The 46617-nt window shown below is 75.3% G+C and carries 38 protein-coding genes, 1 tRNA gene and 1 pseudogene; 24 read left to right on the forward strand and 16 right to left on the reverse strand.

From position 1 onward, the window contains the following. Positions 1-164: 164 nt before the first annotated feature. Positions 165-1409: an esterase-like activity of phytase family protein gene (locus G1H19_RS13990; RefSeq protein WP_202925892.1), complete on the reverse strand. Its 1245-nt coding sequence runs from the start codon at positions 1407-1409 to the stop codon at positions 165-167. Between the two features lie 166 nt (positions 1410-1575). On the opposite strand from G1H19_RS13990, the gene G1H19_RS13995 reads away from it, so the two are divergent. Next, positions 1576-2376: an endonuclease/exonuclease/phosphatase family protein gene (locus G1H19_RS13995; RefSeq protein WP_235928098.1), complete on the forward strand. Its 801-nt coding sequence runs from the start codon at positions 1576-1578 to the stop codon at positions 2374-2376. Between the two features lie 6 nt (positions 2377-2382). On the opposite strand, the gene G1H19_RS14000 is transcribed toward G1H19_RS13995, so the two are convergent. Further along, positions 2383-2850, reverse strand: coding sequence for an NUDIX domain-containing protein (locus tag G1H19_RS14000; protein WP_152729330.1), 468 nt, complete (start codon positions 2848-2850; stop codon positions 2383-2385). A 185-nt stretch (positions 2851-3035) separates the two neighbouring features. Between G1H19_RS14000 and G1H19_RS14005 the strand changes: the two genes are divergently transcribed. The 8 genes and pseudogenes from G1H19_RS14005 to G1H19_RS14035 all read left to right on the forward strand — a co-directional run bounded on the left by G1H19_RS14005 (position 3036) and on the right by G1H19_RS14035 (position 8866). Beyond that, on the forward strand, positions 3036-3236 hold the full coding sequence (locus tag G1H19_RS14005; protein ID WP_152729328.1) for a hypothetical protein: 201 nt from the start codon (positions 3036-3038) through the stop codon (positions 3234-3236). Between the two features lie 142 nt (positions 3237-3378). Continuing rightward, the gene (locus G1H19_RS14010) at positions 3379-5244 is read left to right on the forward strand and encodes a SpoIIE family protein phosphatase (protein ID WP_152729326.1); all 1866 of its coding nucleotides are present in this window, start codon (positions 3379-3381) and stop codon (positions 5242-5244) included. 169 nt (positions 5245-5413) lie between these two features. Then, positions 5414-6283, forward strand: a complete 870-nt coding sequence (locus G1H19_RS14015) for an amidohydrolase family protein (RefSeq protein WP_162392889.1) — start codon at positions 5414-5416, stop codon at positions 6281-6283. Further along, a pseudogene (locus tag G1H19_RS24580) lies at positions 6276-6593 on the forward strand (AMP-binding protein); the annotation flags it as partial. The gene G1H19_RS14015 and the pseudogene G1H19_RS24580, both read left to right, overlap by 8 nt. Before the next feature lie 97 nt (positions 6594-6690). Beyond that, on the forward strand, positions 6691-6903 hold the full coding sequence (locus G1H19_RS24585) for an AMP-binding enzyme (protein WP_235928097.1): 213 nt from the start codon (positions 6691-6693) through the stop codon (positions 6901-6903). After that, a complete protein-coding gene (locus G1H19_RS14025; protein WP_152729324.1) occupies positions 6900-7352 on the forward strand; it encodes a MaoC family dehydratase in 453 nt (150 codons plus the stop codon). The genes G1H19_RS24585 and G1H19_RS14025 overlap by 4 nt, the downstream gene beginning before the upstream one ends. Before the next feature lie 85 nt (positions 7353-7437). Then, positions 7438-7614, forward strand: coding sequence for a hypothetical protein (locus tag G1H19_RS23305; RefSeq protein ID WP_162392887.1), 177 nt, complete (start codon positions 7438-7440; stop codon positions 7612-7614). An 85-nt stretch (positions 7615-7699) separates the two neighbouring features. Continuing rightward, positions 7700-8866, forward strand: a complete 1167-nt coding sequence (locus tag G1H19_RS14035; RefSeq protein WP_162392886.1) for an NAD(P)/FAD-dependent oxidoreductase — start codon at positions 7700-7702, stop codon at positions 8864-8866. 7 nt (positions 8867-8873) lie between these two features. Here G1H19_RS14035 and G1H19_RS14040 read toward each other — a convergent pair whose 3' ends face one another. After that, the gene (locus G1H19_RS14040) at positions 8874-9914 is read right to left on the reverse strand and encodes a GGDEF domain-containing protein (RefSeq protein ID WP_235928096.1); all 1041 of its coding nucleotides are present in this window, start codon (positions 9912-9914) and stop codon (positions 8874-8876) included. Between the two features lie 362 nt (positions 9915-10276). On the opposite strand from G1H19_RS14040, the gene G1H19_RS14045 reads away from it, so the two are divergent. Then, on the forward strand, positions 10277-12154 hold the full coding sequence (locus G1H19_RS14045; protein WP_162392885.1) for a helicase-related protein: 1878 nt from the start codon (positions 10277-10279) through the stop codon (positions 12152-12154). A 131-nt stretch (positions 12155-12285) separates the two neighbouring features. Here G1H19_RS14045 and G1H19_RS14050 read toward each other — a convergent pair. The 4 genes from G1H19_RS14050 to G1H19_RS14065 form a co-directional block, all read right to left on the reverse strand. Then, positions 12286-12372, reverse strand: a tRNA-Ser gene (locus G1H19_RS14050). Between the two features lie 61 nt (positions 12373-12433). Further along, complete coding sequence (locus G1H19_RS14055) at positions 12434-13288, reverse strand: MaoC family dehydratase (RefSeq protein ID WP_152729322.1); 855 nt, start codon at positions 13286-13288, stop codon at positions 12434-12436. After that, complete coding sequence (locus G1H19_RS14060; protein WP_152729320.1) at positions 13288-14634, reverse strand: 3-oxoacyl-ACP reductase; 1347 nt, start codon at positions 14632-14634, stop codon at positions 13288-13290. Before G1H19_RS14060 ends, G1H19_RS14055 begins: the two co-directional genes overlap by 1 nt. A gap of 29 nt (positions 14635-14663) precedes the next feature. After that, positions 14664-15950, reverse strand: a complete 1287-nt coding sequence (locus G1H19_RS14065) for an acetyl-CoA C-acetyltransferase (RefSeq protein WP_152729318.1) — start codon at positions 15948-15950, stop codon at positions 14664-14666. 91 nt (positions 15951-16041) lie between these two features. Here G1H19_RS14065 and G1H19_RS14070 point away from each other — a divergent pair, with 91 nt between their 5' ends. From G1H19_RS14070 to G1H19_RS24590, 4 genes are all read left to right on the forward strand, one after another. Beyond that, positions 16042-16764, forward strand: coding sequence for a TetR/AcrR family transcriptional regulator (locus tag G1H19_RS14070; protein WP_328593526.1), 723 nt, complete (start codon positions 16042-16044; stop codon positions 16762-16764). Then, entirely contained in the window at positions 16761-18830 is a 2070-nt protein-coding gene (locus tag G1H19_RS14075) for an acyl-CoA dehydrogenase family protein (RefSeq protein ID WP_162392884.1), read from the forward strand. The genes G1H19_RS14070 and G1H19_RS14075 overlap by 4 nt, the downstream gene beginning before the upstream one ends. A 71-nt stretch (positions 18831-18901) precedes the next feature. Beyond that, positions 18902-19666, forward strand: coding sequence for a trimeric intracellular cation channel family protein (locus G1H19_RS14080; protein ID WP_162392883.1), 765 nt, complete (start codon positions 18902-18904; stop codon positions 19664-19666). 66 nt (positions 19667-19732) lie between these two features. Beyond that, on the forward strand, positions 19733-22120 hold the full coding sequence (locus tag G1H19_RS24590; protein WP_152729317.1) for a putative bifunctional diguanylate cyclase/phosphodiesterase: 2388 nt from the start codon (positions 19733-19735) through the stop codon (positions 22118-22120). Here G1H19_RS24590 and G1H19_RS14090 read toward each other — a convergent pair. Then, entirely contained in the window at positions 22110-24926 is a 2817-nt protein-coding gene (locus G1H19_RS14090) for a SpoIIE family protein phosphatase (RefSeq protein ID WP_235928095.1), read from the reverse strand. The two genes, G1H19_RS24590 and G1H19_RS14090, sit on opposite strands and share 11 nt — an antisense overlap. 445 nt (positions 24927-25371) lie before the next feature. On the opposite strand from G1H19_RS14090, the gene G1H19_RS14095 reads away from it, so the two are divergent. From G1H19_RS14095 to G1H19_RS14110, 4 genes are all read left to right on the forward strand, one after another. Further along, positions 25372-25656: an HU family DNA-binding protein gene (locus G1H19_RS14095; RefSeq protein ID WP_152729316.1), complete on the forward strand. Its 285-nt coding sequence runs from the start codon at positions 25372-25374 to the stop codon at positions 25654-25656. A 129-nt stretch (positions 25657-25785) separates the two neighbouring features. Then, positions 25786-27042 (forward strand): serine hydrolase domain-containing protein, encoded by a 1257-nt coding sequence (locus G1H19_RS14100; RefSeq protein ID WP_162392882.1) that lies wholly within the window; start codon positions 25786-25788, stop codon positions 27040-27042. A 68-nt stretch (positions 27043-27110) separates the two neighbouring features. Further along, the gene (locus G1H19_RS14105) at positions 27111-28034 is read left to right on the forward strand and encodes an acetamidase/formamidase family protein (RefSeq protein ID WP_152729314.1); all 924 of its coding nucleotides are present in this window, start codon (positions 27111-27113) and stop codon (positions 28032-28034) included. A gap of 71 nt (positions 28035-28105) precedes the next feature. Further along, positions 28106-29053 (forward strand): hypothetical protein, encoded by a 948-nt coding sequence (locus G1H19_RS14110; RefSeq protein ID WP_152729312.1) that lies wholly within the window; start codon positions 28106-28108, stop codon positions 29051-29053. Between the two features lie 24 nt (positions 29054-29077). Here G1H19_RS14110 and G1H19_RS14115 read toward each other — a convergent pair whose 3' ends face one another. Together G1H19_RS14115 and G1H19_RS14120 are read right to left on the reverse strand one after the other, a co-directional pair. Next, positions 29078-29590 carry a DinB family protein gene (locus tag G1H19_RS14115; RefSeq protein ID WP_162392881.1) on the reverse strand — a complete coding sequence of 171 codons (513 nt, stop codon included), beginning with the start codon at positions 29588-29590 and terminating at the stop codon, positions 29078-29080. Further along, positions 29587-30006 carry a hotdog family protein gene (locus tag G1H19_RS14120; RefSeq protein WP_152729310.1) on the reverse strand — a complete coding sequence of 140 codons (420 nt, stop codon included), beginning with the start codon at positions 30004-30006 and terminating at the stop codon, positions 29587-29589. The genes G1H19_RS14115 and G1H19_RS14120 overlap by 4 nt, the downstream gene beginning before the upstream one ends. Before the next feature lie 72 nt (positions 30007-30078). Here G1H19_RS14120 and folP point away from each other — a divergent pair, with 72 nt between their 5' ends. Together folP and G1H19_RS14130 are read left to right on the forward strand one after the other, a co-directional pair. Beyond that, entirely contained in the window at positions 30079-30939 is an 861-nt protein-coding gene (folP, locus tag G1H19_RS14125; protein ID WP_162392880.1) for a dihydropteroate synthase, read from the forward strand. A gap of 101 nt (positions 30940-31040) precedes the next feature. Continuing rightward, positions 31041-31463, forward strand: coding sequence for a PaaI family thioesterase (locus tag G1H19_RS14130; protein WP_152729308.1), 423 nt, complete (start codon positions 31041-31043; stop codon positions 31461-31463). Positions 31464-31478: 15 nt separating this feature from the next. Here G1H19_RS14130 and G1H19_RS14135 read toward each other — a convergent pair whose 3' ends face one another. Then, entirely contained in the window at positions 31479-34040 is a 2562-nt protein-coding gene (locus G1H19_RS14135) for a hybrid sensor histidine kinase/response regulator (protein WP_152729306.1), read from the reverse strand. Between the two features lie 152 nt (positions 34041-34192). Between G1H19_RS14135 and G1H19_RS14140 the strand changes: the two genes are divergently transcribed. Genes G1H19_RS14140 through G1H19_RS14150 form a run of 3 tightly spaced genes read left to right on the forward strand, consistent with a single transcriptional unit; the run spans position 34193 to position 37554 of the window. Then, the gene (locus tag G1H19_RS14140) at positions 34193-35797 is read left to right on the forward strand and encodes an AMP-binding protein (protein WP_162392879.1); all 1605 of its coding nucleotides are present in this window, start codon (positions 34193-34195) and stop codon (positions 35795-35797) included. Between the two features lie 28 nt (positions 35798-35825). Further along, on the forward strand, positions 35826-36518 hold the full coding sequence (locus G1H19_RS14145) for an alpha/beta hydrolase (RefSeq protein WP_152729304.1): 693 nt from the start codon (positions 35826-35828) through the stop codon (positions 36516-36518). A 46-nt stretch (positions 36519-36564) separates the two neighbouring features. Next, complete coding sequence (locus G1H19_RS14150) at positions 36565-37554, forward strand: NAD(P)H-quinone oxidoreductase (protein ID WP_152729302.1); 990 nt, start codon at positions 36565-36567, stop codon at positions 37552-37554. 47 nt (positions 37555-37601) lie between these two features. Here the strand turns inward: G1H19_RS14150 and G1H19_RS14155 are convergent, their stop codons facing one another. Together G1H19_RS14155 and G1H19_RS14160 are read right to left on the reverse strand one after the other, a co-directional pair. Then, positions 37602-38528 carry a hypothetical protein gene (locus G1H19_RS14155; RefSeq protein ID WP_152729300.1) on the reverse strand — a complete coding sequence of 309 codons (927 nt, stop codon included), beginning with the start codon at positions 38526-38528 and terminating at the stop codon, positions 37602-37604. A 145-nt stretch (positions 38529-38673) separates the two neighbouring features. After that, entirely contained in the window at positions 38674-39891 is a 1218-nt protein-coding gene (locus G1H19_RS14160) for a cysteine desulfurase-like protein (RefSeq protein ID WP_152729298.1), read from the reverse strand. Positions 39892-39988: 97 nt separating this feature from the next. Between G1H19_RS14160 and G1H19_RS14165 the strand changes: the two genes are divergently transcribed. Continuing rightward, positions 39989-40516, forward strand: a complete 528-nt coding sequence (locus G1H19_RS14165) for a bacterial proteasome activator family protein (RefSeq protein WP_322099361.1) — start codon at positions 39989-39991, stop codon at positions 40514-40516. Positions 40517-40617: 101 nt separating this feature from the next. Here the strand turns inward: G1H19_RS14165 and G1H19_RS14170 are convergent, their stop codons facing one another. The 3 genes from G1H19_RS14170 to G1H19_RS14180 all read right to left on the reverse strand — a co-directional run bounded on the left by G1H19_RS14170 (position 40618) and on the right by G1H19_RS14180 (position 46464). Next, positions 40618-42150: a chemotaxis protein CheW gene (locus G1H19_RS14170; protein WP_152729296.1), complete on the reverse strand. Its 1533-nt coding sequence runs from the start codon at positions 42148-42150 to the stop codon at positions 40618-40620. Between the two features lie 16 nt (positions 42151-42166). Next, on the reverse strand, positions 42167-44629 hold the full coding sequence (locus G1H19_RS14175) for a methyl-accepting chemotaxis protein (protein ID WP_152729294.1): 2463 nt from the start codon (positions 44627-44629) through the stop codon (positions 42167-42169). A 185-nt stretch (positions 44630-44814) separates the two neighbouring features. Beyond that, positions 44815-46464, reverse strand: coding sequence for a methyl-accepting chemotaxis protein (locus G1H19_RS14180; protein ID WP_152729292.1), 1650 nt, complete (start codon positions 46462-46464; stop codon positions 44815-44817). Positions 46465-46617 lie beyond the last annotated feature (153 nt).

Here is a 46617-nt window from a genome sequence, read left to right on the forward strand (position 1 = left end):
CGGGACACACTGCTGGTCTCGGGCTCGTCCGTGGTGGTCATGCGTCCTCCGGGTCGGACGGATGGTGCTGGGCGCCCCACTCCCGGAGTGCAGGGTGGCGGCCCGGCCGACGCAGGACGAGCAGGTCCGTCCCGGCCGGCGATGCCGCCGGCCGGAACGCCGGCTCAGCGCCCGCGCAGGCCAGGCACGTCCAGCACGATCAGCTCGGTGTCGTCCGGGCGCCCGGCGATGCGACCGTCGTTGCCGGGGAAGTTGTTGTCGTTGGCGACCAGCACGCGGTTGCCCCCCAGCGGCAGCAGCGACTCCACCGACGTCAGCGGGAAGCTGAACTCCGGTCCGACGCCGAACTCGCCGGGCCGGGCGGGGCTGGACACACCGCCGGGGTCGGCGATGTCGAGCAGGTCGACCGCCACCCGGCGCGAGGCGTACCCGGCGGCGTCGGTGCAGTCCAGGTCGGCCACGACCAGCCGCTTCACCCGGGCCTCGGGCCCCTCGAAGTCGTCCCGCTCGATGAACAGCAGCCGCCGGCCACCGCCGAGCACCTGGGCGTCGCCCACGACGAGCTGCGGCTCGGCCAGTCGGATCGACCAGGTGCGGTCGGTGTAGGCGCTGGTGCGGGTGTCGAACTCGTAGACCACCCGGCGGCGCTGGTCGGGGTCGTCGGTGAGCGCCCCCTCCAGGATCGGGTACAGGTACCGGCCACCGGGTGCGGCGGCCATGGCCTCGAACCCGCGACTCGACCGCACGGTCGGCACCTCACCGGGGGCGAGGTCCGGCGAGGCCGGGGACTTCCGCCCGTCCGGCAGCGGCACCGGGGCCTGGAGCACCTTGCCGGTCGCGTCCAGATGCAGCAGGTACGGGCCGAACTCCTCGCCCACCCACAGGTCGCCGCGGCCGTCGCGCTGCAGGGACTCGATGTCGAAGTCGGCGCCGGTGAGCAGCCGGTCGGGCGTGTCCTCGTTGACGATCGGGAACGGCACGTGCCCGTCGGGGTCGCGCAGGGACAGGAACCCGTTGACCGTCACCTGACCGGTGCCCCTCCCGCCGGCCGTGCGCGGGTCGAGGCTGATGTCGTAGATGCGCAACAGGAAGTCCGCGGAGTTGCCCTTCGCGCCGTAGCCGTTGTCCGGCATGGCCAGCAGGTGCCGGCCGTCGGAGCGGCCGGCCTCGGCGGGCAGCACCGCGGAGAACCCGGGCACCGGCTGCCCCGGGTACGGCGGGGTGACCCCGTTGGCCGGGGTCGTCGCGGCGCCGGACGGCGGGCCCGGCTGGTAGGCGGTGGCGGAGAGCAGCGCGCGGGAGAGCAGCGTCGGCTCGGCGGCGCGGTGGGCCGAGGCCGGGGACACCGACGCGGTCAGGGTCAGGCCGACGGCAGCGGCGACGAGGACGCCGCGGGGACGGGTGCGCACAGGGAGCTCCTCGGACGGGGTGGGGTGACCCCCTGACACCAGTGCCCGCCGGTGACCGCCGGGTGAACGGCGCCGAGCACTGCGGCCAACGCACAGCGGCCGCTCAGCGGGCACCGGGGCGCGACCGGGCGGACCGGGGTGGCCCGCGGGGGTTAGCGTCGGGGGCGTGTCGACGACGGAGCTGCGCATCGGCACGGTCAACATCGCCTCCGGTCGCGGGCTGTCCGGCCCGTCGACCGGCGCCGACGGCCTGGCCGCCGCCGTGGCCGGCCTGGACGTCGAGGTGCTGGCGGTGCAGGAGGTCGACGTCCACCAGCCCCGCTCGCACGGGGTGGACCAGCCGGCCGTGCTGGGCGCGGCCCTGGGGACGGTCGACGGCCGGTTCGTGCCGACCGTCGCCGGGACGCCGGACCCGTTCCGCAGCTGGCTGGCCGCCGACTCACCCGGGCACCCGCTGGACGAAGCCCCGGCCGGCCCGCACTACGGCATCGCGCTGCTGAGCCGCCGTCCGGTGCGGGCGTGGCACGTGCTGCCGCTGGGGGCCGGGCGGGCGAAACTGCCGATCAAGGCGCCCGACCCGCGCACCGGGGTGCCCCGCTGGTGGTGGTTCCCCGACGAGCCGCGGGTCGCCGTGGCCGCCGAGCTGGACGGGCTCACCGTGGTCGCCACCCACCTCTCCTTCGCCCCGCACACCGCGCTGCGCCAGCTGCTGCGGCTGGGCCGCTGGGCGCGGTCGCTGCCGGGCCCGGTCGTCGTCGCCGGTGACCTGAACCTGGTCGGTCCGGTGCCGGGCGCCATGCTGGGCGCGCAGCGGCTGGTCACCGGGGGCAGCTACCCCGCGGACCGGCCGCGGGTGCAGTTCGACCACCTGCTCGGGCTCGGTGCGCTGACCGCGGAGCGGCCCGAGGCCCGGCAGCTGACCGTCGGGGACCACCGGCTGCTCGCCGCGACCGTGCGCCGCGGCTGACCGCCCTCAGGCCACCAGCGGCCAGAGGGCCGGCAGCGCGGCCGCGAGCCCGGGGTGCAGCGGCAGCGCGTCCAGCTCGGCGGCACCGAACCACCCCGCGCCGGAGCTCTCCGCGTCCAGGGTCAGGTCGGCGACCTCCAGCCGGGCCACCGGGACGGCGAGCACCGTGGTGTAGCGCCACCCGCCGTGGTCGTCGACGTACTCCCCACCGAGCACGAGGTCGCCCGGCCGCAGGCCGAGTTCCTCACCGGCCTCGCGCAGCGCGCCGTCCGCCGGCGACTCCTGCGGGTGCAGAGCGCCACCCGGGGTGCCCCAGGTGCCGCCGTGGTGCGACCAGCCGGCCCGGTGCTGCAGCAGCACCTGGACGCCGCCCGGCGCGGGGCGGTGCACGAGCAGCCCGGCCGCGCCGGCCAGGCCCCAGTGCCGGTGCCCGAGGTCGCAGGTCGTCCAGCCGTCGGTCGCCACGGAGGTCATCACCGACCAGTGTCCCCCGCCGGCGCCCACGGTGCCGGGGGGGCCGGTCACCGTGCGTCGCCGGGGCGCCGGCGTCCGGCACCCGGTCGGGCGTCACCCCCGCTTGGGCTCCAGTCCGGCCGGCAGGCCGCCGATGTACCCCGCAGAGCCCGGCGACCGGCCGGCACGTGGCGAGGAGAACACCGGTGACCATCCCCACCCCGCGGCAGCCCCTGGCCGACGCCGACCACCTGCTCGCCGCGCTCGGCCAGCAGGTCGAGCTGCTGGGCCTGGACGCCCCGCTCGCCCCGGCGGCGCTGCGCCCCCGCGTGCAGCGGGACGCCGGCGCGCTCGCCGAGCTGCTGCGCTCGCTCCCCCGCCAGCGGGGCCCGCTCGCCGCCGCCTGAACCACCCGGCGGCGAGCCTCGGCGACGGCCCGGCCGACCAGCACGCTGCGCCACACTTCCCTCACAGCCTGCCGTGCCCCATCATCGGGGCGGACCCGGTGCCCCGAGGACGGGAGAGCCGGTCCGCCAGGGGGGACCAACGGTGTTCGTGGGACCGGGGGACACAGCCCCCGGACACTGCCGGGCCGCCGACGCCGCCCGGCTGTCCGCCGTGCGCGCCACCGGGCTGGTCGGCGGCGACCCCGGGCCCGCCCTGTCCCGGCTGGTCGACACCGCCCGCACCGTGCTGCGCGCGCCCTACGCCTTCCTCACCGTCGTCGACGACGCGCACAGCCACTTCGTCGCCCAGTCCGGCACCTCGGCCGGGGCGGACACCGGGCTGCCGATCGCCGAGTCCTACTGCCGGTTCGTCGTGGACACCGGCGAGCCGCTCGTGCTCGGCGACGTCCGGCTGGACGAGCGCACCCGGGACAACCCCGCGGTGCACACCCGGGAGCTGGTGTCCTGGGCCGGGCACCCGGTGCACACCCCCGACGGGCATGTGCTGGGCACGCTCTGCGTCAGCGACACCACGCCCCGGGAGTGGACGGCGGCCGACCGGACCAACCTCGCCGTGCTGGCCGAGGGGGCGACGCGGGAGGTGGCCCTGCGCGCCGCCCTCGCCGCGGCCGACGAGGCGGTGCGCACGGCGCAGGCCTCCGCCGCCGTCGCCGAGCGCGCGGCGGCCGAGGCGCGGCGGGCGCAGGAGCGGCAGGCGCTGTTCGCCCGGATCGGCGAGCTGCTCACCGCCGGACTCGACCTGCCCGCGGTCTGGGAGGCCGTCGTCCGGCTGGCGGTGCCGGCGGTGGCCGACTACGCGTTCGTGCACGCCGTCGAGCGCGACGCGCTGGCCGGGCAGTTTCTGCTGCACCGCGACCCGGCGCGCCAGGCGGTGGCCGAGCGGCTGACCAACCTGCTGCCGCGCCGGCTCTCCGACCGCAGCGGGCCCGGTCTCGTCGCCCGCACCGGCGTCACCCAGGTGGTGCAGGTGATCGACCCGCACTCCCCCGACCTCAGCGCCGAGCAGCGCACCGCAGTGGTGCAGCTGCACTCGATCAGCAGCATCTCGGTGGCGCTGCGGGCCCGCGGGCAGGTCAGCGGCGTGCTCACCGTGGTGCGGGTGCAGGGCTCCACGCCCTACTCCGACGACGACGTGGTGCTGGTGGAGACGATCGCCGCCCGCGCCGCCCTCGCGCTGGACAACGCGCTGGCCTACCAGCAGGAACGTCGGGCGTCGCTGCGGCTGCAGCGGGCGCTGCTGCCCGAGCTGCTGCCACACCCGGAACAGCTGGACCTGGCCGCCCGGTACCGGCCGGCCGGGCGGCGGCAGGTGGTCGGCGGCGACTGGTACGACGCCTTCGTCGACGGCCGCAGCGCGACCACGCTGGTCATCGGGGACGTCGCCGGGCACGACATCGCCGCCGCGGCCGCGATGGGCCAGCTGCGGGCGATGATCCGGATGGCCGGCCACGACGGCCGGCTCAGCCCGGCCGAGGTGTTCACCGCCGTGGACGCCGCGACCGACGGGCTGGGCACCTCCGTGTTCGCCACCGCGCAGCTGGCACAGGTGCAGCGGGCCGGCCCGGCCGGCGACGTGACCCTGCGCTGGACGTCGGCGGGGCACCTGCCCCCGGTCGTGGTGGACGCCGACGGCCGCGCGCGGCTGCTGGACTCCGGCGCCGACCGGCCGCTGGGCCTCGCGCTGCCCGCGGACGCCGCCGGGCGCCGCCGGGACCGGCTCAGCGTGCTGCGGCCCGGGGAGACCCTGGTGCTCTACACCGACGGGCTGGTCGAGGGCCGGGGGCACGACCTCGACGCCGGCACCACCCAGCTGCTGCACGCCGCCGCCGGCACCCGCGGGCTGCCCGCCGACGACGTGTGCGGCGCCCTGCTGGAGTCCCTCGGCACGCCGGGCTCGGACGACATCGCACTGCTGGTGCTGCGCAACCCGGCCCGACCGGCAGGATGACCTCGTGAGCGATGCCCCCGCCGGCACCGTCCCGTTGCGCCGCCACCAGCTCGAGCCCGGGTCGACCGAGCGGTTCCTCACCTGGTTCGTCACCGACGTCCTGCCGCGCTGACGCCCCCGGCGGACAGCTAGCGTGCACCACGTCACATCCCCGACGGGAAGGCCGCCCGTGGACCTCGACAAGCTGGTCGCCATCGACGTGCACGTGCACGTGGAGGCCGACCAGCACGGCCACTTCTCCATGGACGACGAGCTGCTGACCGCGGCGTCGAAGTACTTCAAGGGCGACCCGTACCACCCGACGGTGCCGCAGATCGCCGAGGACTACCGGGCGAAGGACATGGCCGCGGTCGTGTTCACCGTCGACACCGAGGCCGCCACCGGCCAGCCGACGCTGTCCAGCGAGGAGATCGCCGACCTGGCCGCCGAGCACCCCGACGTGCTCATCCCGTTCGGCTCGGTCGACCCCGCCCGCGGGCGTTCCGGGGTGCGGCTGGCCCGCCGGCTGGTGGAGCAGCACGGCGTCCGGGGCTTCAAGTTCCACCCGTCGCTGCAGGACTTCCTGCCCAACGACCACCGGGTCTACCCGCTGTACGAGGAGATCCAGGCCCTCGGCGTCCCGGCGCTGTTCCACACCGGCCAGACCGGCATCGGCGCGGGCCTGCCCGGCGGGCGCGGCATCAAGCTGCGCTACTCCGACCCGATGCTGCTGGACGACGTCTGCGCCGACTTCCCCGACCTGACCGTGATCATGGCGCACCCGTCGGTGCCCTGGCAGGACTCGGCCATCTCCATCGCCACCCATAAGGCCAACGCCTACATCGACCTGTCCGGCTGGTCGCCGAAGTACTTCCCGCCCCAGCTGGTGCGCGCGGCGAACACCCTGCTCAAGGAGAAGGTGCTGTTCGGCTCGGACTACCCGCTGCTCACCCCGGAGCGGTGGATCCGCGACTTCGAGGCCCTGGAGATCAGGGACGAGGTACGGCCGCTGATCATGAAGCAGAACGCGATCCGCGCCCTCGGGCTGGACCGTGCGTGACGCCGGCATCGGGTCCTGGCCGGAGCGGCAGCGCCGGGTCCGCCCGGACGCGCCGGCGATCCGGTTCGAGGGCCGCACCACCACGCACGCCGGGTTCGCCGAGCGGGTGCGTGCCGCGGCCGCCGCGCTGGCCGGGCTCGGCGTCGGGCCGGGCGACCGGGTCGGCTGCGTGTCGGCGAACCACCCGGCGGTGCTCGAGTCGCTGCTGGCCTGCGCCCGGCTGGGCGCGGTCTGGGTGCCGGTCGACGGCCGGCTGACCGTCCCCGGGATCACCTACGTGCTCGCCGACGCGGGCGTCGTCGTGGTGCTGCACGGCCGCGAGCACGGGACCCGGCCGAGGTGGAGTCCGCGCTGCCGGAGCTGCCCGGCGTCCAGGCCGCCGCCGTCCTCGGCGTGCCGGACGAGCGGTGGGGCGAGGTCGGGCTGGCGGTCGTCGTCCCGGCGCCGGGGCCGTGCTGGACGCGGCCGCACTGCGCACCGCCCTGCGCGAGCGGCTGGCCGGGTTCAAGGTGCCCGCGCACTTCCGCTTCACTGACAGCCTGCCCACGACGGCGAGCGGCAAGATCCGTAAGCCGGAACTGCGTGAGCAGTTCACCCGTCCCCAGGAGGAGCGCACATGACCACCACCACCACGCTCGCCGAGCTACCCGCGCTGAAGGGCACCGAGCTGGGCCAGAGCGACTGGTTCGAGATCACCCAGGACCGGGTGAACACCTTCGCCGACGCCACCGACGACCACCAGTGGATCCACGTCGACGTCGAGCGCGCCACGGCCGAGAGCCCCTTCGGCGGGCCGATCGCGCACGGGTACCTGACCCTGTCGCTGCTCATCCCGATGTACGCGCAGGTGCTGACGGTCAGCGACGCGAAGATGGGCGTCAACTACGGGCTGAACAAGGTCCGCTTCCCCGCGCCGGTCCCGGTCGGCGCCAAGATCCGGCTCACCGCCACCCTCAAGGACGTCGAGGAGGTCGCCGGCGGCCTGCAGCTGACCATCGGCGCGGTCATCGAGGCCGAGGGCGCCGCCAAGCCGGTCTGCATCGCCGAGCCGGTCTTCCGCACCTACTAGGAGGACCCCTGCGCAGGGGCCGGCCGAGCACTCCAGCTACTGCCCCACCGGTTACCAGATCCGCCGAGTGGGCACCGGGTGCGTCATGGACGCGACCGCGACTCTCAAGAGGACCGTGCTCACCCTGGCCGCCGTCGGCCTGCTCGCGGGCTGCGGCGACAACACCGACGTCGGCCGGGGCGAGACCAACTGCGACTCCCAGCCCACCACCGCCGACAACGCGCACGACGCCTCGTGCAAGGAGACCGGCAGCAACGGCTGACCCCCTCCCTGACTTTTGCCCGAAAAAGTCAGGACGTGAGGCGGGGGATCCGGGGGGCGGGGGCTGGGGGGTTAGCGTCGGCGGCGTGGAGGCCTGGGACGTCGTCGTGGTCGGGGGCGGGCCGGCGGGGTCGGCGGCGGCACTGTCGGTGCTGCGGCACCGCCCCGGGGCCTCGGTGCTCGTGCTGGACCGGGCCGACTTCCCGCGGGACAAGGTGTGCGGTGACGGCATCGCCCCCGAGGCGCTCGACGTGCTCACCGGGCTCGGCGTGGACACCGCGCAGCTCGTCGCCGGGCACCCGCTGGTGCCCCGGCTGCGGCTGCGCTCCCCCGGCGGGACGACGGTCGAGCGGGCGATGCACCGGCCGGCGGCCGTGGTGCCCCGCGCGGTGTTCGACGGCCGGTTGCTGGCCGCCGCGCAGGCCGCCGGGGCAGAGCTGCGCCGGCACACCGTGCGGCGGCTCCAGGTCACCGACGACGGCGTCGAGGTCGACGGGCTGCTCACCGCGCGGGTGCTGATCGGGGCCGACGGCGCGGAGTCGGTGGTGCGGCGGGCGCTCGGCATGGCCGGCAACCGGCCGCACCAGCTGGCGGTGGCGCTGCGCGGCTACGCCCCCGAGCTGCCCGGCCAGGCCGGCGTGCAGGTGATCACCACCACCGACCAGCGCTGGCCGGCCTACGCCTGGTCGTTCCCGATCGGCAACGGGCGAGCCAACGTCGGCTACGGCGAGCTGGTGTCCTCCCGGGCCACCCGGGCGGAGCTGGTCGCCGGGCTGCACCGGCTGCTGCCGGGGGTGGCCCCGGAGGGTCTGCGGGCGCACCGGCTGCCGCTGTCCACCGGCCGCCCGCGGCAGCCCGACGGACCGGTGCTGCTGGCCGGTGACGCGCTGTCGCTGGTCAACCCGCTGACCGGCGAGGGCATCTTCTACGCGGTGACCTCCGGTGCGCTGGCCGGCGAGGCCGCCGTCGCAGGAGGGGTCCGGGGGCAGGGCGGGGGTGCGGGCGGGGTCCCGGGGCAGGGCGGCGGGGGTGCGGGTGCCCGGCACCGGCGGCTGCTGCGCCGCCGGCTCGGCACGCACCTGGTGCACAGCGGGGCGGCGTCCTGGGTGAGCCGGTGGCCGGCGGTGATGGACGGCGCCTTCCGCGCGGCCGCCCACGACCAGCGGGTGTTCGACGAGGTCGTGCACCTGGGGCTGGCAGACGGCCGGCTGACCGGCCGGTCACTGGCCGCTGCGGTGCGCCGGCTGCGGTGAGGCCCGCTCAGGGCGCGGCGACCGCGACCTGGTCGCGGCCACCCCGCTTGGCCGCGTACAGCGCGGCGTCCGCGGCGACGTAGAGCGCCTGCAGGTCGGCGGTGAGCGGCCGCGCGTGTGCGACGCCGATGCTGACCGACAGCGACAGCAGCCGCCCGTCGGCCAGGTGCAGCGGGTGGGCACGCACCGCGGTCACGAAGCCCTCGGCGCGGACCCGGGCGACCTCGGCGGAGCAGCCCGGCATCAGCACGGCCAGCTCGTCGCCACCCAGCCGGCCGATCACCGCGTCGGTGGCCCGCACCTGGGCCGACAGCAGTGCCGACAGGTGCACCAGGGCGTCGTCCCCGACCGGGTGCCCGTGCTCGTCGTTCACCGCCTTGAACCCGTCGACGTCGACCAGCACCAGCGCCGTGCCCGCCTTGTCGCTGACGGCGGTCAGCGCGCGGGTGGCCGCGTCGTCCAGCACGCGGCGGGTGACCAGGCCGGTGAGCGGGTCCCGGGCGGCCTGCTGCTGCAGGGCGGTGACCAGGGCCTCCTGCCGGTCCGCGGCCCGGGTCAGCAGCCCGGTCATCGCGACCAGCACCACCCCGACGAACACGATGTCCGGTACGGCGGTGGCCGGGGGGTCCAGGCCGAGCACGACCACCGCGTTGCCCAGCACCGCGACGAGGCAGACCAGCGAAGCCGCGGCCCCGCGCAGCTGCGAGGCCGCCCACAGGATGGGGAAGCACAGGAACACCTGGGCCGCGGCGGAGGTGTCCGCGGTGACCAGGTTGAGCATCAGGATGACGAGGACGGCACCCAGCGGCACGACCAGCCAGGCGCCCGTGGCGCCGAGCCGCTGCGGGGAGGTCCACCAGCAGGCGGCGGCACCGGCGAGCAGCAGCACGATGGAGGACAGCGACGCCGGGACGTCGACCAGCGCCCCCGCGGGCGGGCCGATGACCACGAACAGCATCAGCACACCGGCCGCGACCAGCATGAGGACGGCGGCGGACCGCGCGGCGAGCAGGGGGTCCCGGGGCCACCACCCCCGGCTGCGTTCCACGTCCTGGTTGTCGGCCCGGCAGCCGCTCGGCGTCAGCCGGACCGGCGCGCCCTCCCCCCGACGGGGTGGGTGCGATCGGCCGGTGGGGCATGATCGGTACCACGAGCTCTGGCCGGTCACCGTCGACGGGCATGCACGGCGCCTCGCGCGTGTTGTCCACCACGACGGACGCCGCGACGGCAGCCGCGCCCGGGGCGCGACGACATGCCCGTGACGTCCCCGCCCGTGGCCCCGGCCGCCGGGCACGCGCAGCCGCAGGCGACGGCCCCACGCGGGGCGGACCGCCAGCACCACCGCACAGCCGCACGCAGGCCCTCAGCCGACGGGCCCGGCGCTGACCACCGAAGGGCACCACCCCACACGTGAGCACACACCCCCAGGCAGGCGCACGGCGGCGCGAGCGCACCGCCGTGCGCGACGCCGCCTCCCGCACCGCCGACCGCACCGCCGCCTCCGCCGAGAAGCGGGCCCAGCAGATCTGGGTGGAGGGCGCCGCACCGATCCTGCCCAGCCGGGCGACCCGCCCCGAGCAGGTCGTCTTCCACCTCGGCCCGACCAACTCCGGCAAGACCTACGACTCGCTCCAGGCACTGGCCGCCGAGGGGTCCGGGGTGTACGCCGCGCCGCTGCGCCAGCTGGCCCACGAGGCCTACGAGCGGCTGTCGGCCGAGCTGCCGGCCGGCACCGTGGGGCTGTCCACCGGGGAGGAGGAGATCGACCCGATGGCGCCGATCGTCTGCTGCACCGTGGAGAAGGCGCCCATGCGCGGGGACCTGCTGGTGCTCGACGAGTCGCACTGGGTCGCCGACGCCGACCGCGGGCACCACTGGGCGCGGCTGCTGCTCACCGGCGAGTACCGGGAGATGCACCTGATCTCGGCCGCCGAGGCGCTGCTGCTGCTGCGGCCGCTGGTCGCCGACGCCAAGAAGACCACCATCGTCAACCACAAGCGGTTGAGCCGGCTGGACCTGCTCAAGCAGCCGGTGCGCCCGGACGCGGTGCGCCCGCAGACGCTGGTCGTCGCGTTCTCCCGCAAGGCGGTCTACGCCGTCGCCGCGGCGCTGGACCCGGCCCGGCCCGGCAAGGTGGGCGTGCTCTACGGGGCCCTGCCGCCGGCCACGCGCCGCGAGGTGATCGAGCGCTTCACCCGCGGCGAGCTCGAGGTGCTGGTCACCACCGACGTGATCGGCCACGGCATCAACGTGCCGGCCAGCGCGGTGCTGTTCGCCGAGACGACGAAGTTCGACGGCCAGCAGGTGCGCCCGCTGCGCACCTGGGAGGCCGCCCAGATCGCCGGCCGGGCCGGCCGCTACGGCCTCACCGGGCACGGCAGCGCCGGCGTGCTCACCGGGGTGTCCGGACTCAAGCCCGACCTGGGCCTGGTCGCGGCCGGCGCCGAGGTGGCCCGCGGCGATGCGATGAGCGACCTGCCGAAGCGGGCGCCGCGGCTGCGCCCGGAGCTGGACGACCTGGGCGCCTGGATGGCCGTCGACCTGCCCGAGGCGCTGACCCGCTGGATGGCCTGGGCCCGGGCGGCGACCAAGGACGAGGCGATGACCGCCGACGACGTCACCGACCTGGTCGCCCGCGTGCACGTGCTGTTGCCGCTGCTGCGCGGTCCGCTGGGCGCCGGCGCCGACCTGGAGACGGTGTGGCGGCTGGTCACGCTGCCGATCGACTACAACCCGCCGCGGCGCACCCGCTGGCTGGTGCTGGCCCGGGCGGCACTGAGCCACCTGGCCGGCCTGCCGGTCGAGGCCGAGACGGTGCTCGTGCCCTACCCGCTGCGCGGGACGGTGGAGGACTACGAGCAGGCGGCCGCCGCCGCCCGCGACGCCCAGACGCTGCTGCGCCAGTTCCCCGGCGTCGGCGGGCTGACCAGCGAGGACGCCGCCGAGGTCGAGGAGGCGTGCGCCGCGACCATCACCGAGCTGCTGCCCGAGGCGATCAGCGCGACGGCGTCCGGGCGGTGCACCGGCTGCGGGACGGCGGTCGCGCCGTGGTTCCCGACCTGCCGGGACTGCCGGGTGCCCACCGGCGGCGGCTCACGTCCGGACGGCCGCACCGGCCGGCCCGGCGGCGGACGCCCCGCGCGCTCCGGTGGCGAGCGCTCCACGACCGGCCGTGGGCGCAGCGAGGCCGGCCGTGGTGGGCGGCGGGCCACCGGTGGCGAGCCCGGCCGGGCAGCGACCGCGGACACCCCGCCGGCGGGCCGCCGACGCCGGCGCGGCCGCGGCTGAGCGGTTCCACCAGCCGCCAGAGGCCCCACTGCCCGCGGCAGCACGGCGCGCGGGCGGCGTCGGCTCCTGGGCGGGCGCGACGCGGGCTCACGCGGACCGTCGATCACGGTCCGGGCTGGGGCTGAGCTGAGCGGAGGGCGAGGGATTCGAACCCTCGAGGAGCTTTCACCCCTAGCGGTTTTCAAGACCGCCGCCATCGGCCACTAGGCGAGCCCTCCCGGCCGGGCCAGCCTAGCCGCGCGACGCCGGTCGGCAGGTGGCCCACCGGCGCCGCGCGGTTCAGACCGGGCGGACGGTGCCCAGCAGGTGGTCGGCGCCGCTGGCCGCGTTGCGCACCGCGAGGTCCCAGCCGGCGCCGTGCGACGCCGTCGACAGGGTGACCGTGGAGGGCAGGAACAGCGGCTTCTTGAAGCCGACGTCGACCGCGACGGCGTCGGGCAGCCGGCCCGACAGCGCCGCCAGTGCGCGGGCCTTGACCCACATGCCGTGCGCGATGGCCCGCTTGAAGCCGAACGCCTTGGCGGTGAGCCCGGACAGGTGGATCGGGTTCACGTCCCCGGACACCGCGGCGTACCGGCGCCCAGCGTCGTCGGGCACCCGCCACTGCGCGGCGGCCGTGTCCAGCGGCGGCACGTGCACGTCGACCTCCGCGGTGGGCGCATCCTGCGGCGCGGTGGCGCCCCGGGCGAGGTAGGTGGAGCGGCTGCGCCACACCTCGGCGCCGCCGGCCCGGACCGAGGCCACCAGGTCGACGGTCGCGCCGCTGCGGTGGGTGGCGAAGGTGTCCGCCCACACCTCCAGGTCCAGCGGCTCGGCGGTGCCCACCGGCCGCAGCTGCTCGACTCGGTTGCGCACGTGCACCAGCCCCGGCAGCGCCAGCGGGAACGCCCGGTCGCTCATCAGCGCCACCTGCAGCGGGAAGGCGAGCACGTGCGGGTACGTGACCGGCAGCGTGTCGCCCAAGGCGAACCGGCACACCCGCACGTACTCGGCGAGCCGGGCCGCCTCGACGGTGACCCCGGTGCGCGCGATCCGGGTGTCCGGCAGGTCTCCCCCGCGCCCGCGCGCCGTCAGCGCCGCCCGGGCGAACAGCTGCGCCATCGACGGCGGACCGTCGAGTTCCTGGCGGGCCATCAGGCGCCCAGCATCGACTGGCCGCACACCCGCACGACCTGCCCGTTGACCCCGGCGCTGCCGGGCTGGGCGAGCCAGGCGATCGTCTCGGCGACGTCGACCGGCAGCCCACCCTGCTGCAGCGAGTTGATCCGCGAGCCGATCTCCCGGGTGCCCATCGGCATCTTCGCCGTCATCTCGGTGACGATGAAGCCCGGCGCGACGGCGTTGATCGTCGCCCCGCGCGCGGTGAACTCCGGCGCCCAGGCCCGCACCATGCCGATGATCCCGGCCTTGGACGCCGCGTAGTTGGTCTGCCCGCGGTTGCCGGCGATGCCCGACTGCGAGCTGACGCAGACCACCCGGGCGCCGGGCCGCAGCAGCCCGTCGGCGGCGAGCAGGGCCGTGGTGAGGTCGAGCTGCGCCTGCAGGTTCACCGCGATCACCGACTCCCACCGGGCGGCGTCCATGTTGACCAGCAGCTTGTCCCGGGTGATGCCGGCGTTGTGCACCACGACGTCGACGCCGCCGTGCCGCTCCCGCAGGTGCTCGACGAGCCGGGCCGGGGCGTCGCCGGCGGTGATGTCCAGCCCGAAGGCCGTCCCGCCGATCTCGTTGGCCACCTCGGCCAGTGCCTGACCCGCAGCCGGCACGTCGACGGCGACCACGTGCGCCCCGTCACGGGCCAGCACCCGGGCGATCGCGGCACCGATGCCGCGGGCGGCACCGGTGACCACGGCGACCTGACCGGCCAGCGGGCGCTCGGCGGCCTCGGCGGCGGGCAGCTCGGCGGGCGACAGGGTGACCACCTGGCCGTCGACGTAGGCCGACCGACCGCTGAGGAAGAACCGCAGCGGGCCGGCCAGTGACGCGTCCGCCCCGGCCGGCACGAGCAGCAGGTTGGCCGTCGAGCCGCTGCGCAGCTCCTTGGCCAGGGACCGGACCAGGCCGTCCAGCGCCTGGCGGGTCGCGGCCTGCGCCGGCGAGGCGGCGTCGGTGGCCGGGTCGGCGAGCACGACCACGCGCCCCGAGGAGCGCAACCGCTTGACCGCCGGCGCGAGCGCGGTGGTCGCGACCGCGAGGTCGGCCGGGCTCGACACCCCGGTCGCGTCCAGGACGACGGCGCCCAGCCGCTCGGCGTCGGCGGCGGCGTCGGCGGCCAGGACGGTCACCCCCGCCTCCTTGAGCACGGCACCGACCTCGTCGGCCAGCCGGCCGCCCGCGGTGCCGACGACGACGACCGGGCCCGGCAGCAGGGGGTCACCGGGGGTGTAGCGGCGCAGCACGGCCGGCCGGGGCAGGCCGAGCCGGCGGGTCAGCGCGGCGCCGACGCCGGAGTTGGCGAGATCGCGGTACCAGTCGCTCATGGGTGTTGTCCTCCGGGACGCGGGAAGGGTCAGGACTCGAGGATCGCGACGACGCCCTGGCCGCCGGCAGCACAGATGGAGATCAGCCCGCGACGGCCCGGCCCCTGCTGGTGCAGCAGCTTGGCCAGCGAGGCCACGATCCGGCCGCCCGTGGCGGCGAACGGGTGACCGGCGGCCAGCGAGGAGCCGGCGACGTTGAGCTTGGACCGGTCGATCGGGCCCAGCGGCCCGTCCAGGCCCAGCTTCTCCTTGCAGAAGGCCGGGTCCTCCCAGGCCTTGAGCGTCGAGAGCACGGTGGAGGCGAAGGCCTCGTGGATCTCGTAGAGGTCGAAGTCCTGCAGCGTGAGGCCGTTGCGGGCGAGCAGCACCGGCAGCGCGTACGCCGGGGCCATGAGCAGCCCCTCGCCGCCGTGCACGTAGTCGACGGCCGCGGTCTGGGCGTCGACCAGGTGGGCCAGGACCGGCAGGTCGTGGGCGGCGGCCCACTCGTCGGAGCCGAGCAGCACCACCGAGGCGCCGTCGGTGAGCGGGGTGGAGTTGCCCGCCGTCATGGTGGCGCCCTCGCCCCGGCCGAACACCGGGGACAGGCGTGCCAGCTTCTCCATCGAGCTGTCCGGCCGCAGGTTCTGGTCCCGGGTCAGGCCCAGGTAGGGGGTGAGCAGGTCGTCGAAGAAGCCGCGGTCGTAGGCGGCGGCCAGGTTGTGGTGCGAGCGGACGGTCAGCTCGTCCTGCTCCTCCCGGCCGATCTCCCACACCGCCGCGGTGATCGCGGCGTGCTCGCCCATCGCCAGGCCGGTGCGGGGCTCGGCATTGCGCGGGATGTCGGGCACCAGCTGGCCGGGCCGGATCCCCGACAGTGCCTTGAGCCGCTGCTGCAGCGTTTTCGCCGCGTTCACCTGCACGAGCACCCGGCGCAGGTCGTCGTTGACCGCGAGCGGGGCGTCGGAGGTGGTGTCCACGCCGCCGGCGATGCCGGAGTCGACCTGCCCGAGCGCGATCTTGTTGGCCACCAGCACGACGGCCTCCAGGCCGGTGCCGCACGCCTGCTGGACGTCGTAGGCGGGGGTGGCCGCCGACAGCCGGGAGCCCAGCACGCTCTCCCGGGTCAGGTTGAAGTCCCGGGAGTGCTTGAGGACCGCGCCGGCCACGACCTCGCCGACCTGCTGGCCCTGCAGCCCGAAGCGGGCGACGAGACCGTCCAGCGTCGAGGTCAGCATGTCCTGGTTGGACGCCTGCGCGTAGGCGGAGTTGGACCGGGCGAACGGGATCCGGTTGCCGCCGATGATCGCGGCCTTCCGGGTGCGGGGGGCTGTCATGCCGACCTCCTGGTCGAGAACGGGGCGGTGCACCTGCGGCCGTCGAACGGATCGGTAGCCAGTACCGACAGTATCAGGTACCGTCGGTGTCGTGAAAGCCGACCGGACCGCCGAGCGGAGCGCCCCGAGCGTGAGTGCCGTCGCGCACCGCCGCGACCGCCGGGACTCCCGGTGGGACGAGCACCGCCGCGCCCGGCGCGAGCAGCTGGTCGAGGCCACCGTCGCCGCCGTCGCCCGGCACGGCGCCGGCGTGGGCATGGACGAGATCGCCGTCGAGGCCGGCACCAGCAAGACCGCGGTGTACCGGCACTTCGCCGACCGCAGCGACCTGCACCTGGCGGTGTGCACCCGGGTGGCCGAGCAGCTGACCCAGGCCCTGGGCGCGGCCATGTCCAGCAGCGGGCCGCCGCGCGCGATGATGGCCTCCGCCCTGGAGACCTATCTCGCCTTCATCGAGGCGAGCCCCGAGCTGTACCGCTTCGTCGTCCACCCGCCGGCCGCCGAGCGGCGTGAGAGCGGCACCGGCCAGGGCGACCCGATCAGCACCCTGTCGGACATGGTCGGCGGGCAGGCCGCCGCCCTGCTGGCGGGGAGCCTCGCCGCCGCCGGCCGGGACACCGCCGCCGCCGAGCCCTGGGGCCACGGCATCGTCGGCCTCGTGCGCTCGGCCGGCGACCGCTGGCTCCAGGCGGGCCGGCCGATGCCCCGGGCCGAGCTCGCCGCCCACCTCACCGACCTGGCCTGGTCCGGTATCTCCGGCGTCCTCGGGCCCGCCGTGCACGCGAACCACACCACCACCACGGAGGAACAGTGACCAGCACCCTGCCCAGCCAGCCCGACCCCGCCGTCACGGCGGCCCTGACCGACGTCCTGGACGGCCGGTGGGCGGAGGTCCGCCGGGGCGCCCGCGAGCAGCTGGCCGACCCCCGCTTCGCCCCGGTGTACGGCGAGACGATCCCCGAGGCCCGGGCCCGTGTCTCCCGGCTCACCACCGAGCTGGCCGCCACCGGCGCCACCGGCCTGGGCTTCCCCGTCGCGTACGGCGGCACCGACGACCAGGGCGGCTCGGTCACCTCCATCGAGATGATCGCCTTCTGCGACCTGTCCCTGATGGTCAAGGGCGGCGTCCAGTGGGGGCTGTTCGGCGGCGCCGTGGTGGCCCTGGGCTCCCAGCGCCACCACGAGAAGTACCTGGCCGACATCATCACCAACGCCCTGCCCGGGTGCTTCGCGATGACCGAGACCGGTCACGGGTCCGACGTGCAGCAGCTGCGCACCACGTGCACCTACGACCCGGTCACCGAGACCTTCGACCTGCACACCCCGCACGACGCGGCCCGCAAGGACTACATCGGCAACGCCGCGCAGGACGGCCGGATGGCCGTCGTCTTCGCCCAGCTGATCACCCAGGGCCAGCGGCACGGCGTGCACGCCTGGCTGGTGCCGATCCGCGACGAGGACGGCACGCCGTGCCCCGGCGTCACCATCGGCGACGACGGCCCCAAGGCCGGGCTGAACGGGGTGGACAACGGTCGGCTGTCCTTCGACCACGTCACCGTCCCGCGGGACATGCTGCTCGACCACTACGGGCAGGTGGCAGCGGACGGCACCTACACGTCCAGCATCGAGAACGAGACGCGCCGCTTCTTCAGCATGCTCGGCACGCTGGTGCGCGGCCGGGTGAGCGTGGGCGGCGCAGCCGGGTCGGCGACCAAGCTCGCCCTGGAGATCGCGGTGCGCTACGGCGACACCCGCCGCCAGTTCGCCGCCCCCGGTGAGGAGCGCGAGATCGTGGTCAACGACTACCTGGTGCACCAGCGCAAGCTGCTGCCCGCGCTGGCCACCACCTACGCGCTGCACTTCGCCCAGGGCGAGCTGGTCAGCACGCTGCACGACGTGCAGGGCGCGAGCGAGCTGGACGAGAAGGCGCAGCGCGAGCTGGAGTCCCGGGCGGCCGGCCTGAAGGTGGCGCAGACCTGGCACGCCACCCGCACCATCCAGATGGCCCGCGAGGCCTGCGGCGGCCAGGGGTACCTGTCGGAGAACCGGCTGGCCAGCCTCAAGGCCGACACCGACGTGTTCACCACCTTCGAGGGCGACAACACCGTGCTGCTGCAGCTGGTCGCCAAGGGCCTGCTCACCGGCTACCGGGACGCCTTCGGCAGCCTCGACGGGTGGGGCAAGGCCGCCTTCGTCGCCGAGCAGGTGCGGGAGGCCGTGCTGGAGCGCACCGCGGCCCGAGGCCTGGTCCAGCGGCTGGTGGACGCCGTCCCCGGCCGGGACGAGGACGTGTCGATGCTCGACCGGGGCTGGCAGCTGGCCGCCTTCGAGGACCGGGAGAGGCACGTGCTGGACGGCGCCATCCGGCGGCTGCGCAAGGGCGCCTCGACCCCCGGGATCCGCCAGTTCGACATCTTCAACAACGTGCAGGACCACGTGCTGCGAACGGCCGAGACGCACATCGACCGGATCGTGCTGGAGGCCTTCGTCGCCGGCATCGAGCGGTGCACCGACCCGCGGGCCCGGGCGCTGCTCGAGAAGCTCTGCGACCTGTACGCCCTGAGCACCATCGAGGCGGACAAGGCCTGGTTCCTGGAGCACGGCCGGCTCACCCCGGCCCGCGGCAAGGCACTGAGCGCGACGGTCAACCAGCTGCTGCGCGAGCTGCGCCCGCACATGCGCACGCTGGTCGACGCCTTCGCCATCCCGGACGAGTGGAAGGCCTGCGCGATCATCGAGGAGGAGCACGACCGGCAGGAGGCCATGGCCGCCGAGGACGCGCGCATCCGGGCCGGCGGCTACGGGACGCCCGCCGTCGCCGCCTCCGTCGCCACCACCGACGCCACGGCGACCGAGCTGGAGATGGCACCGGCGCAGTGATCGGCCGACCGGTGCCCCGCCTCTCACCGGGGGGCGGGGCACCGGGGGTGCTGGCGCGAGAGGATGCCGGGGTGTCCGACACCCTCACCCTGCTCGCCGCCGACGGGGCCGCCCTGCGGGTGCCGGCGGCGGTCGACCTGGTCGCGATCGTCGTCGGCGCCCTGCTCGGTGGCCTGCTGGCGGCCCGGGAGGGCTTCGCCGTGTCCGGCGTCCTGCTGCTGGCGGTCAGTGGCGGGCTGGGGGGCGGTCTGATCCGCGACGTCCTGCTCGCCGACGGCCCGCCGGTGGCGCTGACCAACCAGGCCTACCTGCCCACGGTGGCGGTCACCGCGGGGATCACCTTCTTCTTCTCCGGCTGGCTCTCCCGGCTGACCGGTCTGCTCACCGGGCTGGACGCGCTCACGCTGGGCTTCTTCACCGTGATCGGGGCGCAGAAGGCGCAGCTGGCCGGGCTGCCCAGCGCCTCGGTCGTCTTCATCGGGACCCTGACCGCCGTGGGTGGCGCCGTGATCCGGGACGTGCTGCTGGCGCAGCGCGCCGACATCGTGCAGCCCGGCCCGTACAACGCCGTCGCCGCCCTGCTCGGCGCGACGGTGCTCACCGTCCTCGCCGGCCCCGTGGGGATGGAACCGCTGCCGGTCGCGGTGGTGGTGATCGTCCTGGTGTCCGGACTGCGACTGCTCTCCGTGTGGCGCGGGTGGGCCGCGCCGGTGGCGATCGATCTGCCGCTGGCCGCCCGCAGCCGGCTGGCCCAGGTGAGCCCCCGCCGGATCGTCCGGCGACGCGCGGGCCGCACCCGTGACTCCACGCACACGAGCAGCCACCCTCCAGGGTGACGACCTCACCCGGGTGACCCTGGAGCATGGGCAGCACCCGCACTCCTCAGAACCGGGAGCACGTCCGTGGCCAGACAGCCGGCAGGCGCCGCACCACCGCGTGCGGCCGTCCTGACTGCTGCCGCGCTCCTGCTGTGCGCCGCCGCGGTGACCGCCTGGGCCCCGGCCGGTGTCATGGGCGACGCCTCGAACCTCCTCCAGCTCGCCGCCACCGCGGCGGGCACCGCCTCCGCCGCCCGCCGCGGCCGCCACTCGACCGGCCGGACCCGCTGGGCGTGGCTGGCCCTGTCCGCCGCCTGCGCCTGCTGGGGCGCCGGCCAGCTGCACTGGACGTGGCAGGAGCTGGCCGGCCACGGCATCCCCTTCCCGTCGGTCTCCGACGTCGGGTTCCTGGCCTTCCCCGTGCTCGCCGCCGCCGCGCTGCTGCTGCACCCCGCGGAGGGCGGGCGGATCCAGCGTCGCCAGCGCGTGCTGGACGCCCTGATGACCGCCACGGCGGTCGGGCTGGTGAGCTGGGAGACCGCACTGGGGGCGGTGGTCGCCGCGGACAGCGAGGAGGACACCCTCGCCTCGGCGCTGCTGGTGGCCTACCCGGTGCTGGACGTGCTGCTGCTCGTGCTCACCGTGCTCATCCTCGCCCGCACGCGCACCAGCCGGCTGCCGCTGGTCATGGTCGGCGCGGGCCTGGCGTCGCTCAGCATCTCCGACAGCCTGTTCGCGTACCTGCAGACCACGCAGTCCTACGCGGGCGGCTGGGTCGACCTCGGCTGGGTCGCCGGTTTCCTGCTGATCGCACTGGCCGGCACGGCCGGCGGCTCCCCCGCCACCGCCGGCCCGCCCACGGTGGCGCAGCGGGCGCCGTCGGCGAGCACGGCCTTCCTGCCCTACCTGCCCGTGGTCGTCGCCATGGTCACCACGCTGGCGCTGGTCGTGTCGGGCCGGCAGCTCAGCGAGGGCGAGCTGCTGGTGTCCGCCCTGCTGGTGGGCCTGCTGCTGGCCCGCCAGTACCTGACCCTGCTGGACAACGCCGGGCTGACCGCCGACGTCGCCGCCCGCGAGGCGATGCTGCGCCACCAGGCCTTCCACGACGGGCTCACCGGGCTGGCCAACCGCGCCCTGTTCCGTGACCGCCTCGACCACGCCCTGGCCCTGCACGCCCGCGACATGCGCCCGGTGTCGGTGGTGTTCCTGGACCTCGACGACTTCAAGGTCGTCAACGACACGCTGGGCCACGCCGTCGGGGACGACCTGCTGGTGCGGGTGGCCGACCGGCTGGTCGGCGCCGTGCGCTCCGGGGACACCGTGGCGCGGCTGGGCGGCGACGAGTTCGCCGTCCTGATCGAGGACGGCGGCGACCCGCTGGAGATCGGCGCGAAGGCGCTCGACGCGCTGCGCACCCCCGTCGTCCTCGGCGGGCACTCGCTGGACGTGCACGCCAGCGTCGGCGTGTGCACCCTCGCGCCGGAGGACGCCCCGGTGCCGGCCGACGAGCTGCTGACCCGGTCGGACACCGCGATGTACTCGGCCAAGCGCTCGGGGAAGTCGCGGATCGTGCGGTACAGCACCGGGATGAGCCTGGTCGAGCTGGAGGACCAGGAGCTGCGCGGTGCCCTGCGCAAGGCCGTGCAGGCCCGCGAGGTGACCCTGGTCTACCAGCCGATCGTCGAGGTCGGGACCGGCCGGCTGGTCGGGCTCGAGGCACTGGCCCGCTGGACGCACGCGGGGCAGCCGGTCGGGCCGGACGTGTTCATCCCGCTCGCCGAGCGCACCGGGCTCATCGGCAGGCTCACCGACGACCTGCTCAGCGAGGCGTGCACCCAGCTGGCCGGCTGGTCGGCCGGGCGGGACGCACCGCTGTCGGTGCACGTGAACGTCGCCCCCACCGAGCTGGTCAGCACGGGCTTCGTGACGTCGGTGGCCGACCTCGTCCGGGAGCACGCCCTGGCCCCGGGCCAGCTCGTCGTGGAGATCACCGAGTCCGGCATCTTCGCCGACCTGGAGCTGGCCCGGCAGACCGTGGCCGCACTGCGCGCCCTGGGCGTCGGCGTCTCCCTCGACGACTTCGGGGTGGGCTACTCCTCCCTCGCCCAGCTCAACAGCATGCCGCTGGACTCGGTGAAGATCGACCGCTCGTTCCTGGCCCACAGCGACACCGACGCCCGGCAGGCGACCTTCCTCGAGGCGGTGCTCCGGCTCGCCCGCGACATCGACCTGCCGGTGGTCGCCGAGGGTGTCGAGCGCCCCGCCCAGCTCGAGCAGCTGCGCCGGCTGGGGTGCCCGCTGGCCCAGGGCTGGCTGCTCGGCGGGCCGGTACCGGCGGCGGGCGTGCCCGCCCTCCTCGCCCAGGGCGGGGACCGGGGGCAGGGCGGGGTGCAGGGCGGGGACCGGGGGCAGGGCGGAGGGCAGGGCGGGGACCGGGGGCAGGGCGGGGAACTCCGCGCGTTCAGCCGGTGATCCGCACCGCCAGCAGGGCGACGTCGTCCTCGGCGTCGGGCAGGAACATCCGCTCCAGCACCCGGTCGCAGAGCTGGGCCAGCGGCACCTCGGACATGCCGGCCAGCACCCTCAGCAGCTCCGCCGTGCCGGCGTCCAGGTCGCGGTCGCGGCGCTCGATCAGCCCGTCGGTGTAGAGCAGGACCGTGTCCCCGGCGCGCAGGGCGACGACGTCGTCCCGGCGCGGGACCGACGGATCGACACCGAGCAGCAGCGTGACGGGCGGGAGGTCCAGCAGCCGGGCCGTCCCGTCGGCCGTGAGCAGCACCGGCGCCGGGTGCCCGGCGTTGGACCAGCGCAGCCTGGTGATGCCCTGCACCCGGTCCTGCTCGACCTGCTCCAGCCGGGCGACCAGCGCGGTGACCAGGACCGGGAGCGCCAGCCCGTGCATCGCGGCGTCCAGCCCGGTCAGCACCCGGGCCGGGGAGCTGTCGCTGCAATAGGCGATGCCGCGCAGCAGGCTGCGCACCTGGCCCATCGCGGCTGCGGCGCGGTTGTCGTGGCCGGCGACGTCCCCGATCGCCAGCGAGGTGGCACCCCCGGGCTGCACGAAGGCGTCGTACCAGTCCCCGCCGATCTCGGCGCCCGACGCCGCGGGCACGTACCGCACCTCGATGCTGGCGCCGTCGACCTCCGGTGGGGCGGTGAGCATGCTGCGCTGCAGGGCCTCGGTGAGCTGCCGCTGCTGGTCGAACAGTCGCGCGTGGTGCAGCGCGATGCCCGCCCGGCGGCCGATCTCGGCGGCGGCCTCCACCTCCTCGGCGGTGTGCGGCGGACGTCCGGGACCGGCGAACAGCGCGAGCGCGCCCAGCACCTGGCCCCGGGCGAGCAGCGGGACCGTGACCGACGAGGACGGCCGGAAGCGGTCGAAGGCGGCGCGGGCCACCGGGTCGGGCACCGCGCGGGCGAGGTCCTCGCCGGTGATCTGCGACCGCACGAACGGCCGTCCGGTGGTGAGCACGGTGCGGGTGCCGGTGTGCCCGCTGGCCGCCGACACCAGCCGCGGCAGCAGCGCACGCAGCTCGGCAGCCCAGCCGGGGTCCCGGTGCGCGGACGCCACCTCGCGCAGCCGGCCGGACGCGTCGGGCAGCACGACCCAGCTCCAGTCCCCCAGCGCCGGCACCACCAGCCGGGTCAGCTCGTTCAGCTGCTCGGCGATGTCCAGCGTCCCGGACAGCACCCGCCCGACGTCGGCGAGCAGCCGCAGCCGCTCGGCGGTGGCGGTCGTCTCCTGCACCGCGGCCTCGCGAGCCGCGTCGGCCTGCAACCGGGACCAGGTGAGGGCGAGCTGGGCGGCGAGCACCTCGAGCAGGGCGACGTCGTCGGCGTGCAGCGAGCGCTCCTCGGCCCAGGTGAGCGTCAGGGAGCCGACCGTGCGGCCCTCGACCCGCAGGGGCAGCGAGGCCAGCGCCTGCACACCGGCCAGCTCGACGGCCTGCACCAGCCCGGGGAACCGGGCCACGGCGGCCTCGGCCGTCGGCAGCAGGACCGTCTCCCCGGTGCGCGCGGTGTACTGGGCGGGCATGCGGTCGTCGAGCTCCAGCACGAGCCCGTCGCGGGCCAGCTCCACCCCATGCCGCACCACCCGGTCGTGCAGCTGGCTGCTCAGGTGCAGCCGCAACCGGCCGTCCGGGTCCCGCCCGGCCACCGCGCCGGAGGTGGCGCCGAGCACCCGCGCGCCCCGCAGCGCCACGTCGCTGAGCTCCGCGACGGTGACCACGCCGGCCAGCGACCCGGCCACCTCGGCGATGTGGGCGGTGCGCTGCAGACCGGCCATCCGCGCTGCGGCGAGCTCGCGGGCGTCGGTGACGTCGGAGACGGTGCCCACCACCCGGACCGGCCCCTGGTCGGGGTCCATCACCACCCGTCCGCGCGAGGCGACCCACCGCACCCGGCCGCCCGGGCACAGCGACCGCGCCTCCGTGCGGTAGTCCCCACCGCCCGCGACGGCGGCCGCCAGCGCCTGCCGGACGCCGGGCCGGTCGTCGGGGTGCACCGTCGCCAGCACCGCGGCCCGGTCCAGGTCGCCCTCCGCGGGTAGACCGAGCAGCATGCGGCAGCGGTCGTCCGCGGTGACGCCGCCGGTGAGCAGGTCGACGTCCCAGGCGCCCACGTCACCGGCCCGCAGCGCCATGTCCAGCCGGGTGAGCGACCTGCCGAGGGCGGCATTGGCCGCGGCGAGCTCGAGCTCGGTGACCACCGAGGCGCCCAGCTCCTCGACCACCTCCACGTCCTGCGGCGACCAGCCGTGCGGCACCCCGCTGGTGACCCCCAGGACACCGACCACGTAGCCGTCCGAACTGGTCAGCGGGGTGCCGAGGTAGGCGGCCACCGGTCCGTTGCGGACGCTGTCCCGCCCGGCCGTCCGCGGGTCGCGGGTGGTCGAGGGCACCGCCACGGTGCGCCCGCTCCGGGCCGGGAGCACGCTCAACGACGACTCCCAGGGGGTGGCGGAGCCGACGATGCCGGCCGGCAGCCCGTGCCCGGCGATCACCACGTGGGCGTCGGTGAGCAGGCCGATCTGTGCCCACGGGGCGCCGACCGCCCGCGCGGCGAGCCGGGCCACCCGGTCCAGGGAGTCGACAGGTCCGAGGTCGGTGAGCAGCCGGCGGCTCGCCGAGATCCGCTGCGGGTCGGCCAACGGGTCGCTCGGCGCGCCGTCGACGTCGCCGGCCGGGCTCGACGGCCACACGTCCTGCACGGACTGGCCTCCCCGGTCCAGCGAGGGCGCCGGCCCGGTCAGCCCGGCGTCGCCCCATGCTGACACGCCGGGCCGCCCACTGCCCTGCGGCCGGGCCGCACCACGCCGGTGCGGATCGCACCGGACCCTGCGGCGGCGGCGGTGAGGACCTCACCCGCCGCCGACCGGGTGCCCGAGGCGGGACCCGGCGGGAGGGCCGCCCGCGGGCCGCGGCGGGTGGCAGGTGGGGTCCGGGAGGCCGATCCCGGGTGAAAACGCCGTCCCGGCTGGTCACGGGCCCACCCGGCATGGCAACGTGCCCGGCGTTCCCGGGTCGACGACGTGGTCGTTCCCGGGCCCTCCGGGGCACCCGGTGTACCGCTGTCCGGTGGTCACAGGGCACCGTGGAGGCCACGACGCCTGTTCCGGGCGTGTGGGACACCGGTCCCGGCCGTGCGCCGGGAACCTCCGGCACCACCTGCCCGTCCTCCTCGGAGCACGGGCAGCACAGCCCCCCAGCGAGAGGAACCAGATGAACAAGGCCGAACTCGTCTCCGCGATCGCCAAGCGCGCCGACGTCCCCGCGACGACGGTGGACGCCGTCATCGACGGCCTGCGCGAGGAGCTCGTCGAGGCGATCACCCGCGGCGACAAGGTCGCCCTGCCCGGCCTGCTGACCGTCGAGCGCAGCCAGCGCTCGGCCCGGACCGGGCGCAACCCGCAGACCGGTGAGTCGATCGAGATCGCCGCGGCGCACACCGTGAAGATCAGCGCCGGCTCGAACCTCAAGAAGGCCGCGAGCGCCGTCCCGGTCTGATCCGGCGTCCTCCCGGCCCTCGAGCGGGGAGCACAGCACCGCCAGCGGCGCCCTCACCCACCTCCCGGCTCGGTGCCAGGATCTGGGGAGGGCGCCGCTCGACGTGCGGTGCGAGGAGCGGAGGCGCGCGTGACCCAGGACCTGACCGTCCAGACCGACCCAGCCGAGGTGGGCCTGGACGCCGACCGGCTGCAGCGGCTGGACCGCCGCCTCGCCCGCTGGGTGGACGACGGCCGGCTGCCCGGCTTCCTGGTCACCGTCGCCCGGCACGGCCGGCTGGCGCACGTGGGCACGTACGGGCACCGGCACGTCGAGGACGGTCTGCCGGTCACCCCGGACACCCGCTGGCGGATCTACTCGATGACCAAGCCGGTCACCTCGGTGGCCGCGATGTCGCTGTACGAGGAGGGCGCCTTCGGTCTCACCGACCCGATCTCCCGGTGGCTGCCGGAGTTCGCCGACACCCGGGTGTACGTCGCGGGCTCGGACCTGAAGCCGGTCACCGAGCCGCTGACCGAGCCGATCCGCGTGTGGCACCTGCTCACCCACACGTCCGGGCTGACCTACGGCTTCCACCGCGCCCACCCGGTGGACGCGATGTACCGGGCGGCCGGCCACGAGTGGGGCACCCCGCCCGGCGCGGACGCAGCCGAGGTGTGCCGCCAGTTCGCCTCGATCCCGCTGGTGTTCCAGCCGGGCAGCGAGTGGAACTACGGCGTGTCCACCGACGTGCTCGGGCGGCTGGTCGAGGTGCTGGCCGGCAAGCCGCTGGACGAGGTGTTCGCCGAGCGGGTGTTCGGCCCGCTCGGCATGCACGAGACCTCCTTCGGCCTGCGCCCGGACGACGACCCGGCCCTGCTCGCCCGCCTGTACGGCGCCGTCCCCGGCCGGCCGGGCGGACCGGACACGGCCATGGTGCCGCTGGACCCGATGGGCGCGGCCGCGCTGTCGAAGCCGGCGTTCCTGGCGGGGGGTTCCGGGCTGGTGTCCACCGCCGGGGACTACCTGCGCTTCGCCGAGATGCTGCGCGCCGGCGGGGTGGGCGCCGACGGCACCCGGGTGCTCGGCTCCCGCACGCTGGCGCACATGGTGCGCAACCACCTGCCCGGCGACGTCGACCTGGAGACCTTCGGCCGGCCGCTGTTCGCCGAGACGCCGCTGCGCGGGGTGGGCTTCGGGCTGGGCTTCTCGATGGTGCTCGACCCGGCGCGCTACGGCGTGGTGTCCAGCCCCGGCGACTACTCGTGGGGCGGGGCTGCCTCGACGTCCTTCCACGTGGACCCGGTGGAGGACCTGACGGTGACCTTCTACACCCAGCTGCTGCCCTCCAGCACGCTGCCGATCCGCTCGTACCTCCGGGCGCTGACCAACCAGGCGCTGCTGTAGGTCTCGCTGGAGTGTGGGAGTGCAGGTCCGCTGCGCTCCCGCACTCCGGCCACCGGCACGATGAGGGGATGGAGCTGCTCCCCGACGCCGGCACGCTGCACGGCTGGTTCGACGCCTCGCTGCCACCGGTGCTCCTCGTGCAGCCGGGGGACTCGGTGCGGATCGGCTGCCTGGACTCCGGCTGGTCGACCGGCCCCTGGGACGGCGTGGGCGACCTGGCCGACCGGCCGCGGCACCTCGCCTGGGAGCCCGGCACCGGGCACGCGCTCACCGGTCCGGTCGCGGTGGCCGGCGCCCGGCCCGGGCAGGTGCTCGCCGTCCGGGTCGACGGGGTGGTGCCGGGCGGGTTCGGCACCACCTACTGCGGGCTGCGGGACACCGCGCTCAACCGGCGGCTGCGGGTGCTCGACGTCCCGACCGTGCTGCGCTGGACGATCGACGGCGACACCGCCACCGACCAGGACGGACACACGGTGACCACCCGCCCGTTCCTCGGCGTCCTGGGCGTGCCGCCGGCCGGGCCGGGCCGGCACTCCACGGTGCCGCCGCGCTGGCACGGCGGGAACCTGGACTGCCGCGAGCTGGTCGCCTCCTCGACGCTGTACCTGCCGGTGACCGTGCCCGGGGCGCTGCTGTCGGTCGGCGACGGCCACGCCGCGCAGGGCGACGGCGAGGTCAGCGGGACGGCAATCGAGTGCCCGGTCACCGCCGACCTCACCCTGGACCTGCTGCCGGACCTGCACGGCCTGCCGGTGACCACGCCGGTGGCCAGCACCCCTGCCGGCTGGGTGACCATGGGCGTCGCCGACGACCTGGACGAGGCGACCGCGATCGCACTGGACGCGATGCTCGACCTGATGGCCGTGCTGCACGGCGTGGACCGCTCCCACGCCCTCGCGCTGGCCTCGATGCTGGTGGACCTGCGGGTGACCCAGGTGGTCAACCAGGTCGTCGGCGTGCACGCCGTCCTGCCCCCTGGGCGCCTGCGCTGAGCCCCGGCCGGGCACCGCCTGTCGGGGCGGACGTCCACGTCCGGGCCGGCTCACCGGCGCACACTCGTGCCATGCGGCGCCCTCGTGCTCTGGTCAGCTGTGCCGTGCCGCTCCTGGCGCTGCTCTGCGCATGCTCCACGGCACCTGCCCCCGAGGCCCCCGGTGATGCCGCCGCGCCCACGTCGAGCTCGCCCACGTCGTCGAGCTCACCCGCCCTGGACGCCGCGGCACGGGCGCTGCTGGCCGGGTGGGCCACCGCGCACGGCGGTGACGCCCCGGACTCGGTGATCGCCACCGGCCCGCTCACCTCCCAGGACGGCGACTGGACGTCCGATGCCGACCCCGACGGGCACAAGCTGGCGTACGTGGACGGCCTGGTGGACCTGTCCCCGCAGCTGACGGTGACCGGCGTGCCCGGTGACACCGTGCAGTGGGCGGACGGCTCGACCGCGGCTGCACGGACCCTGCCCCCGGCCGCGGCACTGCCCCAGGCACTGGTGCGGAGGCCGTCGCCCGACGTCTCCGTGGCACCGCTGGTGGTCCTCGCCGCCACGGCCACCTCGACGCAGGTGTCGACCACCCGGGGGCCGGCGACCGTGCCGGCCTGGGAACTGACGCTGCAGGACAGCGCGGTGCGGATCGTCGTGGTCGCCGCGACCGTCGTGGTCGCCGCGCCGGCGGCGCCCCCTCTCCGCGACGTGCCCGATGTCGGCCAGGACACGACCTGGGCGACGGCCGTGGACGTCGGAGAGGACGGGCGGACCCTGACCGTCCACGTCATCGGTGCACAGGAGGCCGCGAGCGAGCCGTGCGGTGAGGACTACAGCGTCTCCACCGTCGCCGACGACGCCGCCGTGGCGATCGTCGTGGTCCGGCACCCCTACCGCGGACCGGACAGTGGCACGTTCGCCTGCACCCTGGTCGGGGCGGACCGGGAGGCGGTCACCGTGCTGGACACGGACCTGGCCGGACGACCGGTGCTCGACGTCGCCACCGGGCTGCCCGTCGCCGTCGTCTGATCCGGCCGGCCCCGCGGTCCTCCCTCAGTCGCCGGTGGCGCCGTCGACCAGCTCGCGCAGCAGGTCGGCGTGGCCGTTGTGCCGGGCGTACTCCTCGATCATGTGCAGCATCACCCAGCGCAGCGTGACCGGGAACCCGTGGTCGGTCTCCGCACCGACGTCGTCCAGCTGCATCCCGGCCGCGACGGCCGTGCTGGCGGCGATCTCGTCGCGCCAGCGGGCGAGATCGGCGGGCCAGGCGGTGGCGGGGTCGTCCGCATCACCGAACTCGAAGTCGCCGTCGTCGGTGGCCCAGTAGAGCCACTGGCCGGGGCGGCCGGTGAGCACGCGGGCGAACCAATGCCGTTCGACCTCCGTCATGTGACGGACCAGTCCGCGCAGGCTCATCGTCGACGGTGGCACCGACCGCAGGCCGACCTGCTCCGGGGTGAGGCCGGCGCACTTCCAGGCCAGCGTCTCGCGGTGGAAGGTCAACCAGGCCTCCAGCGCGGCGCGCTCGCCGTCGGTGCCCGGCGGCGACACCCGGGGGTCGGTCACACGTACCGCCGGACCAGGGTGACGGCGACCAGCACCGGCTCCCCGACGCCCTCGGCCTCGATGGTCACCGTCGACCACATCGCCGCGCCGCCGTCGATCGGGTCGACCCGGTCCACGGTCAGCGAGGCCCGCAGCCGGGCGCCGACGGGCGCCGCGGCGGGGAAGCGCACCTGGTCGCAGCCGTAGTTGACGCCCATCCGGAAGCCGGTGGTGCTGAGCAGCTCCGGCGCCAGCCGGCTCACCAGCGACAGCAGCAGGTAGGGCGGCACCACGCCGTCCGGCCCCGGGTCGGGCCCGGCGGAGAGCAGGAAGCCGGTGACCTGCTCGGCCGACAGCGTCGCCCACTCCCCCGGGCCCAGCGTCCGCCCGACCAGCTCCTGCACGCCCTCGACGCCGTGCGCGACCGTGACCGCCATCCCGACTCCCCCTCGTCCGACCCGTGCGTGCTCGAATGGCACCTCACCACACGGACGACGGGCGGGGGCAGGGTGCTGCGACTGGGTCGGCTCGACGTCCCCGACGGGCGGCTGGTGGTGATGGCCATCGTCAACCGGACGCCGGACTCCTTCTACGACCGGGGCGCCACCTACGCCCTGGACGCCGCCGTGGCCCGGGTGGACCAGGTGGTGGCCGAGGGCGCCGACATGGTCGACGTCGGCGGGGTCAAGGCCGCACCCGGTGCGCACGTGGACGCCGCCGAGGAGATCCGCCGCACCGTCGACCTGGTCGCCGCCATCCGCGCCGCGCACCCCGCGCTGCCCATCTCCATCGACACCTGGCGCGCCGAGGTGGCCCGCGAGGTGCTGGCCGCCGGCGCCGACATCGTGAACGACGCGTGGGGCGGGGTGGACCCGGAGCTCGCCGTCGTCGCCGCGGAAGCCGGTGCCGGGATCGTGTGCACGCACGCCGGCGGCCTGCCGCCGCGCACCCGGCCGCACCGGGTCAGCTACCCCGACGTGATGGCCGACGTGCTGACCCGCACCACCGCGCTGGCCGAGGCGGCGGTCGCGGCCGGCGTGGACCGGGAACGGGTGCTCATCGACCCGGGCCACGACTTCGGCAAGAACACCCGGCACTCGCTGGAAGCCACCCGCCGGCTCGGTGAGATGGTGGCGACCGGCTGGCCGGTGCTGGTGGCGCTGTCCAACAAGGACTTCGTCGGCGAGACCCTCGACGTGCCCCTCGGCGAGCGGTTGACCGGCACCCTGGCCGCCACCAGCATCAGCGCCTGGCTGGGCGCCCGGGTGTTCCGCGCCCACGACGTCGCCGCCACCCGGCAGACCCTGGACATGGTCGCCTCCATCCGCGGCGACCGCCCCCCGGTCCGCACCACCCGCGGCCTGGCCTAGCGACCCGCGAGCAGTGTCCCGCCACCGGCCACGACGCCGATGATCGTGGCCGGCTGCGGGACACTGCTCCCCGGATGTCCTGCCGCGCTACGTTGCCGGGCATGGCCGCCACCGGGTTCCACACCGCCGACGAGCTGAACGCGCTGCTGCCGGGCACACTGCCGGGGCTGCTGGGCGTGGTGATCGAGGCCCACGAGCCGGGCCGGCTCGGCGCGCACCTCGACGTCCGCCCCGACCTGCTGGCGCCCAACGGCTACCTGCACGCCGCCACAGTGGTCTGCCTGGCCGACACCAGCTGCGGGCTGGCCACCCGGGCGCTCCTGCCGGAGGGCTCGCTCGGCTTCACCACCCTGGAGCTGAAGAGCAACCACCTGGGGACGGCGCGAGAGGGCCGGATCACCGCCGTGGCCACCAACGCGCACGCCGGCCGGACGACGCAGGTCTGGGACGCCGTCGTCACCGACGCCGCCGACCGCACGCTGGCGCTGTTCCGCTGCACGCAGATCGTGCTCTGGCCCCGCTGACCCTCCCCCGGCCGGTCAGCCGGGCGCCCCGGCGCCGGACAGCGCGGGCAGCGCGGCGAGCAGCTGGTCGACCAGCGTCCCCAACCGGTCGACGGCGTCGGACGGCACCTGGCCGGGCGCGGACTCCTCGATCTCGGCACCCAGCGCGGCGATCGCGGTGGCACCCAGGTTGCCGGCCATCCCGCGCAGCGCGTGGGCGGCCCGGGCCAGCGCGGCGGCGTCCCCGTGCTGCTGCGCCGCTGCCAGGTCGGCGACCAGGCCGGGGGCCCGCTCGGCGAAGGAGTCGAGCACCTGCTGGCGCATCGGTGCGGCGTCGGCGGCGTCGATGCCCTCGAACAGCTCGTCCAGGCGCTCGAGCACCGGGTCCAGCAGGGCATCCCGGCCCCGCACCGGGCGCGGGTCGGGCTGCTGCTCCCGGGCCGGTACCGGTGCCGGCGACGGGGTGCCCGGGGCCCGCTCGGCCGCCGAGGCGACGACCCGGCCGACGGCCGCGGCGAGCTGCTCCGGCGTCCACGGCTTGGGCAGGAAGCCGTCCATGCCGGCCTGGCGGCAGGCCAGCCGGTCGGCGTCGAAGGCGCTGGCGGTCATGGCGATGACCGGCAGCGGCGCGCGGCCGTGGGCCCGCTCGTCGGCGCGGATGCGCCGGGTGGCCTCCAGTCCGTCGGTGCCGGGCATCTGGCAGTCCATGAACACCGCCGCGTAGTCGTGCGCCCGGACGGCGGCCACCGCGGCGGCCCCGTCGGCGACGACGTCGACGAGCAGGCCGCGTGCCTCGAGCACGGCGCGCGCCACCAGCTGGTTCACCTCGTTGTCCTCCGCGACGAGCACCCGCAGGACCGGTCCCGCGACGGCGTCCGGGCCAGCGGGGGTGGTCGGTGGGGCGGAGGCGGCCGCCGGCAGCGGCAGGTCGGCGCGGAAGGCACTGCCGGTGCCCGCCTGGCTGAGCACGGTGATCCGCCCGCCCATGCGCTCGGCCAGCCCCTGCGCGATGCACAGGCCCAGCCCGCTGCCGCCGAACCGGCGGGTGGTGGAGGAGTCGGCCTGGCCGAACGGGGTGAACAGCCGGGTGAGCTGCTCGGGGGTCATCCCGATGCCGGTGTCGGTGACCACGACCAGCAGGCCGTCGTCGTCGCCGTCGACGGTCACGGTGACCGACCCGCGGTCGGTGAACTTGACCGCGTTGGCCACCAGGTTGGTGACCACCTGCCGCAGCCGGGTCGGGTCGCCGCGCCGGTGCTCGGGCAGGTCGTGGGAGCAGGCGACGACCAGCGCCAGGCCCTTCTCCTCGGCGGTGGCGCGCAGCGGCAGCACGGCGTCCTCGACGACGGTGCGCACGTCGAAGGGCACGTCCTCCAGCTCGACCGCGCCGGCCTCGATCTTGGCGGTGTCCAGCACGTCGTTGACCAGCGCGAGCAGCGCGCGACCGGAGCGCTCGGCGGCCTGCGCCCACGCGCGCTGCCGATCGTCGAGGTCGGTGCCGGCCAGCAGCGACGTCAGGCCCAGCACGCCGTTGAGCGGCGTCCGGATCTCGTGGCTCATCGTGGCCAGGAAGGCGGACTTGTGCAGCGACGCCAGTTCCAGCAGTGCCGCCTGCTCGGCGGCGGCGCTGCGGGCCCGCTCCAGCCGGGCGATCAGCCGCACCCGCTCGTCGCGCTGCAGGGCGAGCACCAGGGCGACCAGGCCGGCGGCGGCGACGAAGGCCTGGGCCAGCAGTGCCCGGGTCCAGGGGTCACCGACGGCGAACGGCCCGCGTCCGGCCATGGTCAGCGCCACGACGAACACCCCGGCCAGCAGCACGTGCAGCGCGGCGACGGTGGTGTCGAACCGGAGGGCCAGCCACATGCTCAGCGGGATCAGCAGGAACGCCAGGGGGAGCTGCCGTTCCATGCCGAACACGGCACCGTAGGAGAGGGCGATGGCCGCGCCGACGCCGGTCAGCTCGACGGCCACCCGCACCGAGGGCACCGCGCGGGGCAGGTCCAGGTCGGCCAGCCGGAGGACGACCGCGGTGAACACGAAGGCGCCGGTCGCGTTGCGCAGCGTCCAGGCACCCATGGTCGGCAGCAGCGGCGCGCCCTCGACGAGCCAGATCCCCACCGGGCCGACGAACGCGGCGGTGGCCGCGCCCACCACGGACGCCATCACCAGGGCACCGAGGTCGACGGTCCGGCGCAGCTGCCAGGGGCGGCTGCCCCACCGCCGTTGCAGGGTGACCAGCACGGCGGCGCCGACCACGGCCTGCACGCTGTTCGACAGGCCGAGCACGCTCCCCACGAGCGGGCCGGTGCCGGTGGCGGAGTTGACCACCGCGGAGAGCACCGCGAGCGCCGTGAGGTCCACGGCCAGCCGACGCGGGCGACCCCACGCCGCGGCGATCCAGAGCATGCCGACCGCGGCGGCCGGCCAGACGAGGGCGATGGTCGTGCCGTCCAGCCGGGTCAGCCGACCGGCGACGACGGCGAGGGTGAACAGCACCGACCAGGAGACCGTCGAGACGACCGGTGCGGTCAGCAGCCAGCGCAGACGCGGGTACCGCGACCGGGTGGCGCGCGCAGGGAGCGCGGGAGGACGAGGCACCTCCTCCCATCGGCACGACCGGCCCCTGAGCGGAGGGCCGGCGGCCCACCGACCGTCCGGTCGACCCGATCGGGTGGTCGCCGGACCCACTGTGGCGCCCACCACCAGGGATGTGAGACTGGCGTCACCACCACCGTCGAGGAGGACACCCCGTGGCGTTCACCAGCCCGTACCCCGCCGTCGAGATCCCGGAGGTCTCCGTCCCGGACTTCGTCCTGGCCCGGTCCGCCGAGCTCGGCGACGCGCCGGCACTCGTGGACGGCTTGTCCGGGGAGACGATCACCCACGCCGAGCTGGGCTTCTACGTCGGCCGGCTGGCCGCGGCACTGCACGCCCGCGGCCTGCGCAAGGGCGACGTCGTCGCCGTGTTCTGCCCGAACACGATCTGGTACCCGGTGGTCTTCCACGGCATCGCCGCCGCCGGCTGCGTGACCTCACCCGTCAACTCCCTCTACACGCCCGAGGAGATCGCCTTCCAGCTGAAGGACTCCGGCGCGAAGGTCCTGGTCACCATCTCGTTGTTCCTGGACCGCGCCCGGGAGGCGACGGCCGCCCACCCGGTCGACGAGATCGTCGTGCTGGACGGCGCCGAGGGGCACACCTCGCTGCGCGACCTGCTCAGCACCGACGCGCCCGCCGTGCAGGTGGACATCGACCCGGCCACCGACCTGGTCACGCTCCCCTACTCCAGCGGCACCACCGGCCTGCCCAAGGGCGTCATGCTGACCCACCGCAACCTGGTGGCCAACGTGGCGCAGTGCCGGCCGTTGATCGACCTGCACGCGGGTGAGCGGATCATCGCCGTCCTGCCGTTCTTCCACATCTACGGCCTGACCGTGCTGATGAACCAGGGCCTGCAGTGGGGCGGCGCGGTGGTCACGCTGCCCCGCTTCGACCTGGAGCAGTTCCTGCGCACCATCCAGGACCAGAAGATCACCCGCGCGTTCGTCGCCCCGCCGATCGTGCTGGCCCTGGCCAAGCACCCGCTGGTCGACCAGTTCGACCTCTCCTCGCTGGTCACCATCAACTCCGGTGCCGCCCCGCTGGACGAGTCACTGGCCGAGGCCGCGCAGGCCCGGCTGCGCAAGGGCGCCGACACCGGCGTGACCATCGCCCAGGGCTACGGGATGACCGAGCTCTCCCCGGTCTCGCACACCACTCCGGACACCGGCCGGGAGCCCGCCGGTGCCGGCCCCACCCCGAAGGGCACGGTCGGGTACGCGATCCCGAACACCGAGTCCCGGCTGGTCGACCCGGCCACCGGTGAGGACGCCGCGCCCGGCGAGCGCGGCGAGCTCTGGGTGCGCGGGCCGCAGGTCATGGCCGGCTACCTGAACAACCCGCAGGCCACCGCGGACACCTTGGACGCCGACGGCTGGCTGCACACCGGGGACGTCGCGGTGGTCGACGAGGCGGGCCGGTTCACGGTGGTCGACCGGGTCAAGGAGCTGATCAAGTACAAGGGCTACCAGGTGGCACCGGCCGAGCTGGAGGCCGTGCTGCTCACCCACCCGGAGATCAGCGACGCCGCCGTGATCGGCGTGCGGGACGCCGAGAGCGGTGAGGAGCACCCCACCGCGTTCGTGGTGCGCACCCCGGGCTCGGGGATCACCGCCGACGACGTCATGGCGCACGCCGCCGCGCACCTCGCCCCGCACAAGAAGGTGCGCCGGGTGGAGTTCATCGAGGCCGTGCCCAAGTCCGCCGCCGGCAAGATCCTGCGCAAGGACCTCAAGGCGGTCGCCGCAGCCTGGTGAGCGCCGCCGGGACGGGAGCAGGGTCGCGATGAGGGTCGTGTTCGTGCACGGGGCGTGCGTCCGGGACGGGGCGTGGTGGTGGCACCGCACCGCCGAGCTGCTGGAGCGCAGCGGCGTCCGCAGCGTGGCGTCGGCGCTGCCCAGCTGCGGGGAGACGGGTGTCGCGCCCGGGCCCGCCGGCCCGGGCCTGCCCGAGGACGTCGCCGCCGTGCGGGCGGCGCTGGCCGATGACGAGCCGACCGTCGTGGTGGCGCACAGCTACGGCGGGATCGTGGCCGCGGAGGCCGCCGCGGGCGCGGGCTCCGTCGCACACCTGCTGCTGGTGTCCAGCTACCTTCCGGAGATCGGCGAGAGCCTCTCCACCTTCGGCGGCGAGGCGCCGGCACCGTTCCTCGACGTCGACCCGGACGGCGGCACGTTCGGCGTCGTGCCCGGCCTGCTCGCCGACACGTTCCTGCAGGACTGCGACGACGACGTCCGCGCCCAGGCCCCGGCCCGGCTGGCCCGGCAGGGTCTGCAGGTCACCCAGCAGCCGGTGCGGGCCGCGGCGTGGCAGCAGCTGCCCTCGACGTACCTGGTCTGCGCCCAGGACCGGGGCACCCCGGCCGAGCGCCAGCGCGCGTTCGCCCGGAAGGCCGGCGCGGTCGTGGAGATCGACGCCGAACACCACCCGTTCCTGTCCCGCCCGGCCGACGTCCGCGACCTGGTGCTGAGCCTGTAGCCCTCGGCTGGGCGCGCCGGGACGCAGCCCCTCCTAAGGTCAGGGCATGCGTGCGGTGACGACGAGCGGCCCCGGTGGACCCGACGTGCTCGGCTGGGGCGAGGTGCCGGACCCGGTGTGCGGGCCGGGCGAGGTGCTGGTCGACGTCGCCGCCAGCGCCGTCAACCGGGCCGACCTCATGCAGCGCCAGGGCCACTACCCGGTGCCGCCGGGGGCCAGCCCGGTGCTCGGCCTGGAGTGCAGCGGTGTGGTCGCCGAGGTCGGCGCGGACGTCGTCGGCTGGTCGGTGGGCGACGAGGTGTGCGCGCTGCTGGCCGGCGGCGGCTACGCGGAGCGGGTCGCCGTCCCGGCCACGCAGCTGCTGCCGCGCCCGTCCGGGGTGGAGCTGGCCACCGCCGCCGCCCTGCCGGAGGTCACCTGCACCGTCTGGTCCAACGTGTTCATGCTCGCCGGGCTGCGCCGCGGTGACGTGTTCCTGGTGCACGGCGGGTCCAGCGGCATCGGCACCATGGCGATCCAGCTCGCCGTCCGCGCCGGTGCCCGGGTGGCCACCACCGCGGGCTCGCCGGAGAAGCTGGCGTTCTGCCGCGAGCTCGGCGCCGAGGTCACCATCGACTACCGGCAGGAGGACTTCGTCGAGCGGCTGCGCGCGGCGACCGGCGGGCACGGCGCCGACGTGGTGCTGGACAACATGGGCGCGAAGTACCTCGCCCGCAACGTCGACGCGCTGGCCACCGGCGGCCGGCTGGTGGTCATCGGCCTGCAGGGCGGCACCCGAGCCGAGCTGGACCTGGGCCGGCTGCTGGCCAAGCGGGCGACCGTGCACGCCACCGCGCTGCGGTCCCGGCCGCTGGACGGTCCCGGCGGCAAGGCCGAGATCGTGGCCGCGGTGCGGCACGAGGTGTGGCCCGACGTCGAGCGCGGGGTGGTGCGGCCGATCGTGGACCGGCGGCTGCCGATGTCCCGCGCCGCCGAGGCCCACGCCCTGCTGGAGTCCAGCACCCACATCGGCAAGGTCCTGCTCGTCCCGGGCTGAGCTGGGGAGCCCGTGCCGTGAGCAGTGCGCACGGTCCCGCTCCGACCTCAGCCGCGCCGTGGGCCGTAGCGCTCCTCCAGCTGGGCCAGCGGCCGCCGGTCCTGCCCCGAGGCCGGTGCCCCGGCGCTGCCGTACACCCGCTGGATCCCCGGCGGGTCGACGTAGGGCGCTGCCGGGTCGACGGGGACGGCGGGGTCGAACGCCTCGTCGACGGTGACGGTGAGCTCCCCGATCTCCGTCGTCGACCCTGCCCAGAGGATCTGCTCGGCCTGATCGGCCACCTCCTCCAGGTCCGTGCCGGGCTGCACCTGGAGACCGCCGTGCAGCGCAGCGCCGTCCCGGTCCCGGCTGCACCGCGCCTGTGCCCCGACGACACCGGGCAGTGCGGCGAGCTGTTCCCGCACGTCGACCTCGATGCGGGACGCCTCGCCGTACGTCAGGCCGTCGCGACCTGTGGCCACCAGCGGCACGAGCACGCCGCCCGCCACCAGGACGGCCGTGGCCAGCACCCTGGCGCGCAGCGCGGTGGAGCGACGACGGGAGGTGCGCTCGCGCACCCGTGCGCGGACGGCGGGCAGGCAGGCCAGCACCGCACCGGACGCTGCCGGCAGCCCGGTCACCAGGACGCCTCCCGTCACCACGCCCGGTGACAGCGCGACCGCGACGATGCAGAGCGCCGTGGCACCGGAGGCGAGGGCGAGCCCCAGCCAGGACGACGCTGCCAGCAGCAGCACCGACCCCGCGGCGACCGCGCAGGGGAGCAGGACGCCGGCGACCACGACCGCCCAGCCCCCGGCCCCGTCAGGCACCCCGTAGCTGAAGGCCCAGCTGATCCAGGCGAACCCCAGCACGGGGAGCAGCCCGATGACCGCCACGACGACGGCGAACCACGAGAGCAGCAGCGACCGCCCACCGGCGGGTGCCGCCGGCCGGCCCGCCCCCGGCGCGACAGGTGGCGAGGCGTCGGCCGGCATGCGCCGACCCTAGGACCACCAGACCGGGATCACCCGTGCCACACCCCCGCCCGCGGCGATCATGGAGCCGCGTGAGCGCCGCGCCGGCGTGTCGCTCACGCAGGTCCATGATCACCGAGCGGTGGGGGGAGGGGGGAGGGCGGGCTCAGCGGAGGTCGGCGACGCACTGGAGGAGGTGGTCGACCTCCTCGACGGTGCTGTAGTGCATGAGGCCCAGGCGCACGGCTCCGCCGCTGTCGGCGACGCCGAAGGCGTCGAACAGCTCGCGGGCGCCGGCGTCGCCGTCCCAGGCGCAGACGTTGCGCCGGGCCAGCTGGGCGGTGACCTGCCGCGGACGGCGGCCGGCGACGGTGAACGACACCGTGGGCGTGCGGCGCTCGGCGGCGCCCAGCACCTGCACGTGCGGCAGCGAGCGCAGGCCCCGCTCCAGCCGGCGCTGCAGCGCCGCCTCGTACCTGCCGACCGCGGCCATCGAGACGGCCAGCCGGGCGCGGCGCGGGCCGGTCGTGTCCGGGCACAGGGCGGCCAGGTGCTCCACGGACGCCGCCACGCCGGCGTACAGCTCGTAGGGCGGGGCGCCGGTCTCGAAGCGGTCGGGCACCCGGTCGGTCCCGGGCGCCAGCTGGTCTGGCCACAGCTGCCCCAGCAGCGCCGGGTCGGCGACGACGGCGCCGACGTGCGGGCCACCCCACTTGTAGGCCGACACGGCCAGGAAGTCGGCGTCCAGCTCGCGCTGGTCCACGAGCAGGTGCGGGACGGCGTGCGCCGCGTCCACGTACACCAGCGCGCCCACCTGGTGGGCCCGGGCCGCGATGCCGGCGACGTCCGGGCGGGTGCCGATGGCGCTGCTGGCGGCCGTCACCGCCACCAGCTGGGTGCGCTCGCTGAGCAGCTCGTCGTACTGCCACGCGGGCAGCTCCCCGGTCTCGATGTCGACCTCCGCCCACCGCACCCCGACGCCGACCTCCTCCGCCCGCTGCACCCAGGGGCGCACGTTGGCGTCGTGGTCCAGCCGGCTGACCACGATCTCGTCACCGGGTCGCCAGGTGCGGGACAGCACCCGGGCCATCCCGTAGGTCAGCGTGGTCATGTTGGGGCCGAGCACCACGCCGGCCGCGCGGGCGCCCACCAGGTCCGCGACCGCGCTGCGGGCACCGGAGACCAGCGCCTCGGCCCGCCCGGAGCTGGGGAAGACACCCCCGCGGTCGGCGATCGGCACCCGCATCGCCTGGGACACCGCCTGCCCGACGCTCTCCGGCACCAGTGCGCCACCGGGTCCGTCGGCGTGCACGAACCCGTCGGAGAGCGCCGGGAACAGCCCGCGGACACGCGGGACGTCCAGCTCGGAGCCCCCCCGTGACATGCGACGACCCTAGGCCAGCGTGCTGTGCCCGCCGGCCGGTCCGGACACCCCCGGGCCCCGGGGCGCCGACGTCCGGGGCCGAGGGCAGGATGGGGGCATGACTGCACCCGGTACGGCAGGTGGCGGATCCGACCAGGTCGTCGTCGTCGGCCCCGACGGACAGCCGATGGGCGCCCTCGACGTCAGCTCGGGCCACGACGGGTCCGGTGGTGGCATCACCGACCTGGTCGAGCAGCCCGCGAAGGTGATGCGGATCGGCACGATGATCAAGCAGCTGCTGGAGGAGGTGCGGGCCGCGCCGCTGGACGAGGCGAGCCGCAGCCGGCTGGCCGCCATCCACGCCTCGTCGATCAGCGAGCTGGAGAAGGGGCTGGCGCCGGAGCTGCGGGAGGAGCTGGAGGCGCTCACGCTGCCGTTCACCGAGGGCGAGACGCCGTCGGACTCCGAGCTGCGGATCGCCCAGGCCCAGCTCGTCGGCTGGCTGGAAGGCGTGTTCCACGGCATCCAGACCGCGCTCTTCGCCCAGCAGATGGCCGCCCGCGCCCAGCTGGAGGAGATGCGCCGCAAGGCGCTGCCCGGCGGCCCCGGCGTCCCCGCCCAGCCCGGCGGCGGCCAGTACCTCTGAGCCCCGCGGCCACTCACGCGGGAAGGGCCGCCAGCCCGGCGGCCACTTCCGCGGGAAGGGCCGTCAGCCCCGCGGCCACTTCCGCGGGAAGGGCCGTCGGCTCACGGGACGAGCAGGGAGGCGGCTTCGGGGTCGGGGCAGGCGGCGGGCTCGGCCGGGCCGCGGACGGCGCGGGCGACCTCGCGGAGGTCCAGGTCGGGCAGCAGCTTCGTGCGGGTGCCCAGCTGCACCAGCGGTGAGGTGTTCAGCGCCCGGCGCAGGTCCGCGATCGGCGCGCCCCGGGCCAGGTCCGGGTCGGCCCAGGCCAGCGGGTCGATCCCGCGCAGTGCCCCGACGGCGAACGCGACCTGCTCGCCGTCCACCTCGACCAGCAGCAGGCACGCCGCGTGGGTGCGCTCCAGCGGGGTGCGGCCGATGACCGTGCCCAGGCAGAGCACCGGGACGGCTGCCCGGCGGTGCACGACCACGCCGAGCACGGAGGCGTCGACCTCGGTGGGCGTCATCGTCTCCGGGAACGGCAGGATCTCGATGACCTGCGTGAGCGGCGTCGCGACGTCGGTGCCCACCGAGTAGGTCACGTAGGACGCGCCGCTGCCCGGCACCGTCGCCGCGGCCGGCGTCCCCGGGCGCTGCGCGCCGGCGCGCGGTCCGGGCGGACCGGCGAGCACGGTGTTCACCGAGGCGAAGCCGGAGAGGTCCCGGTCCAGCATCAGCGCCGGGCCGTCGACGACCAGGCACGCGCCCCGGCCGGGCAGCTCGGCCATGCCGGCCAGCAGATCGGGCCGGCGCACCGCGTGGGCCGGCACCGGCAGGACGTCGTCGGTGTCCACCTCGCACAGCTCCACCAGCTCGCTCACCGCCAGCACCACCAGACCGTGGCCGAAGTCGAGCACCAGCCCGGCACCGATGTCCGCCGGCGCCAGCGGCTGCAGGCCGAGCAGCGCCATGGGGTCGACGACCGGAACCTCCATGCCGGCCTGGTCGGTGACGCCCAGGCACAGCGGACCGTCGAGGATCGAGGCGCGGACGCCGGTCAGCGGCAGGGTGGTGTGCACCTGGGCGACGTCGATCGCGAGCACCTGCCGGCCGCAGCGCACCAGGGTGAGGCTGCGGCCCGTGCCGGCCCGCCCCCGCACCGAGCCGGCCGGGGTCGTGCCCGGCCGCTGCGGGTCGGCGACGGTGGGCATCCCGGGCAGCTGCACGAGCGCGGCGGCGTCCAGCACGCTCACCGGGGTGTCGGTGACCAGGTGCCGGAAGGTGTGCGAGAACAGCAGCTGCCCGCCGGCGGCCGCCATGGACAGCAGCGCGTCGGCCGAGATCGGGGAGATGCCGCGCACCGAGTCGGCGAGCAGGCCGAGCAGGCGGCCGGCGTGCGCGATGACCACGACCACCTGGTCCTCCCGCACCTCCTCCGCCCGGCCGATCAGCGGCCGCAGGTCGACCACGGGCAGCACCAGCGTGCGCAGGCTCATCGCGCCCAGCAGGCCGGGCGCCTGCACCGGCAGCGGGGTGAAGGTCGCCGGCCGGCGGACGACCTCGCGCAGCGCGGACAGCGGCAGCGCGACGTCCATCCCGGCGAGGGTCAGCAGCCCGTAGACGACGTCCGCCGCGTCGTCCGGTGGTCCCGCGGTCATCGCCGGCTCCCGGCGATCAGGACGTCGTGGAGCTGGACAGCTGGACGATGAGCGCCTCGACCTCGGCGGAGGCCGCCTGCTGCACCCGGGTGGAGGCCGAGATCGAGCGAATCGCGTCGTTGGTGCGCGACACGCTCTTGGCGATCCGCTCGAACGCCGTCTCGGCGCGCTTGGACACCTCCGAGCCCTGGGCGACCCGCTCCGCGGACTCCTCGATGAGCACGCCGATCTGCTGCGCGGCCTCGAACGAGCGCTCGGCCAGCTTGCGCACCTCGCCGGCGACGATGGAGAAGCCGACCCCGTGCTCACCGGCCCGGGCGGCCTCGATGGAGGCGTTGAAGGCCAGCAGGTTGGTCTGGTTGGCGATCTCGCCCATGACCCGGACGATGTCGGTGATCGCCGCGGAGGACTTCTGGATCATGCCGATCGCCTCGATCGACGCGCGCAGCGCCTCGACGCCCTCCTCGGCGTTGCCGTGCGTCTCGGTGGCCAGCTCCGTCGCGGAGCGGGAGTTCTGCGAGATCTCGTCGATCGAGGTGGCCAGGTTGCGCACCGACGCCGTCATCTCGGTGGTGCCGGTGTTGATCCGGTGCTCGCGCTCCACCTCGGCGGTCACGTCGTAGGCGTACTTGATGACCTTGAACGGCGTGCCGGTGAGGTCCATGACCGGGTTGTAGGTGGCCTGGATGTACACGTCGCGGCCGTAGTTGCCCCGGCGGTGGAACCGGCCGGAGATCATGTCGCCCTTGCCCAGGCGCAGCCAGAAGTCCCGGTACTCGGTCGAGCGCGTGTAGTCGTCGGAGCAGAACATGCTGTGGTGCTGCCCGACGATCTCGCGCAGCGAGTAGCCGACGGTGCGCAGGAAGTTCTCGTTCGCGTCGAGCACCATGCCGTCGAGGTCGAACTCGATGACGGCCTGGGCGCGGTCCACGGCGTTGATCCGCGCCTGGATCTCCGCGGTGCGCAGCTTGGTCGCCGTCACGTCGGTGGCGAACTTGACCACCTTCACCGGCTTGCCGCTGGCGTCCAGGATGGGGTTGTAGGTGGCCTGCAGCCAGACCTCGCGCCCGCCGCGGCCCAGCCGCTTGTACTCCCCGGCCTCGAACTGGCCGGCGCCGAGCCGCTCCCAGAAGTCGGCGTACTCCTGGCTGGCGGCGACGTCGGCGTCGCAGAACATCCGGTGGTGCTTGCCCTGGATCTCGTTGAGCGAGTAGCCCAGCACGTCCAGGAAGTTGCGGTTGGCGGTGACCACGCGGCCCTCGAGGTCGAACTCGATGACGGCCTGCGCCCGCTCCATCGCGGCGACCTTGCCCAGGAAGTCGGCGTTGGTCGCCTTGGCCGCGGTGACGTCGCTGGCGAACTTGACCACCTTCACCGGGTTGCCGTCGACGTCGAAGATCGGGTTGTAGGTGGCCTGCAGCCACACCTCGCGCCCGCCCTTGGCCCGGCGCACGTACTCCCCGGACTCGAACTGCCCGGTGCTCAGCCGCTCCCAGAAGTCGGCGTACTCCCGGGTGGCCGCGTACGCGGCGTCGCAGAAGATGCGGTGGTGCCGGCCCTGCAGCTCGGGCAGCGTGTAGCCCATCACGGTGAGGAAGTTGTGGTTGGCGGTGAGCAGCTTGCCGTCCAGGCCGAACTCGGCGACCGCCTGCGCCCGGTCCAGCGCGGCCACCTTGCCCAGGAACTCGGCGGTGGCCTCCTTGGCCGCGGTGACGTCGCTGGCGTACTTGACGATGGAGCGCGGCCGGCCGTCGATGCCGATGATCGGGTTGTAGGTGGCCTGCAGCCAGACGGGCCGGCCGCCCTTGGCGAGCCGCTTGTACTCACCGCGCTCGAAGGCACCGGCGCCGAGCTTCGCCCAGAACTCGGCGTACTCCTCGCTGGTGGCCACCTCGGGCGGGCAGAAGATGCGGTGGTGCTGGCCCTGGATCTCGGTGAGCGTGTAGCCCATCGTGTCCAGGAAGTTCTGGTTGGCGGTGAGCACCCGGCCGGTCAGGTCGAACTCGATGACCGCTTGCGAGCGCTGGATGGCGGCGACCTTGCCGCCGAACTCGGCGTTGCGCAGCTTGGCCGCGGTGGTGTCCGAGGCGAACTTGACCACCTTCACCGGCTTCCCGGCGGCGTCCAGGATCGGGTTGTAGGTGGCCTGCAGCCACACCTCGCGGCCGCCCTTGGCGATCCGGCGGAACTCGTCCTGCACGTAGGCGCCCTCGGCCAGCTTCGCCCAGAAGTCGCGGTACTCCGGCGACTCGGCGGTGCCCGGCGCGCAGAACATGCGGTGGTGCTCACCCCGCACCTCGCGCAGCGTGTAGCCCATCGTGTCCAGGAAGTTCTGGTTCGCCGTGAGCACCGTGCCGTCGAGGTCGAACTCGATGACCGCGAGGGACCGGCTCATCGCCGTGGCGAGACCGCGCAGCTGCTGGACCTCGTCGGCGGACGCGTCGGTGACGGCCGGACCGGCGGCGGGGGCGGCGGGCATGAGGGGTCCTCCACGTGGCTGCGGGAGGTCCTGCGTGGCCCCCTGTGTTCTTTCGGCACCCGACCACACCAGTTGAGCCGAAGGTGAGAGGCAGGCGTGCAGCTGCCCGCCCTCGGGCACGGGCACGACGACGTCGAGCCACCCCCCGGGTGGGGGACGGCTCGACGTCGTCGTGCGGGCGTGCGTCAGAGCACGAAGCCGGCGACCGCCTGCTCCAGGTCGGCGCCCATCCGGGCCAGCTCGTCCGCGCCCGCCTGGGCCGACGCCACCTGCACGTGCGTCTGCTGGGCGTTGGCCGCGAGCCCGGAGACGCTGTCGGCGATCGACCTCGACCCCCCGGCCGCCTCGGCGACGTTGCGGTTCATCTCGTTGGTGGTCGCGGTCTGCTGCTCCACGGCCGCCGCGATCGAGGCCTGGTAGTCGTTGATCTCCCCGATCACCGCCGAGATCTCGTCGATCGCCGCCACCGCGCGCGCCGTGTCCGACTGGATGGTGGCCACCCGCCCGGCGATGTCCTCGGTCGCCCGCGCGGTCTCCTGCGCCAGCTCCTTCACCTCGGTGGCCACCACCGCGAAGCCCTTGCCCATCTCCCCGGCCCGCGCCGCCTCGATGGTGGCGTTCAGCGCCAGCAGGTTCGTCTGCTCGGCGATCGCGGTGATCACCTTCACCACCTGGGCGATCTGCTCGGAGCTCTCCCCCAGCGCCCCGACCGTCGTGGTCGTCGCACCGGCCACGTCCACCGCCCGCCGGGCCACCGTGGCGGCCTGGTTGGCGTTGCTCGCGATCTCCCGGATCGCGCCCTCCATCTCACTCGACCCCGCGGCGACCGTGTCCACGCTCATCGCCACCTCCCCGGCCGAGGAGAAGATGGTCTCCGCCTGGCGGGCGGCCGCCTCGGCGTTGCCGTTCATCGCCGTCGCCGTGCCGGCCATGGCGGCCGAGGACGCTGCCAGCCCGGTCGCCGAGGTGCGCACCAGCCGCAGGACGCCGGAGAGCGCCTCCAGGGTGTCGTCCAGCGACCGGCCGACCTCGCCGATCTCGCCCCCGCCCGCCGCGCCGACCCGCACGCTCAGGTCGCCGCCGGCGACTCGGACCAGGACCGAGCGGAGCCGCTCCACGGGGCCGGTCACGGTGCGGACGATGGACAGCGCGAGCACCACCGCGACCAGCACACCGATCGACACCCCGACGACGGTCAGCGTGCGTGCCGAGGTGTACGCCGCAGCCGACTCGGCCGAGCGCGCCTCGGCCGCCTCCGCCGCGGCGGCGGTGCCACTGATCAGCATCTCGACGATGGCCGCCTCCTCGGCGTCGAGCGTCTGGAGCAGGCCCCCGGCCACGACCGGGTCGGGGTTGCCCGCGGCGACCAGCCCGACGAGCTGCTCCAGTGCCTGCACGTAGCGGCCGACGCCGGCACTCAGCGCTTCCAGCCCTGCCCGGGCCTCGGCACCGAGCGCCATCTCCTCGACCGCCGCGAGCTGGGCGGTGATGAGCGCGATGTCCGCCTCCGCGTCCCGCTGCGCCTGCGCCCGCCGCTCCGGCGGCAGCGTCCCGACCCTGGCGCGAGCGGTGTGGGCGGCGAACTGCCACCAGAGGGCCTGCAGCTGGCGGAAGCCGTCCAGCGGGACGGCGCCCTCGGTGTAGACCTGCTCGGCCTTGTCGTTGAGCACCGACATGCGCTGGACACCGAAGCCCGCGACGCCCAGCGTGGTGAGGGTCACCAGGAACACGGCGAGCAGCAGGCGGCTGCGCAGTCGCCAGTGCACGACGGACCAGCGGCGGCCGCGCGGTTCGGCCGCGCCTGCGGCGGACGGCATCGACGGGGCAGCGGGCATGGGTCGTCCTTCGGGGCGAGGGGGCTGTCGACAGCTTCGTCATCGGCAGCGACCGCCCGCACTCCAGGCGAGACCGTCACGTTCCGGGGGAACCGCCACTGCCCGTCCCGCGCGCCGCGGGCCCCTGAGACGGGGCCGGACGATCAGCGGAGC

The organism is Goekera deserti, assembly GCF_010685995.1.
Classification (GTDB): Bacteria; Actinomycetota; Actinomycetes; order Mycobacteriales; family Geodermatophilaceae; genus Goekera; species Goekera deserti.

Excerpts from the sequence above, each read along its gene's own strand:
- G1H19_RS14120 (WP_152729310.1), bottom strand. The coding sequence starts at position 30,006 with ATGGCGGTCACGGTCGCGCACGGCGTCGAGGGCGTGCAGGAGCTGGTC.
- G1H19_RS14065 (WP_152729318.1), bottom strand. The coding sequence starts at position 15,950 with ATGACAGCCCCCCGCACCCGGAAGGCCGCGATCATCGGCGGCAACCGG.
- G1H19_RS14055 (WP_152729322.1), bottom strand. The coding sequence starts at position 13,288 with ATGGCCCGCCAGGAACTCGACGGTCCGCCGTCGATGGCGCAGCTGTTC.
- G1H19_RS14130 (WP_152729308.1), top strand. The coding sequence starts at position 31,041 with ATGGCCGCCACCGGGTTCCACACCGCCGACGAGCTGAACGCGCTGCTG.
- G1H19_RS14175 (WP_152729294.1), bottom strand. The coding sequence starts at position 44,629 with ATGCCCGCCGCCCCCGCCGCCGGTCCGGCCGTCACCGACGCGTCCGCC.
- G1H19_RS14170 (WP_152729296.1), bottom strand. The coding sequence starts at position 42,150 with ATGACCGCGGGACCACCGGACGACGCGGCGGACGTCGTCTACGGGCTG.
- G1H19_RS14060 (WP_152729320.1), bottom strand. The coding sequence starts at position 14,634 with ATGAGCGACTGGTACCGCGATCTCGCCAACTCCGGCGTCGGCGCCGCG.
- G1H19_RS14000 (WP_152729330.1), bottom strand. The coding sequence starts at position 2,850 with ATGACCTCCGTGGCGACCGACGGCTGGACGACCTGCGACCTCGGGCAC.
- G1H19_RS14105 (WP_152729314.1), top strand. The coding sequence starts at position 27,111 with ATGGAGCTGCTCCCCGACGCCGGCACGCTGCACGGCTGGTTCGACGCC.
- G1H19_RS14150 (WP_152729302.1), top strand. The coding sequence starts at position 36,565 with ATGCGTGCGGTGACGACGAGCGGCCCCGGTGGACCCGACGTGCTCGGC.
- G1H19_RS14160 (WP_152729298.1), bottom strand. The coding sequence starts at position 39,891 with ATGTCACGGGGGGGCTCCGAGCTGGACGTCCCGCGTGTCCGCGGGCTG.
- G1H19_RS14025 (WP_152729324.1), top strand. The coding sequence starts at position 6,900 with ATGACCACCACCACCACGCTCGCCGAGCTACCCGCGCTGAAGGGCACC.
- G1H19_RS14095 (WP_152729316.1), top strand. The coding sequence starts at position 25,372 with ATGAACAAGGCCGAACTCGTCTCCGCGATCGCCAAGCGCGCCGACGTC.
- G1H19_RS14165 (WP_322099361.1), top strand. The coding sequence starts at position 39,989 with ATGACTGCACCCGGTACGGCAGGTGGCGGATCCGACCAGGTCGTCGTC.
- G1H19_RS23305 (WP_162392887.1), top strand. The coding sequence starts at position 7,438 with ATGGACGCGACCGCGACTCTCAAGAGGACCGTGCTCACCCTGGCCGCC.
- G1H19_RS14145 (WP_152729304.1), top strand. The coding sequence starts at position 35,826 with ATGAGGGTCGTGTTCGTGCACGGGGCGTGCGTCCGGGACGGGGCGTGG.
- G1H19_RS14110 (WP_152729312.1), top strand. The coding sequence starts at position 28,106 with ATGCGGCGCCCTCGTGCTCTGGTCAGCTGTGCCGTGCCGCTCCTGGCG.
- G1H19_RS14155 (WP_152729300.1), bottom strand. The coding sequence starts at position 38,528 with ATGCCGGCCGACGCCTCGCCACCTGTCGCGCCGGGGGCGGGCCGGCCG.
- G1H19_RS14180 (WP_152729292.1), bottom strand. The coding sequence starts at position 46,464 with ATGCCCGCTGCCCCGTCGATGCCGTCCGCCGCAGGCGCGGCCGAACCG.